The 56,503-nt window shown below is 69.8% G+C and carries 60 protein-coding genes and 1 riboswitch (1 of these 61 only partly in view); of the genes, 53 read left to right on the top strand and 7 right to left on the bottom strand.

All coding sequences use genetic code 11. The features are described 5' to 3' along the window. The 41 genes from AB0J33_RS09230 to truA form a co-directional block, all read left to right on the top strand. A protein-coding gene (locus tag AB0J33_RS09230; RefSeq protein WP_363611587.1) for a DNA-directed RNA polymerase subunit beta crosses the window boundary here: on the top strand, positions 1-1,509 show its final stretch. The gene continues 1,923 nt to the left of window position 1, outside the view; only the last 1,509 of its 3,432 coding nucleotides appear in the window; the start codon falls outside the window, past its left edge; its stop codon occupies positions 1,507-1,509. A gap of 80 nt (positions 1,510-1,589) precedes the next feature. Then, complete coding sequence (locus AB0J33_RS09225; protein WP_363611585.1) at positions 1,590-5,477, top strand: DNA-directed RNA polymerase subunit beta'; 3,888 nt, start codon at positions 1,590-1,592, stop codon at positions 5,475-5,477. A gap of 94 nt (positions 5,478-5,571) precedes the next feature. Further along, positions 5,572-5,940, top strand: a complete 369-nt coding sequence (locus AB0J33_RS09220) for a hypothetical protein (protein WP_363611583.1) — start codon at positions 5,572-5,574, stop codon at positions 5,938-5,940. A gap of 564 nt (positions 5,941-6,504) precedes the next feature. Continuing rightward, positions 6,505-6,885 (top strand): hypothetical protein, encoded by a 381-nt coding sequence (locus AB0J33_RS09215; RefSeq protein WP_363612358.1) that lies wholly within the window; start codon positions 6,505-6,507, stop codon positions 6,883-6,885. A 508-nt stretch (positions 6,886-7,393) separates the two neighbouring features. Beyond that, positions 7,394-7,768, top strand: coding sequence for a 30S ribosomal protein S12 (rpsL, locus tag AB0J33_RS09210; protein WP_007465318.1), 375 nt, complete (start codon positions 7,394-7,396; stop codon positions 7,766-7,768). Position 7,769: 1 nt separating this feature from the next. After that, positions 7,770-8,240 carry a 30S ribosomal protein S7 gene (gene rpsG / locus AB0J33_RS09205; RefSeq protein WP_007465317.1) on the top strand — a complete coding sequence of 157 codons (471 nt, stop codon included), beginning with the start codon at positions 7,770-7,772 and terminating at the stop codon, positions 8,238-8,240. A 74-nt stretch (positions 8,241-8,314) separates the two neighbouring features. Next, the gene (gene fusA / locus AB0J33_RS09200; protein ID WP_363611581.1) at positions 8,315-10,411 is read left to right on the top strand and encodes an elongation factor G; all 2,097 of its coding nucleotides are present in this window, start codon (positions 8,315-8,317) and stop codon (positions 10,409-10,411) included. A gap of 212 nt (positions 10,412-10,623) precedes the next feature. Next, positions 10,624-11,817 carry an elongation factor Tu gene (tuf, locus tag AB0J33_RS09195; protein WP_363611579.1) on the top strand — a complete coding sequence of 398 codons (1,194 nt, stop codon included), beginning with the start codon at positions 10,624-10,626 and terminating at the stop codon, positions 11,815-11,817. A gap of 350 nt (positions 11,818-12,167) precedes the next feature. Continuing rightward, the gene (rpsJ, locus tag AB0J33_RS09190; RefSeq protein WP_007073037.1) at positions 12,168-12,476 is read left to right on the top strand and encodes a 30S ribosomal protein S10; all 309 of its coding nucleotides are present in this window, start codon (positions 12,168-12,170) and stop codon (positions 12,474-12,476) included. 11 nt (positions 12,477-12,487) lie between these two features. Next, a complete protein-coding gene (gene rplC / locus AB0J33_RS09185; protein WP_030329888.1) occupies positions 12,488-13,153 on the top strand; it encodes a 50S ribosomal protein L3 in 666 nt (221 codons plus the stop codon). Next, positions 13,150-13,800: a 50S ribosomal protein L4 gene (gene rplD / locus AB0J33_RS09180; RefSeq protein ID WP_030489587.1), complete on the top strand. Its 651-nt coding sequence runs from the start codon at positions 13,150-13,152 to the stop codon at positions 13,798-13,800. Before rplC ends, rplD begins: the two co-directional genes overlap by 4 nt. After that, entirely contained in the window at positions 13,797-14,099 is a 303-nt protein-coding gene (rplW, locus tag AB0J33_RS09175) for a 50S ribosomal protein L23 (protein WP_007465304.1), read from the top strand. Before rplD ends, rplW begins: the two co-directional genes overlap by 4 nt. A gap of 12 nt (positions 14,100-14,111) precedes the next feature. Beyond that, a complete protein-coding gene (gene rplB / locus AB0J33_RS09170) occupies positions 14,112-14,951 on the top strand; it encodes a 50S ribosomal protein L2 (RefSeq protein ID WP_030329891.1) in 840 nt (279 codons plus the stop codon). Positions 14,952-14,963: 12 nt separating this feature from the next. Further along, positions 14,964-15,245, top strand: a complete 282-nt coding sequence (rpsS, locus tag AB0J33_RS09165) for a 30S ribosomal protein S19 (protein ID WP_007465299.1) — start codon at positions 14,964-14,966, stop codon at positions 15,243-15,245. 41 nt (positions 15,246-15,286) lie between these two features. Continuing rightward, a complete protein-coding gene (gene rplV, locus AB0J33_RS09160) occupies positions 15,287-15,745 on the top strand; it encodes a 50S ribosomal protein L22 (RefSeq protein WP_089018943.1) in 459 nt (152 codons plus the stop codon). Beyond that, positions 15,745-16,614, top strand: a complete 870-nt coding sequence (gene rpsC / locus AB0J33_RS09155) for a 30S ribosomal protein S3 (protein ID WP_091402401.1) — start codon at positions 15,745-15,747, stop codon at positions 16,612-16,614. The genes rplV and rpsC overlap by 1 nt, the downstream gene beginning before the upstream one ends. Positions 16,615-16,617: 3 nt before the next feature. Further along, positions 16,618-17,043, top strand: a complete 426-nt coding sequence (rplP, locus tag AB0J33_RS09150; protein WP_053653940.1) for a 50S ribosomal protein L16 — start codon at positions 16,618-16,620, stop codon at positions 17,041-17,043. Next, positions 17,043-17,279 (top strand): 50S ribosomal protein L29, encoded by a 237-nt coding sequence (gene rpmC, locus AB0J33_RS09145; protein WP_007465283.1) that lies wholly within the window; start codon positions 17,043-17,045, stop codon positions 17,277-17,279. Before rplP ends, rpmC begins: the two co-directional genes overlap by 1 nt. Beyond that, on the top strand, positions 17,276-17,554 hold the full coding sequence (rpsQ, locus tag AB0J33_RS09140) for a 30S ribosomal protein S17 (protein WP_112584814.1): 279 nt from the start codon (positions 17,276-17,278) through the stop codon (positions 17,552-17,554). The genes rpmC and rpsQ overlap by 4 nt, the downstream gene beginning before the upstream one ends. A gap of 97 nt (positions 17,555-17,651) precedes the next feature. Continuing rightward, on the top strand, positions 17,652-18,020 hold the full coding sequence (gene rplN, locus AB0J33_RS09135) for a 50S ribosomal protein L14 (protein WP_007073026.1): 369 nt from the start codon (positions 17,652-17,654) through the stop codon (positions 18,018-18,020). Next, positions 18,017-18,337: a 50S ribosomal protein L24 gene (gene rplX, locus AB0J33_RS09130; RefSeq protein WP_007465276.1), complete on the top strand. Its 321-nt coding sequence runs from the start codon at positions 18,017-18,019 to the stop codon at positions 18,335-18,337. Before rplN ends, rplX begins: the two co-directional genes overlap by 4 nt. Beyond that, entirely contained in the window at positions 18,337-18,903 is a 567-nt protein-coding gene (rplE, locus tag AB0J33_RS09125) for a 50S ribosomal protein L5 (protein WP_030329896.1), read from the top strand. Before rplX ends, rplE begins: the two co-directional genes overlap by 1 nt. A gap of 1 nt (position 18,904) precedes the next feature. Next, complete coding sequence (locus AB0J33_RS09120) at positions 18,905-19,090, top strand: type Z 30S ribosomal protein S14 (protein WP_007465272.1); 186 nt, start codon at positions 18,905-18,907, stop codon at positions 19,088-19,090. 116 nt (positions 19,091-19,206) lie between these two features. Continuing rightward, positions 19,207-19,614: a 30S ribosomal protein S8 gene (rpsH, locus tag AB0J33_RS09115; protein ID WP_007465270.1), complete on the top strand. Its 408-nt coding sequence runs from the start codon at positions 19,207-19,209 to the stop codon at positions 19,612-19,614. Positions 19,615-19,630: 16 nt separating this feature from the next. Beyond that, the gene (gene rplF / locus AB0J33_RS09110; RefSeq protein WP_357279176.1) at positions 19,631-20,173 is read left to right on the top strand and encodes a 50S ribosomal protein L6; all 543 of its coding nucleotides are present in this window, start codon (positions 19,631-19,633) and stop codon (positions 20,171-20,173) included. Further along, positions 20,170-20,559: a 50S ribosomal protein L18 gene (gene rplR, locus AB0J33_RS09105; protein ID WP_030329901.1), complete on the top strand. Its 390-nt coding sequence runs from the start codon at positions 20,170-20,172 to the stop codon at positions 20,557-20,559. Before rplF ends, rplR begins: the two co-directional genes overlap by 4 nt. 33 nt (positions 20,560-20,592) lie before the next feature. Beyond that, a complete protein-coding gene (rpsE, locus tag AB0J33_RS09100) occupies positions 20,593-21,207 on the top strand; it encodes a 30S ribosomal protein S5 (protein WP_074314587.1) in 615 nt (204 codons plus the stop codon). Next, positions 21,207-21,389 carry a 50S ribosomal protein L30 gene (gene rpmD, locus AB0J33_RS09095; RefSeq protein ID WP_074314584.1) on the top strand — a complete coding sequence of 61 codons (183 nt, stop codon included), beginning with the start codon at positions 21,207-21,209 and terminating at the stop codon, positions 21,387-21,389. The genes rpsE and rpmD overlap by 1 nt, the downstream gene beginning before the upstream one ends. Beyond that, entirely contained in the window at positions 21,389-21,832 is a 444-nt protein-coding gene (gene rplO / locus AB0J33_RS09090; RefSeq protein ID WP_030329906.1) for a 50S ribosomal protein L15, read from the top strand. The genes rpmD and rplO overlap by 1 nt, the downstream gene beginning before the upstream one ends. Positions 21,833-22,065: 233 nt before the next feature. Next, positions 22,066-23,394 (top strand): preprotein translocase subunit SecY, encoded by a 1,329-nt coding sequence (gene secY / locus AB0J33_RS09085; RefSeq protein WP_363611571.1) that lies wholly within the window; start codon positions 22,066-22,068, stop codon positions 23,392-23,394. Then, entirely contained in the window at positions 23,395-24,048 is a 654-nt protein-coding gene (locus AB0J33_RS09080; RefSeq protein ID WP_088950228.1) for an adenylate kinase, read from the top strand. Positions 24,049-24,135: 87 nt separating this feature from the next. Beyond that, complete coding sequence (gene map / locus AB0J33_RS09075) at positions 24,136-24,987, top strand: type I methionyl aminopeptidase (protein WP_363611569.1); 852 nt, start codon at positions 24,136-24,138, stop codon at positions 24,985-24,987. Between the two features lie 44 nt (positions 24,988-25,031). Further along, on the top strand, positions 25,032-25,595 hold the full coding sequence (locus AB0J33_RS09070; protein WP_363611567.1) for a DUF1707 domain-containing protein: 564 nt from the start codon (positions 25,032-25,034) through the stop codon (positions 25,593-25,595). Between the two features lie 660 nt (positions 25,596-26,255). Continuing rightward, positions 26,256-26,477 (top strand): translation initiation factor IF-1, encoded by a 222-nt coding sequence (gene infA, locus AB0J33_RS09065; RefSeq protein WP_007073013.1) that lies wholly within the window; start codon positions 26,256-26,258, stop codon positions 26,475-26,477. A gap of 91 nt (positions 26,478-26,568) precedes the next feature. After that, positions 26,569-26,682, top strand: coding sequence for a 50S ribosomal protein L36 (rpmJ, locus tag AB0J33_RS09060; RefSeq protein ID WP_043965539.1), 114 nt, complete (start codon positions 26,569-26,571; stop codon positions 26,680-26,682). Between the two features lie 265 nt (positions 26,683-26,947). After that, positions 26,948-27,328, top strand: a complete 381-nt coding sequence (gene rpsM / locus AB0J33_RS09055; protein ID WP_030329917.1) for a 30S ribosomal protein S13 — start codon at positions 26,948-26,950, stop codon at positions 27,326-27,328. 87 nt (positions 27,329-27,415) lie between these two features. Next, complete coding sequence (gene rpsK / locus AB0J33_RS09050; protein ID WP_030329919.1) at positions 27,416-27,823, top strand: 30S ribosomal protein S11; 408 nt, start codon at positions 27,416-27,418, stop codon at positions 27,821-27,823. Positions 27,824-27,836: 13 nt separating this feature from the next. Further along, entirely contained in the window at positions 27,837-28,463 is a 627-nt protein-coding gene (gene rpsD / locus AB0J33_RS09045) for a 30S ribosomal protein S4 (RefSeq protein ID WP_030489600.1), read from the top strand. Positions 28,464-28,561: 98 nt separating this feature from the next. Continuing rightward, entirely contained in the window at positions 28,562-29,584 is a 1,023-nt protein-coding gene (locus AB0J33_RS09040) for a DNA-directed RNA polymerase subunit alpha (RefSeq protein WP_007465227.1), read from the top strand. 34 nt (positions 29,585-29,618) lie between these two features. Continuing rightward, positions 29,619-30,176, top strand: coding sequence for a 50S ribosomal protein L17 (gene rplQ, locus AB0J33_RS09035; RefSeq protein WP_210820368.1), 558 nt, complete (start codon positions 29,619-29,621; stop codon positions 30,174-30,176). Positions 30,177-30,243: 67 nt separating this feature from the next. Continuing rightward, the gene (truA, locus tag AB0J33_RS09030) at positions 30,244-31,074 is read left to right on the top strand and encodes a tRNA pseudouridine(38-40) synthase TruA (protein ID WP_363611563.1); all 831 of its coding nucleotides are present in this window, start codon (positions 30,244-30,246) and stop codon (positions 31,072-31,074) included. 12 nt (positions 31,075-31,086) lie between these two features. Here the strand turns inward: truA and AB0J33_RS09025 are convergent, their stop codons facing one another. Next, complete coding sequence (locus AB0J33_RS09025) at positions 31,087-32,178, bottom strand: hypothetical protein (RefSeq protein WP_363611561.1); 1,092 nt, start codon at positions 32,176-32,178, stop codon at positions 31,087-31,089. Positions 32,179-32,280: 102 nt separating this feature from the next. On the opposite strand from AB0J33_RS09025, the gene AB0J33_RS09020 reads away from it, so the two are divergent. The 3 genes from AB0J33_RS09020 to AB0J33_RS09010 are packed head-to-tail and all read left to right on the top strand — an operon-like array spanning position 32,281 to position 35,606. Beyond that, positions 32,281-32,886 (top strand): methyltransferase, encoded by a 606-nt coding sequence (locus tag AB0J33_RS09020; RefSeq protein ID WP_363611559.1) that lies wholly within the window; start codon positions 32,281-32,283, stop codon positions 32,884-32,886. A 41-nt stretch (positions 32,887-32,927) separates the two neighbouring features. After that, positions 32,928-34,607, top strand: a complete 1,680-nt coding sequence (locus AB0J33_RS09015) for an ATP-binding cassette domain-containing protein (RefSeq protein WP_363611557.1) — start codon at positions 32,928-32,930, stop codon at positions 34,605-34,607. Between the two features lie 36 nt (positions 34,608-34,643). After that, a complete protein-coding gene (locus AB0J33_RS09010) occupies positions 34,644-35,606 on the top strand; it encodes an aldo/keto reductase (protein ID WP_363611555.1) in 963 nt (320 codons plus the stop codon). 270 nt (positions 35,607-35,876) lie between these two features. Here the strand turns inward: AB0J33_RS09010 and AB0J33_RS09005 are convergent, their stop codons facing one another. Both AB0J33_RS09005 and AB0J33_RS09000 read right to left on the bottom strand, forming a co-directional pair. After that, on the bottom strand, positions 35,877-36,437 hold the full coding sequence (locus tag AB0J33_RS09005) for a hypothetical protein (protein WP_363611553.1): 561 nt from the start codon (positions 36,435-36,437) through the stop codon (positions 35,877-35,879). Between the two features lie 71 nt (positions 36,438-36,508). Beyond that, complete coding sequence (locus AB0J33_RS09000) at positions 36,509-42,340, bottom strand: ThuA domain-containing protein (protein WP_363611551.1); 5,832 nt, start codon at positions 42,338-42,340, stop codon at positions 36,509-36,511. Positions 42,341-42,651: 311 nt separating this feature from the next. After that, a riboswitch (TPP riboswitch) is annotated at positions 42,652-42,761 on the top strand. Here AB0J33_RS09000 and thiE point away from each other — a divergent pair. The 7 genes from thiE (at position 42,756) to thiC (ending at position 48,629) form a co-directional block, all read left to right on the top strand. Continuing rightward, positions 42,756-43,382: a thiamine phosphate synthase gene (gene thiE, locus AB0J33_RS08995; protein ID WP_363611549.1), complete on the top strand. Its 627-nt coding sequence runs from the start codon at positions 42,756-42,758 to the stop codon at positions 43,380-43,382. It overlaps the preceding riboswitch by 6 nt. Next, complete coding sequence (thiO, locus tag AB0J33_RS08990; protein WP_363612356.1) at positions 43,379-44,533, top strand: glycine oxidase ThiO; 1,155 nt, start codon at positions 43,379-43,381, stop codon at positions 44,531-44,533. The genes thiE and thiO overlap by 4 nt, the downstream gene beginning before the upstream one ends. Beyond that, on the top strand, positions 44,524-44,724 hold the full coding sequence (gene thiS / locus AB0J33_RS08985) for a sulfur carrier protein ThiS (protein ID WP_363611547.1): 201 nt from the start codon (positions 44,524-44,526) through the stop codon (positions 44,722-44,724). Before thiO ends, thiS begins: the two co-directional genes overlap by 10 nt. Further along, complete coding sequence (locus AB0J33_RS08980) at positions 44,721-45,500, top strand: thiazole synthase (protein WP_363611545.1); 780 nt, start codon at positions 44,721-44,723, stop codon at positions 45,498-45,500. Before thiS ends, AB0J33_RS08980 begins: the two co-directional genes overlap by 4 nt. Beyond that, the gene (locus tag AB0J33_RS08975) at positions 45,497-46,237 is read left to right on the top strand and encodes a thiamine phosphate synthase (RefSeq protein WP_363611543.1); all 741 of its coding nucleotides are present in this window, start codon (positions 45,497-45,499) and stop codon (positions 46,235-46,237) included. The genes AB0J33_RS08980 and AB0J33_RS08975 overlap by 4 nt, the downstream gene beginning before the upstream one ends. Further along, entirely contained in the window at positions 46,234-47,019 is a 786-nt protein-coding gene (thiD, locus tag AB0J33_RS08970; RefSeq protein ID WP_363611541.1) for a bifunctional hydroxymethylpyrimidine kinase/phosphomethylpyrimidine kinase, read from the top strand. The genes AB0J33_RS08975 and thiD overlap by 4 nt, the downstream gene beginning before the upstream one ends. A 17-nt stretch (positions 47,020-47,036) precedes the next feature. Next, a complete protein-coding gene (gene thiC / locus AB0J33_RS08965) occupies positions 47,037-48,629 on the top strand; it encodes a phosphomethylpyrimidine synthase ThiC (RefSeq protein ID WP_363611539.1) in 1,593 nt (530 codons plus the stop codon). A gap of 201 nt (positions 48,630-48,830) precedes the next feature. On the opposite strand, the gene AB0J33_RS08960 is transcribed toward thiC, so the two are convergent. The 4 genes from AB0J33_RS08960 to AB0J33_RS08945 form a co-directional block, all read right to left on the bottom strand. Continuing rightward, a complete protein-coding gene (locus tag AB0J33_RS08960; RefSeq protein ID WP_363611537.1) occupies positions 48,831-51,977 on the bottom strand; it encodes a hypothetical protein in 3,147 nt (1,048 codons plus the stop codon). Positions 51,978-52,053: 76 nt separating this feature from the next. Next, complete coding sequence (locus AB0J33_RS08955; protein WP_363611535.1) at positions 52,054-52,362, bottom strand: cupin; 309 nt, start codon at positions 52,360-52,362, stop codon at positions 52,054-52,056. After that, entirely contained in the window at positions 52,359-53,309 is a 951-nt protein-coding gene (locus AB0J33_RS08950; protein ID WP_363611533.1) for an LLM class F420-dependent oxidoreductase, read from the bottom strand. The genes AB0J33_RS08955 and AB0J33_RS08950 overlap by 4 nt, the downstream gene beginning before the upstream one ends. Positions 53,310-53,311: 2 nt before the next feature. Then, positions 53,312-54,097, bottom strand: a complete 786-nt coding sequence (locus tag AB0J33_RS08945) for an ABC transporter ATP-binding protein (protein WP_363611531.1) — start codon at positions 54,095-54,097, stop codon at positions 53,312-53,314. A gap of 273 nt (positions 54,098-54,370) precedes the next feature. Here AB0J33_RS08945 and AB0J33_RS08940 point away from each other — a divergent pair, with 273 nt between their 5' ends. Both AB0J33_RS08940 and AB0J33_RS08935 read left to right on the top strand, forming a co-directional pair. Then, positions 54,371-55,402, top strand: a complete 1,032-nt coding sequence (locus tag AB0J33_RS08940) for an ABC transporter substrate-binding protein (RefSeq protein ID WP_363611529.1) — start codon at positions 54,371-54,373, stop codon at positions 55,400-55,402. Between the two features lie 102 nt (positions 55,403-55,504). Further along, positions 55,505-56,362 carry an ABC transporter permease gene (locus tag AB0J33_RS08935; protein WP_363611527.1) on the top strand — a complete coding sequence of 286 codons (858 nt, stop codon included), beginning with the start codon at positions 55,505-55,507 and terminating at the stop codon, positions 56,360-56,362. The last annotated feature ends 141 nt before the right edge of the window (positions 56,363-56,503 follow it).

Here is a 56,503-nt window from a genome sequence, read left to right as displayed (position 1 = left end):
AAGTTCCGCCGCTCCAACGCCGGCTCCTGCGTCAATCAGAAGCCGGTGGTCTTCGAGGGCGACCGCGTCGAGGCCGGTCAGGTCATCGCCGACGGTCCGTGCACCGACGAGGGCGAGATGGCGCTCGGACGCAACCTGCTGGTGGCGTTCATGTGCTGGGAGGGCCACAACTACGAGGACGCGATCATCCTGTCGCAGCGCCTCGTGCAGCAGGACGTGCTCACCTCGATCCACATCGAGGAGCACGAGGTCGACGCCCGGGACACCAAGCTCGGCCCGGAGGAGATCACCCGCGACATCCCGAACGTCAGCGAGGAAATGCTCGCCGACCTCGACGAGCGCGGCATCATCCGGATCGGCGCCGAGGTCGTCCCCGGCGACATCCTGGTCGGCAAGGTCACGCCCAAGGGTGAGACCGAGCTGACCCCGGAGGAGCGGCTGCTCCGCGCGATCTTCGGTGAGAAGGCGCGTGAGGTTCGGGACACCTCGCTGAAGGTGCCGCACGGCGAGACCGGCACGGTCATCGGTGTGCGCACGTTCTCCCGCGAGGACGGCGACGAGTTGCCGCCGGGTGTCAACGAGCTGGTCCGGGTCTACGTCGCCCAGAAGCGCAAGATCCAGGACGGCGACAAGCTCGCCGGCCGGCACGGCAACAAGGGCGTCATCTCGAAGATCCTGCCGGTCGAGGACATGCCGTTCCTCGAGGACGGCACCCCGGTCGACATCGTGCTCAACCCGCTCGGTGTGCCGAGCCGGATGAACATCGGCCAGGTGCTGGAGACCCACCTCGGTTGGGTCGCCAAGACCGGTTGGAAGGTCGAGGGCGACGACGCCGAGTGGAAGCGCCAGCTCCGCTCGATCGACGCGCACGAGTCCGAGGGGGACACCAACGTGGCCACCCCGGTCTTCGACGGTGCCCGCGAGGAGGAGATCTCCGGTCTGCTGGAGTCGACCCTGCCCAACCGGGACGGCAAGCAGCTGATCGGTCGTACCGGTAAGGCGCAGCTGTTCGACGGTCGTTCCGGCGAGCCGCTGCCCGACCCGATCGCGGTCGGCTACGTCTACATCCTGAAGCTCAACCACCTGGTCGACGACAAGATCCACGCTCGGTCGACCGGCCCGTACTCGATGATCACGCAGCAGCCGCTGGGTGGTAAGGCGCAGTTCGGTGGTCAGCGTTTCGGTGAGATGGAGTGCTGGGCGATGCAGGCGTACGGCGCTGCCTACGCCCTGCAGGAGCTGCTCACGATCAAGTCCGACGACGTGCTCGGCCGGGTGAAGGTCTACGAGGCCATCGTCAAGGGCGAGAACATCCCGGAGCCGGGCATCCCGGAGTCGTTCAAGGTGCTGCTCAAGGAGCTGCAGTCGCTGTGCCTCAATGTTGAGGTGCTCTCCAGCGACGGTGTGGCCCTGGAAATGCGCGAGACCGACGACGAGGTGTTCCGGGCCGCTGAGGAGCTGGGCATCGACCTGTCCCGGCGCGAGCCAAGCTCGGTCGAAGAGGTCTGAGGTGAGCGGTCGGGGGTCGGCTCGCCGGCCCCCGACCCCACCCGAGAATTAGCAGTACAGACGACGACATAGGGGACATAGTGCTCGACGTCAACTTCTTCGACGAGCTGCGCATTGGTCTCGCCACCGCCGACGACATCCGTCAGTGGTCGCACGGCGAGGTCAAGAAGCCTGAGACGATCAACTACCGCACCCTGAAGCCGGAAAAGGACGGGCTCTTCTGCGAGAAGATCTTCGGTCCGCAGCGGGACTGGGAGTGCTACTGCGGTAAGTACAAGCGCGTCCGGTTCAAGGGCATCATCTGTGAGCGCTGCGGCGTCGAGGTGACCCGCTCCAAGGTCCGTCGTGAGCGGATGGGGCACATCGAGCTCGCCGCTCCGGTGACCCACATCTGGTACTTCAAGGGCGTTCCGAGCCGGCTGGGTTACCTGCTGGACCTCGCCCCCAAGGACCTCGAAAAGATCATCTACTTCGCCTCGTACGTCGTGACGAGCGTGGACGCGGAGTCGCGTCACCGTGACCTCTCGACGATCGAGAACGAGATCCTGGCCGAAAAGCGGCAGTCCGAGAACAGCCGCGACTCGGAGATCGAGAAGCGGGCCGCCAAGCTCGAGGCCGACCTGGCCGAGCTGGAGGCCGAGGGTGCCAAGGCGGACGTCCGGCGCAAGGTCAAGGAGGGCGGAGAGCGCGAGATGCGCCAGATCCGCGACCGGGCCCAGCGCGAGATCGACCGCCTGGACGAGGTGCTGGACACCTTCCGCAAGCTGGAGCCGAAGCAGCTGGTCACCGACGAGCTGCTCTACCGCGAGCTGCGTGACCGGTTCGGTGAGTACTTCACCGGTTCCATGGGCGCCGAGGCGATCAAGGCGCTGGTCCAGAACATGGACCTCGACGCCGAGGCCGAGAGCCTGCGGGAGACCATCCGGTCCGGCAAGGGCCAGCGGAAGATCCGGGCGCTCAAGCGACTCAAGGTCGTCGCGGCGTTCCTGAACACCCGCAACTCGCCGCTCGGCATGGTGCTGGACTGCGTCCCGGTCATCCCGCCGGACCTGCGCCCGATGGTGCAGCTCGACGGTGGCCGGTTCGCGACCTCGGACCTGAACGACCTGTACCGCCGCGTGATCAACCGGAACAACCGCCTCAAGCGGCTGATCGACCTCGGTGCGCCCGAGATCATCGTCAACAACGAGAAGCGGATGCTCCAGGAGGCCGTCGACGCGCTGTTCGACAACGGCCGTCGTGGCCGGCCGGTCACCGGTCCGGGTAACCGCCCGCTGAAGTCGCTGTCCGACATGCTCAAGGGCAAGCAGGGCCGGTTCCGCCAGAACCTGCTGGGCAAGCGCGTCGACTACTCCGGCCGTTCGGTCATCGTGGTCGGCCCGAAGCTCAAGCTGCACCAGTGCGGTCTGCCCAAGCAGATGGCGCTGGAGCTGTTCAAGCCGTTCGTGATGAAGCGGCTGGTCGACCTCAACCACGCCCAGAACATCAAGTCCGCCAAGCGGATGGTCGAGCGTCAGCGCCCGGTCGTGTGGGACGTGCTGGAAGAGGTCATCGGCGAGCACCCGGTGCTGCTCAACCGGGCGCCGACCCTGCACCGCCTGGGCATCCAGGCCTTCGAGCCGCAGCTGGTCGAGGGCAAGGCGATCCAGATCCACCCGCTGGTCTGCACCGCGTTCAACGCCGACTTCGACGGTGACCAGATGGCGGTGCACGTGCCGCTGTCCGCCGAGGCTCAGGCCGAGGCACGGATCCTGATGCTGTCGTCGAACAACATCCTCAAGCCGGCCGACGGTAAGCCCGTCACCATGCCCACGCAGGACATGGTCATCGGTCTGTACCACCTCACCCACCTCACCGCCGGTGAGAAGGGCGAGGGCCGGGCGTTCAGCTCGGACGCCGAGGCGCGGATGGCCTTCGACAACGGCGAGCTGCACCTGCAGGCGCCCGTGAAGATCCGTCTGCGTGGCGTGGTCGGTGTCGACAACGGCTCCGGCGGGCAGGCGTGGACCGCCCCGGAGGGCTGGGTCGAGGGTGAGCCGCTGACCGTGGAGACCACCCTCGGTCGGGTGCTGTTCAACGAGACGCTGCCGCAGGGCTACCGCTTCGTGAACTACGAGATCCGCAAGGGTCAGCTCTCCGCGATCGTCAACGACCTCGCCGAGCGTTTCCCCAAGGTGGCGCTGGCCGCCACCCTGGACGGGCTCAAGGAGGCCGGTTTCCACTGGGCCACCTGGTCCGGCGTGACGATCGGCATGGAGGACGTCATCGCTCCGCCGCGTAAGGCGGAGATCCTGGCGAAGTACGAGAAGGAAGCCGACCGGATCGACAAGCAGTACCAGCGTGGTCTGATGACCGCCGAGGAGCGTCGCGGCGAACTCATCGAGATCTGGACCAAGGCGACCAACGAGGTCGCCAAGGAGATGGACACCGCGCTGCCGCAGGAGAACCCACTGTGGAAGATGATCAACTCGGGTGCCCGCGGTAACCTGCTCCAGCTCCGGCAGATCGCGGCGATCCGTGGTCTGGTGGCCAACCCGAAGGGCGAGATCATCCCGCGGCCGATCAAGGCCAGCTACCGGGAGGGTCTGTCCGTCCTGGAGTACTTCATCTCCACGCACGGTGCCCGTAAGGGCCTCGCCGACACCGCGCTGCGGACCGCCGACTCGGGTTACCTGACCCGTCGTCTGGTGGACGTCTCGCAGGACGTCATCATCCGCGAGGAGGACTGCGGCACCGACCGGGCGATCCCGATGCAGATCGGCGAGAAGCTGGACGGCAAGCTCGTCGTCCACACCCACGCCGAGACCAGCGTGCACGCCCGTACCCTCGCCGACGACATCAAGGGGCCGGACGGCACCGTGGTCGCCGAGCGCGGTCAGGACATCAACTCCATCGGGGTCGACAAGATCGTCGCCGCCGGGGTGGAGACGGTCCGGGTGCGCAGCGTGCTCACCTGCGAGTCGAAGCTGGGCGTCTGCGCCGCCTGCTACGGCCGCTCGCTGCCGACCGGCAAGTCGGTCGACATCGGCGAGGCGGTCGGCATCATCGCCGCCCAGTCCATCGGTGAGCCTGGTACGCAGCTGACGATGCGTACCTTCCACACCGGTGGTGTCGCGGGTGAGGACATCACCCAGGGTCTGCCGCGTGTGCAGGAAATCTTCGAGGCTCGGGTCCCGAAGGGTAAGGCGCCCATCGCCGACACCCCCGGCCGGATCCGGATCGAGGACGGCGAGCGCTCGCGCAAGATCATCGTGGTGCCGGACGACGGTAGCGACGAGATCGTCTACGACAAGATCTCGAAGCGGGTCAAGCTCCGGACCCACGACGGCGGCCACGTCGCGGTCGGCGAGAAGCTGACCGAGGGCACCATCGACCCGCACGAGCTTCTGCGGATCATGGGTCCGCGGGCGGTCCAGGTCCACCTGACCAGTGAGGTCCAGGAGGTCTACCGCTCGCAGGGTGTGCTCATCCACGACAAGCACATCGAGATCATCATCCGCCAGATGCTCAAGCGGGTGACGGTCATCGACTCCGGCTCGACCGAGTTCCTGCCGGGTGTGCTCGTCGACCGGGCGCTGTTCGAGTCGGAGAACCGCCGACTCGTCTCGGAGGGCGGCGAGCCCGCCGCCGGTCGTCCGGTGCTGATGGGTATCACCAAGGCCTCGCTGGCCACCGACTCCTGGCTCTCGGCGGCCTCCTTCCAGGAGACCACCCGGGTGCTGACCGACGCTGCGATCAACTCGCGCAGCGACTCGCTGGTCGGCCTCAAGGAGAACGTGATCATCGGAAAGCTCATCCCGGCCGGTACGGGCATCAGCAAGTACCGCAACGTCCGGGTGGAGCCGACCGAGGAGGCCAAGGCCAAGGTCTACTCGATGACCGGGTACCCGGAGACCGACTACGGTTTCGGGCCGGCCAGCGGGCAGGCCGTGCCGCTGGACGACTTCGACTTCGGGTCGTACCGCTAAGCACCAGTAACCCGACGAGGCCCCCGGTGCAAGCCGGGGGCCTCGTCGTGTCCGTGCCCACCCACCCCCGGGTCGAGTTCGGCATGATGGGGGGATGACGACCGCACCCGGGCAGGTGTCCGTCGCGCAGCAGGGCCTGCGCCACCCGCTGGACCCGGACCCGGCCCGCGCCACCAAGGCGCGGGCGGTCTTCGCGCTGGGCCTGCTCGGCATGTTGACCGGCTTGTTCATCGGTGGCGTGGTGCCAGCGACGGTGGCACTGCAACTGGCGAGGCAGGCGCGCCGTGAGGCGTACGCCTCGGGAGGTTTTTTGACCGGCTCCGTCTGGCTGCGGCGGGGGGAGCGGATGGCCTGGACCGGCCTGGTGTTGGTCGCGGTCAGCGTGGTGGCCGCGGTGGTGATCGGGGTGGTCCGGTTGGCCGGCGCGCCGTTCGGCCACGACTACCCGGCGAACATGGACTGAGTCGCCGGTGGCCGCGCCCGGCGCGGGCGGCGGCGCTCCCGGCGGTAGCCTGGCCGGTGTCCGCCGGCTTGTCGGTGGCGGCCTTTTCGACTGGAGGACCTCGTGACGGAACCGGCGCGGCCCCCCGCGGACGAACCGGTCGGCCCTCCGGACCCGACGTCTTCGTCCGAGCCGAGTGGCTGGGCGCGACCGGGCCCGAGCGGCGAGCCGCAACCTCCGGCGCCCACCCCGGGCCCGCCACCACCCGCGGCACCGCACCCCGGCTGGGGTCCAGGCTGGGGTACGACCACGGGACCCGGCTCCGCGCGGCCGTACCCGTTCGCCAGCGCGCCCCCCTCGACGCCGCAGGGTTGGGGTCCGCCGGCGTCCGGACCGGGAGGGCCGCAGGGTTGGGGTCCGCCGGTGTCTGGGTCGGGAGGGCCGCAGGGTTGGGGTCCGCCGGCGTCCGGACCGGGAGGGCCGCCCGGGTGGGGTCCGCCGCCGGGTCATGCTCCTGGGTGGGGCGGCATGCCGGGGCATCCGGTGCGGCCGCCCACCGATGACCAACGCCGGCCGCCGAAGCGGGTGGAGTCGGTTTCCGGTACGCCGTTCGGTGTCGTGCACCTGGACGTGGCCCCGGTCACCTCCGGGTTGGCCATCGGGGCGCTGGTGGCGGGGATCGCGTCGGTACTGGTCTCACTGTTGGTGATCTGCTTCGGGGTGGCCTTCAAGAACGACGGCGGGGCCTGGGCCTCGGGGGCGTTCGCCGCGCTCGGTGTGCTGGCCGGCGGGGCGGCGGTCGTCATCGGGCTGCTCGGGCGGCGGCAGATCGGTCGGCCGACCGCGTCCTCCGCGGTTCGGTTCACCGGCCGTGGGCTGGCGATGGCCGGGATCAGCTGTGGCGCGGCGGGAGTGCTGCTCAGTCTCCTGGGCCTGGGTCTGGCGCTGCTCCTCGCCCTGACGTGAGGATGATCACCGAGAGATCCGGCACCTGACGGGGGTGTCCCGTGGAAGGCTTCCGGTCCCGCCGGGGGCGATGGGTGCTTCCGTGGGGAAGCCGGTACACTTGTGTTCGTAGGTGCCCATCGCGGGCGACGGGGCAGGACGAGATCCGGCCGGCGGGTGTGAGACAGTCGCCGGGCCATTCCGTTTTGACCTGGGCGGTTGTGGTAGGTACTCTTTCCCCTTGTGCCCGGGCATGCCCGGGCAACTCGTGCGTGCGCTGTTTCCGGTTTCCGGGCGGCGGCACGACAAGTCAAGGATCCGGGGCGGGGCAACCCGCGTGCCGGTGACAAAACCCGGTACGCACGCGAGAGCGGCGCAACGGGGCCGTGACGAGGGCGACACGCCCGACCGCGGGTGCCGGGGTCTCCGCAAGGTGACCCTGGTCGGAATGTAGGAGAGCCGATCATCAGATCGGCTAACGAGCAGACGGCGCGGCCGCGGATGCGGCCGAAGGGAGCGGAGAAACCCGGTGCCCACGATCCAGCAGCTGGTCCGAAAGGGCCGCCAGGCGAAGACGACCAAGACCAAGACCCCGGCGCTGAAGGGTTCCCCTCAGCGGCGCGGCGTGTGCACCCGCGTGTACACCACCACCCCGAAGAAGCCGAACTCGGCGCTGCGCAAGGTCGCTCGCGTGAAGCTCAGCAGCCAGATCGAGGTGACCGCCTACATCCCCGGCGTCGGTCACAACCTGCAGGAGCACTCGATCGTGCTCGTCCGCGGTGGCCGGGTGAAGGACCTCCCCGGCGTGCGTTACAAGATCGTTCGCGGTTCGCTGGACACCCAGGGTGTCCGCAACCGCAAGCAGGCGCGCAGCCGTTACGGCGCGAAGAAGGAGAAGAGCTGACATGCCGCGTAAGGGACCCGCTCCGCGGCGGCCACTGGTCGCTGACCCGGTGTACAACTCGCCGCTGGTCACCCAGCTGGTGAACAAGATCCTGCTGCGCGGCAAGCGTCAGCTCGCCGAGTCGATCGTGTACGCGGCCCTCGAGGGCTGCCGCGAGAAGTCCGGCACCGACCCGGTCGTCACCCTCAAGCGGGCGATGGACAACGTCAAGCCGACCCTCGAGGTGCGCAGCCGTCGTGTCGGTGGCGCCACCTACCAGGTTCCGGTCGAGGTCCGCCCGACCCGGGCGACCACCCTGGGCCTGCGCTGGCTGGTCACGTACTCCCGCGCCCGGCGCGAGAAGACCATGGTCGAGCGGCTGATGAACGAGCTGCTGGACGCGAGCAACGGCCTCGGTGCCGCCGTCAAGCGGCGCGAGGACACGCACAAGATGGCCGAGTCGAACAAGGCCTTCGCGCACTACCGCTGGTAACACCCTGGTTCCGGCGCCTTCGGGCGCCGGAACCGCCACCAGTTGAGTCGAGACGACGATAAGTAGGGATTGAAGTGGCCGCCGCAGACGCGCTCGCCAACGTACGCAACATCGGCATCATGGCGCACATCGATGCCGGTAAGACCACGACCACCGAGCGAATCCTGTTCTACACCGGCATCACGTACAAGATCGGTGAGGTCCACGAGGGCGCCGCCGTCATGGACTGGATGGAGCAGGAGCAGGAGCGTGGTATCACCATCACCTCCGCTGCTACCAAGTGTGAGTGGAAGGGCCACACGATCCAGATCATCGACACGCCTGGCCACGTCGACTTCACGGTCGAGGTCGAGCGGTCGTTGCGGGTCCTGGATGGTGCGGTCGCGGTCTACGACGGTGTCGCCGGCGTGGAGCCGCAGACGGAGAACGTCTGGCGGCAGGCTGACAAGTACAACGTCCCGCGCATGTGCTTCGTCAACAAGCTCGACCGGACCGGTGCCGACTTCTTCCGCTGCGTGCAGATGATGATCGACCGGCTGAACGCCACCCCCCTGGTGCTCCAGATCCCGATCGGGCTCGAGGGCGACCACATCGGTGTCGTCGACCTGATCGGCATGCGCGCCCTCACCTGGCGTGGGGAGACCCAGAAGGGTGAGGACTACGCGGTTGAGGAGATCCCGGCCGACCTGGCCGACTCCGCGGCCGAGTGGCGCGAGAAGCTGATGGAGACCCTCGCCGACGTCGACGACTCGGTGATGGAGAAGTACCTGGAAGGCGAGGAGGTCTCCGTCGAGGAGATCAAGGCCGCCATCCGGCGTGCCACCATCGCCGGCAAGGCCAACCCGGTGCTGTGCGGCTCGGCGTTCAAGAACAAGGGCGTCCAGCCCATGCTCGACGCCGTGGTCGACTTCCTGCCGTCGCCGCTCGACGTTCCGGCGATCGAGGGTACGGCCACCGACGGCGAGACCCCGCTGCTGCGTAAGCCGTCCAACTCGGAGCCCTTCTCCGGTCTGGCCTTCAAGATCCAGACGGACAAGCACCTGGGCAAGCTCACCTACGTGCGGGTCTACTCCGGCACGCTCGATTCCGGTTCCCAGGTGGTCAACTCCACCAAGGACCGCAAGGAGCGGATCGGCAAGATCTACCAGATGCACGCCAACAAGCGGGAAGAGCGTCCGTCGGCGCAGGCCGGCGACATCATCGCCGTGCAGGGTCTCAAGCAGACCACCACCGGCGACACTCTCTCCGACCCGGCGAACCCGGTCATCCTGGAGTCGATGACCTTCCCGGAGCCGGTCATCTCGGTGGCGATCGAGCCGAAGACCAAGTCCGACCAGGAGAAGCTGGGCACGGCCATCCAGCGCCTGGCCGAGGAGGACCCGACCTTCCGCGTCCAGCTGGACGAGGAGACCGGTCAGACGGTCATCTCCGGCATGGGTGAGCTGCACCTGGACATCCTGGTCGACCGGATGCGCCGCGAGTTCAACGTCGAGGCCAACGTCGGCAAGCCGCAGGTGGCGTACCGCGAGACCATCCGCCGCAAGGTGGAGAAGGTCGAGTACACCCACAAGAAGCAGACCGGTGGCTCCGGCCAGTACGCCCGCGTGATCGTGAGCGTCGAGCCGCTTCCGCTGGACAACGACTCGCCGACCTACGAGTTCGCCAACGCCGTCAGCGGCGGCCGCATCCCCCGGGAGTTCATCCCCTCGGTGGACGCCGGTGCGCAGGACGCGCTGCAGTACGGCATCCTGGCGGGCTTCCCGCTGGTCGGTGTCAAGCTGACCCTGCTTGACGGCCAGTACCACGAGGTCGACTCGTCGGAAATGGCATTCAAGATCGCCGGCTCGATGGTGATGAAGGACGCGGCCCGCAAGGCCGACCCGGCGTTGCTCGAGCCGATGATGGCCGTTGAAGTCACCACTCCTGAGGAGAACATGGGTGACGTCATCGGTGACCTCAACTCCCGCCGCGGCATCATCCAGGCGATGGAGGAGCGCAGCGGCGCCCGCATCGTCCGGGCTCTGGTGCCGTTGTCGGAGATGTTCGGCTACGTCGGCGACCTGCGGTCGAAGACCCAGGGCCGGGCTAGCTACAGCATGCAGTTCGACTCCTACGCCGAGGTTCCGCAGAGCGTCGCGAAGGAGATCATCGCGAAGGCAACGGGCGAGTAACGCCCCGAGCTGGTGATTCGTGGTCGGTCGCGGGAGGGTTCACCCGCCCGCGGCCACCACGATCGGATCGCGTGAGACCGGGCCTGTAGGCTTCATCGCCGCAGAACCCACAAAGGCTCTCCGGCCGTCAGGCCGGAAAGGCTGTCGACAGAGTCCTAAGCGCCGACCGGCGCGCCGGGCGTACGAACCAAGAAGTCCACAGGAGGACACCAGTGGCGAAGGCTAAGTTCGAGCGGACTAAGCCGCACGTCAACATCGGCACCATTGGTCACATCGACCACGGTAAGACGACGCTGACGGCGGCCATCACCAAGGTCCTGCACGACCAGTTCCCGGACCTGAACCCCTACACGCCGTTCGACGAGATCGACAAGGCGCCGGAGGAGAAGGCCCGCGGCATCACGATCTCGATCGCGCACGTCGAGTACCAGACCGAGGCGCGGCACTACGCGCACGTCGACTGCCCCGGCCACGCGGACTACATCAAGAACATGATCACCGGTGCCGCGCAGATGGACGGCGCGATCCTGGTGGTGGCGGCGACCGACGGCCCGATGCCGCAGACCCGCGAGCACGTGCTGCTGGCCCGTCAGGTTGGTGTGCCGTACATCGTCGTGGCGCTCAACAAGAGCGACATGGTTGATGACGAGGAGCTCCTGGAGCTCGTCGAGCTCGAGGTCCGCGAGCTGCTCTCCTCGCAGGAGTACCCGGGTGACGACCTGCCGGTCGTTCGGGTTTCGGCGCTGAAGGCCCTCGAGGGTGACCCCGAGTGGACCGGCAAGCTGATGGACCTGATGACCGCGGTCGACACCTCGATCCCGCAGCCGGAGCGCGAGGTCGACAAGCCGTTCCTGATGCCGGTTGAGGACGTCTTCACGATCACCGGTCGTGGCACCGTCGTCACCGGTCGCGTGGAGCGCGGCGTTCTCCTGCCGAACGAGGATGTCGAGCTCGTCGGTATCAAGGAGAAGAGCTTCAAGACCAAGGTCACCGCGATCGAGATGTTCCGGAAGACCCTGGACGACGCCCGCGCAGGTGAGAACGTCGGCCTGCTGCTGCGTGGTACCAAGCGCGACGAGGTCGAGCGCGGCATGGTCGTCGTGAAGCCGGGCTCGAACACCCCGCACACGGAGTTCGAGGCGACGGTCTACATCCTCTCCAAGGAGGAGGGCGGCCGGCACACCCCGTTCTTCCAGAACTACCGTCCGCAGTTCTACTTCCGGACCACGGACGTCACCGGTGTCGTCACCCTCCCCGAGGGCACCGAGATGGTCATGCCGGGTGACAACACTTCCATGTCGGTGAAGCTGATCCAGCCCATCGCCATGGAGGAGAACCTCAAGTTCGCGATCCGCGAGGGTGGCCGCACCGTCGGCGCCGGGTTCGTCACCAAGATTAACAAGTGAACTAGGTAACCCCGATTAGACCCGCCGCCGGTCGTGCGGCATACTAGTCAGGTTGCGTAACGACAGTTCGTCGCCTGTGTTCGGCTTTCGCTGAACCTCCGGGTGGCGAGGCAGTCGAGCGTAGGGTGGTTGGCGGCCCAGTCGCCAACCACCCTCGCACGGCGTTCAGGTCGCGGTAATGCGATCGGCGCCTTGACCCACCGCGCGGTCAGCACCACTCCGGAACCAAGGGGCGGAGCTCGGCCCGAGGGCGCGACACGCCCGACCGCGGGGGTCGGCGAAGTGGGCCTGTGCCAGCCGGTACAGGCGCCCGCAACACAGCGGCATCGAGAGAAGGAACAGAAGCCACCATGGCGGGACAGAAGATCCGCATCCGGCTCAAGGCCTATGACCACGAGGTCGTCGACTCCTCGGCTCGGAAGATCGTCGAGACGGTGACGCGCACCGGGGCGCAGGTCGCGGGCCCGGTGCCGCTGCCCACGGAGATCAACCGTTTCTGCGTTATCCGCTCGCCGCACAAGTACAAGGACTCGCGCGAGCACTTCGAGATGCGCACGCACAAGCGGCTGATCGACATCATCGACCCGACCCCGAAGACGGTCGACTCGCTCATGCGCCTCGACCTGCCGGCTGGCGTCGACATCGAGATCAAGCTGTAGGGACCGGACAAATGGACAGGCAAGTCAAGGGGATCCTGGGCGCCAAGCTCGGCATGACCCAGGTCTGGGACAACAACCGTGTTGTCCCCGTGACCGTGGTCGAGGCCGGCCCGTGCGTCATCAGCCAGGTTCGTAGCGCCGAGAAGGACGGTTACTCCGCGGTCCAGCTCGCGTACGGCACCATCGACCCGCGCAAGGTCAAGAAGCCGATCAGCGGGCACTACGCCAAGGCGGACGTGGCGCCGCGCCGGCACATCGTCGAGCTGCGCACCACGGACGCCGGGGAATACTCGCTCGGCCAGGAAGTCACGGTCGAGGAGTTCCCGGCCGGCGTCACCATCGACGTCACCGGCAAGACCAAGGGCAAGGGCTACGCCGGTCCGATGAAGCGGCACGGCTTCCACGGTCTGCGCGCCAGCCACGGTGTCGAGCGCAAGCACCGCTCGCCCGGCTCCATCGGCGCCTGCGCCACTCCGGGTCGCGTCTTCAAGGGCACCCGGATGGCCGGTCGGATGGGTGGCGTGCGGTACACCGTGCAGAACCTCACCGTCCAGGCGGTCGACACCGAGAACAACCTGCTGCTCGTCCGGGGTGCCATCCCTGGTCCGAAGGGCGCGCTCGTTCTGGTCCGTACCGCGGCCAAGAGCAAGGTGAAGAAGGGCGGTGCGGCCAAGTGACCACCGTTGACGTGCGCACCGTCGAAGGCACCACCAGCGGCTCGGTCGAGCTGCCGGAGGACATCTTCGACGTGCAGGCCAACGTCGCGCTGATGCACCAGGTCGTGGTGGCCCAGCTCGCGGCGGCCCGACAGGGCACGCACAAGGCCAAGACCCGCGGCGAGGTCGCCGGTGGCGGCAAGAAGCCGTACAAGCAGAAGGGCACCGGTCGCGCCCGGCAGGGCTCGATCCGCGCGCCGCAGTTCGCCGGCGGTGGCGTCGTGCACGGTCCCGTGCCGCGCGACTACAGCCAGCGGACCCCGAAGAAGATGAAGGCCGCCGCTCTGCGCGGTGCCCTCTCCGACCGGGCCCGCGCCGGGCAGGTGCACGTCGTCGAGGCGTTCGTCTCGGGCGAGAAGCCGTCGACCAAGGCGGCCCTGGCCACGCTGACCAAGCTCACCGAGGCCCGCCGGGTCCTGGTCGTGCTGAGCAGCACCGACGAGCTGAACTGGGTGTCGCTGCGCAACGAGCCGCGCGTGCACCTGATCGAGTCCGGCCAGCTGAACACGTACGACGTGCTCGTGGCCGACGACGTGGTCTTCACCAAGGACGCCCTGGACGAGTTCCTGGGCGTGCCCGCCGAGACCACCGAGGAGGGTGGCAAGTGAGCACGATCGCCGACCCGCGCGACATCATCGTGGCGCCGGTCGTCTCGGAGAAGAGCTACAGCGAGCTGAACCGGAACTGGTACACCTTCCTGGTGCACCCGGACGCGAACAAGACCGAGATCAAGATCGCTATCCAGCAGATCTTCAACGTCCGCGTCCTGACGGTCAACACGCTCAACCGCCAGGGTAAGCGCAAGCGCACCAAGACCGGCTTCGGTCAGCGCAAGGCGACCAAGCGGGCGATCGTGAAGCTGGCTGACGGTGACCGCATCGAGGCCTTCGGCGGCCCGGTCAGCTGAGGGGTGTAGACAATGGCTATCCGTAAGTACAAGCCGACGACGCCGGGCCGACGTGGCTCGAGTGTCGCGGACTTCGCCGAGATCACCCGGTCCACGCCGGAGAAGTCGCTGCTGGCTCCGCTGCCGAAGAAGGGCGGGCGTAACGCCCACGGCCGGATCACCACGCGGCACCACGGTGGCGGTCACAAGCGCCAGTACCGTCTGATCGACTTCAAGCGGGTCGACAAGGACGGCGTGCCGGCGAAGGTCGCTCACATCGAGTACGACCCGAACCGCACGGCGCGCATCGCGCTGCTGCACTACGCCGACGGCGAGAAGCGGTACATCATCGCGCCGAAGGACATGAAGCAGGGCGACCGTGTCGAGTCCGGCCCGGGCGCCGACATCAAGCCGGGTAACAACCTGCCGCTGCGCAACATCCCGGTCGGTACCACGATCCACAACGTGGAGCTGCGTCCGGGTGGCGGGGCCAAGCTGGCCCGTTCCGCAGGCGTCGGCATCCAGCTGCTCGGCCGCGAGGGCGCGTACGCGACCCTGCGTATGCCGTCCGGCGAGATCCGGCGGGTGGACGTGCGCTGCCGCGCCAGCATCGGCGAGATCGGCAACGCCGACCAGTCGAACATCAACTGGGGTAAGGCCGGCCGGATGCGGTGGAAGGGCAAGCGCCCGACCGTCCGTGGTGTCGCCATGAACCCGGTCGACCACCCGCACGGTGGTGGTGAGGGTAAGACCTCCGGTGGTCGCCACCCGGTCAACCCGCAGGGTAAGCCCGAGGGCCGCACCCGCCGTAAGGGCCAGCCGAGTGACCGGCTGATCGTCCGCCGCCGCTACGCCACGCGTAAGCGCGGCTGAGGGAGATAAGACATGCCTCGCAGCCTGAAGAAGGGCCCGTTCGTCGACGACCACCTGCTCAAGAAGGTGGAAGTCCAGAACGACAAGGGCTCCAAGAACGTGATCAAGACCTGGTCGCGGCGCTCGACGATCATCCCGGAGATGCTGGGGCACACGATCGCCGTGCACGACGGACGCAAGCACGTCCCGGTGTTCGTGACCGAGGCGATGGTCGGGCACAAGCTCGGCGAGTTCGCGCTGACCCGCACGTTCAAGGGTCACGAGAAGGACGACCGGAAGAGCCGTCGGCGCTGACGCCGCGGGCATACGGATAGAGGGAACAAGGGGTTACAGCGATGCCAGGAAAGGGCGACGCTCCGGTGCTTCCGGGCGCGCGGGCGGTTGCGCGGCACGTGCGCATCTCGCCGATGAAGGCGCGCCGGGTGGTCAACCTCGTCCGCGGCCTGCCCGCGAAGGAGGCGCTCACGGTGCTGCAGTTCGCGCCGCAGGCTGCGAGCGAGCAGGTGTACAAGGTGCTCGCTAGCGCGATCGCCAACGCGGAGAACAACGAGCGGCTGGACCCCGACGCGCTGCTCGTCAGCGAGGCCTTCGTGGACGAGGGCCCGACGATGAAGCGGTTCCAGCCGCGGGCGCAGGGTCGGGCGTACCGAATCCGCAAGCGCACCTGCCACATCACCGTGGCGGTCGAAGCGGTCGCGCCGGCAGCGCCGAGGAAGGCCGCGGCGAAGAAGGCCGCCCCGGCCACGCAGGCCGCACCGGCCGAAGCGCAGAGCAAGACGGAGGACGCCGAGTAATGGGTCAGAAGGTTCACCCCACTGGGTTCCGGCTCGGCATCTCGACCGACTGGAAGTCCCGCTGGTTCGCGGACAAGCTCTACAAGGACTACATCGGCGAGGATGTCAAGATCCGCCGCATGATGTCCAAGGGCCTCGAGCGCGCCGGGATTTCCAAGGTCGACATCGAGCGCACCCGCGACCGGGTCCGGGTCGACATCCACACCGCCCGGCCGGGCATCGTCATCGGCCGTAAGGGTGCGGAGGCCGACCGAATCCGCGGTGAGCTCGAGAAGCTCACCGGCAAGCAGGTTCAGCTGAACATCATCGAGGTGAAGAACCCCGAGTCGGACGCTCAGCTGGTCGCGCAGGGCGTGGCCGAGCAGCTGTCCAGCCGGGTCAGCTTCCGTCGGGCGATGCGCAAGGCCATGCAGTCGGCCATGAAGAACCCGGTCTGCAAGGGCATCCGGGTTCAGGTTTCGGGTCGCCTCGGCGGCGCCGAGATGAGCCGGACCGAGTTCTACCGTGAGGGCCGGGTTCCGCTGCACACGCTGCGGGCCAACATCGAGTACGGCTTCTTCGAGGCCCGTACCACGTTCGGTCGGATCGGTGTGAAGGTCTGGATCTACAAGGGCGACGCCGTCCCGGGCCGGGAGGCTCCGGCCGAGGCCGGTCCGTCCCGCCCGCGTCGTGGTGAGCGCGGCGACCGTCCCGAGCGTCCGCGCCGTGGCCGGTCGGGTTCGTCCGGCACCACGGCTGGTGGCACCGAGGCCGGTCGGGCTGCTGCGACCACCATCGCGCAGCAGGCCGAGACGCCGAGCGGCGAGCCGGTCGACAGCGCAGCTGTCGCCGCCACTGCTGCTCCGGCAGAAACGCAGCAGGAGGGCTGACAGATGCTGATGCCGCGCAAGCCCCCGAAGGGCTTCCGCAAGCCGCACCACCCGGACCGCAGTGGCGCGTCCAAGGGTGGCAACCGGGTGGTGTTCGGCGAGTTCGGGATCCAGGCTCTCGAGCCGGCGTACGTGACGAACCGGCAGATCGAGTCGGCACGTATCGCGATGACTCGCCACATCAAGCGTGGTGGCAAGGTCTGGATCACGATCTTCCCGGACCAGGCCCTCACCAAGAAGCCTGCCGAGACCCGGATGGGTTCCGGTAAGGGTTCGCCCGAGTGGTGGGTCGCCAACGTCAAGCCGGGGCGGGTTCTCTTCGAGATGTCCTTCCCCAACGAGCAGACCGCGCGAGAGGCCATGCGTCGCGCGATCCACAAGCTCCCGATGAAGTGCCGCATTGTTACGCGCGAAGTGGGTGAATCCTGATGGCAGCGGGCGTTAAGGCGACCGAGCTGCGTGAGCTCTCCGAGGAGGAGCTGGTCACGAAGCTGCGGGAGGCCAAGGCGGAGCTGTTCAACCTCCGCGTGCAGGCCGCAACCGGGCAGCTGGACAACAACCGGCGGTTGCAGGTCATCCGTCGGGAGATCGCCCGGATCTACACGATCATGCGCGAGCGCGAGCTGGGGCTCTCGGCCGCGCCGACTGAGGTGACTGCATCATGACCGAAGACACCGCCACCGCCACCGCGCGGTCCCGCCGCAAGGTCCGTGAGGGCCTGGTGGTCAGCGACAAGATGGACAAGACCGTCGTGGTCGAGGTCGAGGACCGGGTTCGGCACGCGCTGTACGGCAAAATCATGCGCCGTACGAGCAAGCTGAAGGTGCACGACGAGCAGAACGCCGCTGGCACCGGTGACCGGGTTCTCATCATGGAGACCCGGCCGCTGAGCGCCACCAAGCGTTGGCGGATCGTGGAGATCCTGGAAAAGGCCAAGTAGCGAAGGCTCGAGCTCGCCCGGCGTTGCGTCGGGCGTAGGTTCCGCCAGGCTCCGGCCGCTACGGCGGCCGGAGAACCGGCAGACATAGGAGATAGACGTGATTCAGCAGGAGTCGCGACTGCGCGTCGCCGACAACACGGGTGCTCGGGAGATCCTGTGCATCCGGGTTCTCGGTGGCTCGGGTCGGCGCTACGCGAGCATCGGCGACGTCATCGTGGCCACGGTCAAGGACGCGATCCCGGGTGCCGGTGTGAAGAAGGGCGACGTCGTCAAGGCGGTCGTCGTTCGCACGGCCAAGGAGAAGCGTCGGCCGGACGGCTCGTACATCCGCTTCGACGAGAACGCCGCCGTCATCATCAAGGACGGTGGGGACCCGCGTGGTACCCGTATCTTCGGCCCGGTGGGTCGGGAGCTGCGGGACAAGCGGTTCATGAAGATTATTTCCCTCGCGCCGGAGGTGTTGTGACCGTGAAGGTCAAGAAGGGCGACACGGTCGTCGTCATCGCCGGCAAGGACAAGGGTGCCAAGGGCAAGGTCATTGCGGCCTACCCGCGGCAGGACAAGGTCCTGGTCGAGGGCGTGAACCGGGTCAAGAAGCACACCCGCATCAGCACCACCCAGCGTGGCGCCAAGACCGGCGGCATCGTCACCCAGGAGGCCCCGATCCACGTCTCGAACGTGCAGGTCCTGGACTCCGACGGCAAGCCGACCCGCGTCGGTTACCGGATCGACGACAACGGCCAGAAGGTCCGCATCGCGCGTAGCACCGGTAAGGACCTGTGATGACCACGGCTACCGAAAAGACCCTGCCGCGCCTCAAGGAGCGGTACCGCAACGAGATCGTGGCCCAGCTGCGTGAGCAGCACAGCTACGGCAACCCCATGCAGGTGCCGCGGCTGGTCAAGATCGTCGTCAACATGGGTGTCGGCGAGGCTGCTCGCGACGCCAAGCTGATCGACGGCGCGGTCCGCGACCTCGCCACGATCACCGGCCAGAAGCCGCAGGTGCGGCGGGCGACCAAGTCCATCGCGCAGTTCAAGCTCCGCGAGGGCATGCCGATCGGCGCGAAGGTCACCCTTCGTGGCGACCGGATGTGGGAGTTCCTGGACCGGCTGCTCTCCATCGCGCTTCCGCGTATCCGCGACTTCCGCGGTCTGGACGGGCGCAAGCTGGACGGGCACGGCAACTACACGTTCGGTCTGACCGAGCAGTCGGTGTTCCACGAGATCGATCAGGACAAGATCGATCGCCAGCGGGGCATGGACATCACGGTGGTCACGACCGCCACGACCGACGACGAGGGCCGGGCGCTGCTCAAGCTCCTGGGCTTCCCGTTCAAGGAGAACTGAGATGGCCAAGAAGGCGCTGATCATCAAGGCGGCCGCGAAGCCGAAGTTCTCGGTTCGCGCGTACACCCGCTGCCAGCGGTGCGGGCGTCCGAAGGCGGTCTACCGCAAGTTCGGGCTCTGCCGGGTCTGCATCCGGGAGATGGCTCACCGCGGTGAGCTGCCGGGCGTGTCCAAGGCTTCCTGGTAAGGGCGACCGCGTCCCGGCCGTCGGTCGGGAACTCCTGCACCGATTAGGTATTGCTCTTCGCCGTAGGCCCGGGGCTGATGCCCCGGGAACCCCGGCGAGAAAGGCTGACGAAATCCATGACGATGACCGACCCGATCGCAGACATGCTCACGCGTCTGCGTAACGCCAACCAGGCGTACCACGATCAGGTGAAGATGCCCTACTCCAAGATCAAGGCGAACATCGCCGAGGTCCTGAAGGCCGAGGGTTACATCGCCACCTGGTCGGTCGAGGAGCCCGAGGAGGGCGCCGTCGGCAAGCGACTGGTCGTCGAGCTGAAGTACGGCCAGAACCGCGAGCGGAGCCTGGCCGGCATCAAGCGCGTGTCCAAGCCCGGTCTCCGGGTGTACGCCAAGTCGGACGGGCTCCCGCGGGTGCTCGGTGGGCTGGGCGTGGCGATCATTTCGACGTCCCAGGGGCTGCTGACCGACCGGCAGGCCCGCAAGCGGAGTGTTGGCGGGGAAGTCCTCGCCTTCGTCTGGTAACGGGAGACAGGTAGAAATGTCGCGAATTGGACGTAAGTCGATCCCGGTACCAGCCGGCGTCGACATCACGATCGACGGGCAGACCGTCAAGGTCAAGGGCCCCAAGGGCCAGCTCCAGCACACCCTCGCCGAGCCGATCACGATCGAGCGGGCCGAGGATGGGCAGCTGAGCGTCAACCGGCCGAACGACGAGCGCAAGGCCAAGGAACTCCACGGCCTGAGCCGTACGCTGGTTGCGAACATGATCGTCGGGGTCACCGAGGGCTACCGCAAGAGCCTGGAGATCGCCGGCACCGGTTACCGGGTCACCGCCAAGGGTTCGGACCTCGAGTTCGCGCTCGGGTTCTCGCACCCGGTGGTCGTCTCCGCCCCGGCGGGCATCACCTTCACGGTGGAGCGGCCGACCCTGTTCCACGTGGCTGGTATCGACAAGCAGCAGGTCGGTGAGGTCGCCGCCAACATCCGGAAGATCCGCCCGCCGGAGCCCTACAAGGGCAAGGGCGTGAAGTACCAGGGCGAGGTCATCCGCCGCAAGGCTGGAAAGGCAGGTAAGAAGTGAGCGCCACGCTGCTCAAGCGCCGCCGCGGGGTCGCCGCCAAGCGCGCCGTTGGGCGTGCGCGTCGACACTTCCGCGTCCGCAAGAACGTCAGCGGTACGGCCGAGCGTCCGCGCCTGGTCGTCACCCGCTCGCTGCGGCACATGGTCGCCCAGATCGTCGACGACACCAAGGGGCACACCCTGGCGTCGGCGTCGACCCTGGACGCCTCGCTGCGCGGTGCGGAGGGCGACAAGAGCGCCCTGGCTGGCAAGGTGGGCGCTCTGCTCGCCGAGCGGGCCAAGGCCGCCGGCGTCTCCAAGGTCGTCTTCGACCGCGGTGGCAACCGGTACGCGGGGCGAGTCGCCGCGCTTGCCGACGCCGCCCGCGAAGCCGGGCTCGAGTTCTAACAACCCCGTCACGAGAGAGAAGGAAGGCTGCTGATGCCAGGTCAACAGCGCCGTGGCGGCGGGTCCGGTGGCAACGAGGGTGGTCGCCGCGACAACCGCCGTGAGGGCGGCCGCGGAAACGCGCCCGTCGAGAAGACCCCGCACCTTGAGCGGGTCGTCGCGATCAACCGCGTCGCCAAGGTCGTGAAGGGTGGTCGTCGCTTCAGCTTCACCGCCCTGGTGATCGTGGGCGACGGCGACGGCACGGTCGGCGTGGGCTACGGAAAGGCCAAGGAGGTGCCCGCGGCCATCGCCAAGGGTGTCGAGGAGGCCAAGAAGCACTTCTTCAAGGTCCCGCGGATCGGTCAGTCGATCCCGCACCCGGTGACGGGTGAGGACGCCGCTGGTGTGGTGCTGCTCAAGCCGGCCTCGGCCGGTACGGGTGTCATCGCCGGTGGTCCGGTGCGTGCCGTGCTGGAGTGCGCCGGGATCCACGACGTGCTCTCCAAGAGCCTCGGTTCGTCGAACCCGATCAACATCGTGCACGCCACCGTGGCGGCCCTGAAGGGGCTCGAGTCCCCCGAGCAGGTCGCGGCGCGTCGTGGTCTGCCGGTGGAGGACGTCGCGCCGGCCGCCATGCTGGCGTCGCGTGCGGGGGTGGCGCACTGATGGCACGCCTGAAGGTCACCCAGGTCCGGTCCGGTATCGGGACCAAGCAGAACCAGCGTGATTCGCTGCGGTCGCTCGGTCTCAAGCGGATCAACGACGTGGTGGTCAAGGAGGACCGGCCCGAGATCCGCGGCATGATCTTCACTGTGAACCACCTCGTGAAGGTCGAGGAGGTCGAGTAATGACGATCAAGGTGCATCACCTGCGCCCGGCGCCCGGTTCCAAGACCGCGAAGACCCGTGTGGGTCGCGGTGAGGGTTCCAAGGGCAAGACCGCTGGTCGCGGTACCAAGGGTTCCAAGGCCCGCAAGAACATCTCGGCGGCGTTCGAGGGTGGGCAGATGCCCATCCACATGCGCCTGCCGAAGATGAAGGGCTTCAAGAACAAGTTCAAGGTGGTCTTCCAGGTGGTCAACCTGGACCGACTCGCTGAGCTGTTCCCGAACGGTGGTCAGGTCGGCCCGCTGGAGCTGGTTGAGTCCGGCGCGGTCCGCAAGGGTCACCCGGTCAAGGTGCTCGGCACCGGGGACCTCGGCGGTGTGGCGCTCCAGGTGTCTGCGCACGCGTTCAGTGCGTCGGCCAAGGAGAAGATCGCCGCCGCCGGTGGCTCCGTCACCGAGCTGTAAGGCGTACGACCCATGGCGCCCGTCCAGTTGAGAGCAACTGGCGGGCGCCATGGTCTGCCTGGGGCCTGAGCGCCCGGTAACATCGGTTTCGATTTATGTAGTCGGGCGCATCTGCCCGGACCGGGTTGGGGCTGTTAGAGTCCCATCCCAGCCATGGATTGCGGGCACTCGCCCGTGATCCACCCCGACCCGCCAGGGATCACCGGCGGCCCGCCTCGCGCAGGAGGAAGAAGTTGCTGTCCGCCTTTCTCAGTGCGTTCCGTACGCCTGACCTGCGCAAGAAGCTGCTGTTCACAGTAGGCATCATTGCGGTCTACCGGCTGGGTGCGACGCTCCCCAGCCCGGGCGTCTCGTACGGCAACGTGCAGAAGTGCCTCGACACCATCCAGGGTGACACCACCGGGGTGGTGAACCTTCTCAACCTCTTCTCCGGCGGAGCGCTGCTACAGCTCTCGGTCTTCGCGCTGGGCATCATGCCCTACATCACCGCGTCGATCATCCTGCAGCTGCTGACCGTCGTGATCCCCCGCCTCGAGCAGCTCCGCAAGGAGGGCCAGGCCGGTCAGGCGAAGATCACCCAGTACACCCGCTACCTGACCCTGGGTCTGGGTGTGCTTCAGGCGTCCGCGTTCGTGGCACTGGCCCGCTCGGGCCAGCTGTTCCAGAACAAGTGCGACCAGTTCCCGATCATCCCCACCGGCACCGGCATCCCGGACTGGCTGACCCTGGCCATCCTGGTGATGACGATGACCGCCGGCACCGGCATGGTCATGTGGCTCGGCGAGCTGATCACCGACCGCGGCGTCGGCAACGGCATGTCCGTCCTGATCTTCACCTCGATCGCGGCGCGGCTGCCCAGCGAGGGTTGGCAGATCAAGACCAGCAAGGGCTGGGACATGTTCGCCCTGGTCATCGTGCTGGTCCTGGTGGTCATCACCGCGGTCACCTTCATCGAGCAGGCGCAGCGCCGGATCCCGGTGCAGTACGCCAAGCGGATGATCGGCCGGCGGATGTACGGCGGCACCTCGACCTACATCCCGCTGAAGGTCAACCAGGCGGGTGTGATCCCGGTCATCTTCGGTTCGTCGCTGCTCTACCTGCCGCAGCTGGCGCTGCAGTTCTTCGACCAGACCGACCCGGGCAAGACGCAGGCGTGGATCCAGAACAACCTGGTCAACCCGAGCAGCCCGATCTACATCTCGGTCTACTTCCTGCTGATCATCTTCTTCACGTACTTCTACGTCTCGATCACGTTCAACCCGACCGAGGTCGCCGACAACATGAAGAAGTACGGCGGGTTCGTGCCGGGCATCCGCCCGGGCAAGCCGACCGCCGACTACCTGGACTTCATCCTCAGCCGGATCACCCTGCCGGGCGCGATCTACCTCGGCGTCATCTCGATCCTGCCGAACTTCTTCTTCATCTGGCTGGACAACCAGCAGTACCAGAACTTCCCGTTCGGCGGCACCGCTGTGCTCATCATGGTCGGCGTCGGTCTGGAGACCGTGAAGCAGATCGAGAGCCAACTCATGCAGCGGAACTACGAAGGGTTCCTGCGGTAGATGAGACTCGTTCTGGTTGGCCCGCCGGGGGCGGGCAAGGGCACGCAGGCCGAGTTCATCGCCGCGCACCTCTCGGTGCCGAAGATTTCGACCGGGGACATCTTCCGGTCGAACGTCACCCAGGGCACGCCGCTCGGTGTCGAGGCGAAGCGGTACATGGACGCGGGCGAGCTGGTTCCGGACGAGGTCACCATCAACATGGTCCGGGACCGGCTGGCCGAGCCCGACGCCAGCGAGGGGTTCCTGCTCGACGGCTTCCCGCGGACGACTCCGCAGGCTGCCGCTCTGGACAAGCTCCTCGCCGATCTGGGCACCGCCCTGGATCTGGTCCTGGAGCTGGTCGTCGACGACGACGAGGTGATCCGGCGGCTCTCCGGTCGGCGTACCTGCCGGGGCTGCGGCAAGATCTGGCACGTCGAGTTCGACGCCACCACCCGGCCCGGCATCTGCGACCGGTGCGGCGCCGAGTTGTTCCAGCGTGACGACGACAAGCCGGAGACGATCGCCACCCGGCTTCGGGAGTACAGCGAGAAGACCGCACCCCTGGTCGACTACTACGGCGCTCAGGGCAAGCTGGTCGGGATCGACGCCACCGGCCCGGTGGAGGACGTCACCACCCGGGCCATCGACGCGCTGCGGTCGTACGGCGGCTGAGGTCCGGCCGGGCCACGGCGGATAGAGTGCGAACAGCGGGGTACGCGTTATGTGCCCCGCTGTTCGGCAACGAAAGGTAACCGCTCCATGCGTCGTCCCCAGCTGGACATCCAGCTGAAGACCCCTGACCAGATCGAGAAGATGCGGGCCGCCGGCCTGGTGGTGGCCGAGGCGCTGCGCCGGATGCGCGAGGCCGTCGCCCCCGGTGTGAGCACCGCCGATCTGGACGCGATCGCCGAGGCGACCATCCGCGAGGCGGGCGGCATCCCGTCGTTCAAGGGCTATCACGGCTTTCCGGCGTCGATCTGCTCCTCGGTCAACGAGCAGATCGTGCACGCCATCCCCTCGCCGCAGCAGGTGCTCCAGGCCGGCGATCTGATCTCCATCGACTGCGGCGCGGTGCTGGACGGCTGGCACGGCGACTCCGCGATCACGGTGGGGGTCGGCGACGTCGACCCGGCGCTGCTGAAGATGGCCGAGGTCGCCGAGGACGCGATGTGGGCGGGCATCGCCGCCGCCGCGCGTGGCGCCGCCAGCGGCAAGGGCCGCCTCACCGACATCTCGCACGCCGTGGAGACCGCGGTCCGCAAGGGCGGCCGGTACGGCATCGTCGACGGCTACGGCGGGCACGGCATCGGCACCGAGATGCACCAGGACCCGCACGTGCTCAACCACGGCCGGCCGGGCAAGGGCCCGCGACTGGTCCCCGGTATGGCGCTGGCCATCGAGCCGATGATCACCATGGGGTCGCCGCGTACCGCCGAGTTGGCCGACGGGTGGACGGTGGTCGCCCGGGACGGCTCGGTGGCCGCGCACGTCGAGCACTCGATGGCGCTGCTGCCGGACGGGGTCTGGGTGCTCACCGCCTTCGACGGAGGTCGCGCCCGCCTGGGCGACCTGGTCACCGCCCGCCAGCCCGCCGCCTCCACGACCCCCTGACACGCCAGACGCGCGACTGGCGCTGCGGTGGCATGCTTGCCGGCATGGACGGGCGCGACGGGATGCGAGCCGCGGACGCGGACCGAGAAGCGGTGGCCGAACGGTTACGGGTCGCCCTCAACGAGGGCCGACTGGACCTGCACGAGTACGACGAGCGGTTGCAGCGGGCCTACGCGGCACGCACGTACGCCGACTTGGAGGCTCTGCTCACCGACTTGCCGCCGGTGACGCCGCCGCAGCGCTCCGGCCTGGCCCCGACGACGGCGACCGCGCCGACGGCCGGCCGACTCGATGCCTCGCCCACCGGGAACGTCAACGCTCGTTGGATGGCCGAGCTGTGGCTGCCGTACCTGAAGGTGATCACCATCGTGGTGACCATCTGGGCGGTTACCTCGGCCCTCAGCCAGGATCTGCTCTACTTCTGGCCGGCCTGGGTGGCCGGACCGTGGGGTGCGGTGCTGGTGATCCAGACGGTGACCGGGCTGACCGGGGGAGAGCCCCGGCGTCGCGCCGTCGAGCGAGAACGCAGGCGCGCGAAGCGAGACCGCAGGTCGGGGTCGCACGGGATCGAACCAGACAAACGGCACGATCCCCCAGCCCCAGCCTGACCCACCCCGCGCACTTGCGGGTGCCGCGCACGCGCTCGTGCTCGCGCTCGTGCTCGCGCTGCGTTCGTGCTCGCGCTGCGTTCGTGCTCGCGCTGCGTTCGTGCTCGCGCTGCCGCCCTGTCCGCGCCTCGTGCTCCGTTGCTTGCCAAGATCGTGCTGGAACCAGGATGTAGTGGCCTCACGGTGCGCCGATGCCACTACATCCGGGATGTTGCGCGATCTTGGGCGCGGGATCGCGCTCGCCGTAGGGTCGTCTGCAGCGTCCTGGGCTAGGCGATCAGCAGTGCCGCCCGGGACATACGCCGTGATCCACTCGGTTTTGCTGAAGTCGCGCTATTCACCTCGCTCGGATACCGCGGTTTCAAGGAAGGCGAGTGGATCACGCGCTTGCGGGGCTCGGGTGGCGGGCGTGCGGGGGCTCGGCGGCGCTTGGGAGGGGGCACGCCGGGTTGGGCGAGGCTCGTTGGGTGGCCGGTTTGGCGGCGGACTGCAGGCGGGCGTACACTTTCAGATCGGCGCACAGCGTCCACTCCGGCATGCCCACCCTGCGCTTCGGTGGGACCTGGAGCCGCGGCTGGCGCGGTCTTCTGATTCTGATCAGATTTCCGTGTAAGACGTTGTGGGCCGCCCGGAGCAATCGACGTCAGGACAGCGGAGGACATGCCGAAAAAAGACGGAGCCATTGAGATCGAGGGTCGGGTCATCGAGCCCCTGCCGAACGCCATGTTCCGGGTGGAGCTCGCGAACGGCCACAAGGTGTTGGCTCACATCAGCGGGAAGATGCGGCAGCACTACATCCGCATCCTTCCGGAGGACCGGGTCGTCGTCGAACTTTCGCCGTACGACCTGACCCGCGGGCGCATCGTCTACCGCTACAAGTAGTCCTGACGACGGCCGGGAAGTCCCGTGTCCGTCTTCGACGTCCGGTGTCGCGCATCGCGCGTCCCCGGGCCAGATGGGAAGTAAGGCAACCGTGAAGGTCAAGCCGAGCGTCAAGAGGATCTGCAACAAGTGCCGGGTTATCCGCCGGCACGGCCGGGTCATGGTCATCTGCAGCGACCCGCGCCACAAGCAGCGCCAGGGCTGACTCAGCCCGTCCGGCCGGACACGGCCGGGTGGCGTTGGTCCAGGCAGATCCTCAGCGACACACACATCACACATGCTCGTCCCAGCCGCGAGCGGTACGCCAGACGTACCTCTGCGTGGCTGACCCCCGGTCGGAGGCCGGGGCCCGCTCGGGCAGCGACCGATCCCGGTCGCCGGCGCTCACCGCGTCGGAAAGACGGGACGGCCGGTAGCGGGGTGGGACGGGTCCACACCTCCGCCACACATCACGAGGAGTACGCCCGCACATGGCACGTCTAGTCGGCGTGGATCTCCCCCGCGAAAAGCGGTTGGAGATCGCGCTCACCTACATCTTCGGGGTCGGTCGCACCCGTGCCCTGGAGACACTCGCCGCCACCGGCATCTCGCCGGACAAGCGCGCTCGGGACCTCACGGACGAGGAGCTCGTGCAGCTCCGCGACCACATCGAGGGCAACTACAAGGTTGAAGGCGACCTGCGCCGCGAGGTCGCCGCTGACATCCGCCGCAAGGTCGAGATCGGCTGCTACGCCGGCATCCGGCACCGCCGGGGCCTGCCCGTGCGTGGCCAGCGGACCAAGACCAATGCCCGGACCCGCAAGGGCCCGAAGCGGACCGTCGCCGGCAAGAAGAAGCCCGGCAAGAAGTAGTTCTTAACCGGATGACGGGGTCGGCCGCCGCTGAGGGCGGGCAGGCCGCAACCCAATCCGGAAAGTCAACTAGGAGCGCACAGACTTATGCCACCGAAGGCTCGTGCCGGAGCCGCTGTAAAGAAGGTCCGGCGCAAGGAACGCAAGAACGTCGCCCACGGGCAGGCGCACATCAAGAGCACCTTCAACAACACCATCGTGTCCATCACGGACCCGACCGGTGCGGTCATCTCCTGGGCCTCCGCCGGCCAGGTCGGCTTCAAGGGCTCCCGCAAGTCGACTCCGTTCGCCGCTCAGCTGGCCGCCGAGGCCGCCGCGCGTCGGGCCATGGAGCACGGCATGCGCAAGGTCGACGTGTTCGTCAAGGGCCCCGGCTCCGGCCGGGAGACCGCGATCCGTTCGCTGCAGGCCGTCGGGCTGGAGGTCGGCCAGATCGCCGACGTCACCCCGCAGCCGCACAACGGATGCCGTCCGCCTAAGCGTCGTCGGGTCTGAGAGGTAGAGAGAGATGGCTCGTTACACCGGTGCAGACTGCCGCCGTTGCCGGCGGGAGAAGATGAAGCTGTTCCTCAAGGGCAGCAAGTGCGATGGTCCGAAGTGCCCGTTCGAGTCCCGGCCGTTCCCGCCCGGGCAGCACGGCCGCGGCCGCACCAAGGAGACGGAGTACCTGCTCCAGCTCCGTGAGAAGCAGAAGGCCCGCCGGGTTTACGGCGTGCTGGAGAAGCAGTTCCGCGGTTACTACGAGGAAGCTGTTGGCAAGCAGGCCAAGACCGGTGAGGTCCTCCTGCAGATCCTCGAGTCGCGGCTGGACAACGTCGTTTACCGGGCCGGCTACGCCCACTCGCGGGACATGGCCCGCCAGCTGGTCAAGCACGGTCACTTCACGGTGAACGGCAAGAAGGTCGACATCCCGTCGTACCGCGTCAAGGAGCACGACATCATCGAGGTTCGGGGCAAGAGCAAGGAGCTCACCCCGTTCATCGTCGCGCAGGCTCAGGCCGGCTCGAAGACGGTTCCGGCGTGGCTCGAGGCCATCCCGAGCCAGATGAAGGTGCTCGTGCACTCCCTCCCGGCCCGGCAGGTCATCGACACGCAGGTCCAGGAGCAGCTGATCGTCGAGCTCTACTCCAAGTAGTCCGAGCTCGTTCGGTGGCCCGCCCCTCGGGGCGGGCCACCGGAACAGTTTGTGTCGTGGGCGTCAAATAGCGGGCGCCCCGGAAGAGAAGAGAAAAGATGCTCATCAGCCAGCGACCCTCCCTCTCCGAGGAGTCGATCAACGAGACCCGGTCGCGGTTCGCCATCGAGCCGCTGGAGCCGGGCTTCGGCTACACCCTGGGTAACTCGCTGCGGCGTACGCTGCTGTCGTCGATCCCGGGCGCGGCCGTCACCTCGATCAAGATCGACGGTGTGCTGCACGAGTTCACCACGATCCCCGGTGTCAAGGAGGACGTGGTCGAGCTCGTCATGAACATCAAGGAGCTGTGCGTCAGCTCCGAGCACGACGAGCCGGTCAGCATGTACCTGCGCAAGCAGGGCCCGGGCGACGTGACCGCGGGCGACATCCAGCCGCCGGCCGGCGTCTCGGTGCACAACCCGGATCTCAAGCTCGCCACCCTGAACGGCAAGGGCCGGCTCGACATGGAGCTGACCGTCGAGCGGGGCCGCGGCTACGTGACGGCGGCGCAGAACAAGCAGTCCGGCGCCGAGATCGGCCGGATCCCGGTCGACTCGATCTACTCGCCGGTGCTGAAGGTGACCTACCGCGTCGAGGCGACCCGTGTCGAGCAGCGTACCGACTTCGACCGCCTGATCATCGACGTCGAGACCAAGCCGTCGATGGGCCCGCGTACCGCGCTGGCCTCCGCCGGTTCGACGCTGGTGGAGCTGTTCGGGCTGGCCCGGGAGCTGGACGAGACCGCCGAGGGCATCGACATCGGGCCGTCCCCGCAGGACGCCCAGCTGGCGGCGGACCTTGCCCTGCCGATCGAGGAGCTGGACCTCACCGTCCGCTCCTACAACTGCCTCAAGCGCGAGGGCATCAACTCCGTTGGTGAGCTCATCGGGCGTACCGAGGCCGACCTCCTCGACATCCGCAACTTCGGTCAGAAGTCGATCGACGAGGTCAAGATGAAGCTCGCCGGGATGGGTCTCGGGCTGAAGGACTCGGCTCCGAACTTCGACCCGGCGCACGTCGTGGACACCTTCGGCGAGGCCGACTACGACACCGACGACTACCGCGAGACCGAGCAGCTCTAGTCCGCGCTGCCGCCACAACTGAGGAGCACCAAAAATGCCCACGCCCACCAAGGGCCCCCGCCTCGGCGGCAGCCCCTCGCACGAGCGGCTGATGCTGGCCAACCTGGCGACCGCGCTGTTCCAGCACGGCAAGATCCAGACCACCGAGACGAAGGCCCGGCGGCTGCGCCCACTGGCCGAGCAGCTCATCACCAAGGCCAAGCGCGGTGACCTCGCCTCGCGGCGGCGGGTGCTGGGTGTCGTCAAGGACAAGGACGTCGTCTACGCCCTGTTCGACCAGATCGCGCCCCGGTACTCCAACCGCCCCGGCGGTTACACCCGGATCGTGAAGACCGGTCCGCGCAAGGGTGACAACGCGCCGATGGCGATCATCGAGCTGGTGGAAGAGCTTCAGGTCGCCGAGCCGAAGGTGAACAAGAAGACCGCCGCCCGCAAGGCCGCGCAGCAGGACAAGGTCGAGGCGCTCGCCCCGGCCGACGAAGCCCCGCAGTCGGCTCCGGCCGACCAGGACTCCGAGGCGCCGGTGTCGGCGTCCGGTGACACCGACGCCGCCCGCGAAGACAGCGACGAGGCCACCGAGAACAAGGCCTGATCAAGGGCAACGTCGGGCCCGGCACCCCATCGGGGTGTCGGGCCCGACCCGTGACAGGAGGTACGAGGTGGACGAGCGAATCCGGCTGCGGCTGGACGTCTCCTACGACGGCACCGACTTTTCCGGCTGGGCCGCCCAGCCGACCAGGCGCACCGTCGCGGGGGTGCTCGTCGAGACCCTGGACCTGGTCCTCGGCGCGGGTACGGCCACCGGGCTGACGGTGGCCGGGCGCACCGACGCCGGGGTGCACGCCACCGGGCAGGTGTGCCACCTGGACCTGCCCGTGGACGTGTGGCAGCAGCACGAGGGGCGGTTGCTGCGTCGCCTGGCCCGGCTGCTCCCCACCGACGTGCGGGTGCGGGCGATGACCGAGGTGCCGGCCGACTTCGACGCCCGGTTCTCGGCCACCTTCCGGCGCTACGAGTACCGGGTCACCGACGCCCCCTTCGGCGCGGAGCCGCTGCGCCGGCACGAGGTGCTGGCCTGGCCGAAGCAGCTGGACCTGGTCGCGCTGAACGCCGCGGCGGCCGGGTTGGTGGGGGAGCACGACTTCGCCGCGTACTGCCGGCGCAAGGAGCACGCGACCACCCTGCGCGAGGTGACCCGGCTGGACTGGCGTCGCGACCCGGACGGCATCCTGGTCGCCACCGTGCAGGCCGACGCGTTCTGCCAGGCGATGGTGCGCAGCCTGGTGGGGGCCATGCTGGTGGCCGGGGACGGCCGCCGCCCGGTGGAGTGGCCGGGCACCCTGCTCACCCAGCGGGAGCGGTCCAGCGAGGTGACCGTGGCCCCCGCGCGCGGGCTGACCCTGGTCGCCGTCGGCTACCCGGCCGATCCGGCCGAGTACGCCCACCGTGCCAGCCTCACCCGCCGGCTGCGGGTTCCGATCGAGGGCTGACCGCCCGCCGGCTCAGTCGCCCGGCAGGCCACCCTCGCCGGTGCCGCCCTGGTTCGCGTTGCTGCCGGTCGGCGCTGCCGTCGGTTGGGCGGCGGTGCCACCGTCGGCCCGGTTCTGGAGCACACCCCGGCTGAGGTGCAGCTCGATCATGTCGAACAGGATCTCGCGGACCTTGGCGTCTCCCGCCTTGACCGCCGCCCCGTCCTTGCGGACCACCAGCGCGTACGCCAGGTAGTGGCCACGGACCTGCCAGCCGACCCGCGCCGGGGCGCTGGCCAGCACATCGGTGCCGTCGCCGTCGTCGCCGGTGAGACCACGGAAGCGGCCCTGCCGCTCGTCGAGCAGTTGTCGGAGCCGGTCCCGGGCTCGTTCCGCGCTGACCTTGTCGGTGAGGTTGAACAGGCCGGCGGTGACCAGGTGGCCGCCGTCGGGTGTGGTGAGTGTGGCCCGGACGACCTGGTTGCAGCCGAGCCGGACCAGCAGGTCGGCGACCTCGTCGGTGGCGGCGACGGCGCAACTGCCGCTGGACTGTGTCTTGAGCACCTGGTAGCCCGGCTGGCCGTCGGTGAGCTTCACTTCCTTGCCGGGGAAGAGCTCCTTGGCGGTGAGCGGCGCCTGGTCGGTGTCCCGGGAGTCGAGCGCCAGGCGTTCCGCCGAGGCGGATGTCGGGGCGGCGTTCGGCTGGTACGTCGGGTTGGTCTGCGGCTGCTCGTTGCGGTCGATGAGCAGCGCGGCGGCACCGAGGCCGCAGAGGGCGAGCAGCACCAGGACGGCTGCGCCGCCGATCAGCACCTGCCACAGCCGGCCGCCACCGCGCTTGGCCGGGCGCTCCACCTGCATCGCCGACGTGTAGATCTGGCTCCGGGGTGAGGCAGGCGGAACGTCGGCGCGAGTCGGCAGCGGCGGCGGCGTGTCCGGGCGAGTCGGCGGGGGCTGCGACGAGGGCAGCGAGAGCTGGTTCGGCCGGGGCAGCGACGGCGTGGGGAAGCGCGACGGAGAGGGCCCGGCCGGCGGGGGCGGACCGGCGCCGAGCACCGACAGGTCGGACCCGGACTCCGGGTACTCCTCGAAAGCGTCCTCATCGGACTGGTACCGATACACCATGTCGCCCAGAGTAGGAGTTATTGTCCCTTTAGGGGGTAATATCGGGGAAATGTGCGTGTGGGCGGTGCCTGGTCCGCCCAGAGTCGGTGCGAGAATTGCCGCGTGACCGGCGACCACTACTTCACCGCTCAGCCCACCAGCGACGCCCCGGCGCGCGAGGTCGAGTTCTCCGTCGCCGACCGCGACTACCGCCTCGCCTCGGCCGGCGGGGTCTTCTCCGCGAGCAGGCTCGACCCGGGCACCGCGGTGCTCCTGCGCAAGGCCGAGCTGCCCGCCGCCGACACCAGCGGCGACCTGCTCGACCTCGGCTGCGGGTTCGGGCCGATCAGCTGCGTGCTGGCCGACCTCGCACCGATGAGCACCATCTGGGCCGTCGACGTCAACGCTCGGGCCCGTGAACTGACCGCCGCCAACGCGGCACGCATCGGTGCCGCCGACCGCGTCCGGGTCAGCGCGCCGGACGACGTCCCGGCAGACCGTCAGTTCGCCCAACTCTGGTCCAACCCACCCATCCGGATCGGCAAGGACGGCCTGCACGACCTGCTGCTGCGCTGGTTGCCCCGCCTCGCCCCGGACGGCGTCGGCTGGCTGGTCGTGGCCCGGCACCTCGGTGGCGACTCGCTGCAACGCTGGCTCACCGAGCAGACCTGGCAGGTCGAGCGGTACGCCAGCCAGAAGGGCTTCCGGGTGCTGCGCGTCACCCGGTAATTGGATGTACCCCCCGACCCCTGCTGAGGCAGGATCCCGGCGTGGGATACGTGGACGTGGCAGCGGTCGGGCACATCCTGCCCGACGGTCGGGAACTCTTCGCCGACGTGTCGTTCCGGGTCGGGGAGGGCAGCAAGGTCGCCCTGGTCGGGCCGAACGGCGCGGGTAAGACGACGCTGCTGAGGATGGTCGCCGGCGACCTGCCGGTGCGCAGCGGCGTCGTCGCGCGGGCCGGCGGGTTGGGCGTGATGCGCCAGTTCATCGGCATGATCGGCGACGAGTCGACGCTCGCCGACCTGGCGTTGTCGCTGGCCCCTCCGTCGCTGCGCGACGCCGGCCGTCGGCTCGGCGAGACCGAGGCGGCGATGCGGGCGGCCGAGGCGCACGGCAAGTTCAGCAACGCCGCGGGCAAGGCGCAACTGGCGTACGCCGACGCGCTCGGCGCGTGGGGCGAGGCCGGCGGGTACGACGCCGAGGTGCTCTTCGACACCGTGGCGACCATCGTGCTCGGCCAGCCGTGGGACGCCGTACGGGACCGGCCGGTGCGCACCCTCTCCGGCGGTCAGCAGAAGCGCTTCGCCCTGGAGCTGCTGCTGCGCGGCCCGGACGAGGTGCTGCTGCTCGACGAGCCGGACAACTTCCTCGACGTGCCCGGTAAACGCTGGCTGGAGGCGCGACTGCGCGAGTCGACGAAGTCGGTGCTCTACGTCTCGCACGACCGCGAGTTGCTGGCCCAGAGCGCCGACCGGGTGGTCGCCGTCGAGGGTGGCAGCGCCTGGGTGCACCCGGGCGGCTTCGCCAGCTGGCACTCCGCCCGGGTGGCCCGGCACGCCCGCCTCGACGAGCTGCGCCGACGCTGGGACGAGGAGCACCAGAAGCTGCGCGAGCTGATGCTGATGTACAAGCAGAAGGCCGCGTACAACGACGGGTTGGCCTCGCGCTACCAGGCCGCGCAGACCCGGTTGCGCAAGTTCGAGGAGGCCGGGCCGCCGCCCGTACCGCCGAAGGACCAGGACATCCGGATGCGCCTGGCCGGCGGGCGGACCGGCAAGCGCGCGGTCGTCTGCGAGCAGCTGGAGCTGGACGGCCTGACCTTCCCCTTCGACCTGGAGATCTGGTACGGCGACCGGGTGGCGGTGCTCGGGGCCAACGGCACCGGCAAGTCGCACTTCCTCCGGCTGCTGGCGCGCGGCGGCACCGACCCGGACCCGGCGAACGGGCCGGTCGACGGGGCCGGCGCGCTGGCTCCGGTGGCGCACGACGGTGTGGCCCGACTCGGTGCCCGGGTCCGCCCCGGGCACTTCTCGCAGACCCACGACCGGCCGGAGCTGATGTCAAAGACCCTCGTCGAGATCCTCTGGCGGGGCGACGAGCACCGCACCGGGATGGACCGGCACGCGGCGATGGGAGTGCTCAGTCGCTACGAGCTGGCCGCGCAGGGCGACCAGCGCTTCGGCACGCTCTCCGGCGGGCAGCAGGCCCGGTTCCTGGTGCTGCTGCTGGAGCTGTCCGGGGCGACCCTGCTGCTGCTCGACGAGCCCACCGACAACCTCGACCTGGCCAGCGCGGAAGCCCTCGAAGCGGGCCTGAACGCGTTCGAGGGGACGGTGATCGCGGTCACCCACGACCGTTGGTTCACCCGCTCCTTCGACCGGTTCGTGCTGTTCCGGGGCGACAGCGAGGTGGTGGAGACCCCGGAACCGGTCTGGGACGTCGGCTGACCGGTCCCCGGCGACGGCACGTCCGACCGGCATAGGGTGGATCTCGTGACTGACATGACCTATCGCCGGTTGGGCGACTCCGGGCTCGTGGTGTCCGTGGTCGGCATCGGCTGCAACAACTTCGGCCGCAAGCTGGACCTCGACGGCACCCGTGCGGTGGTGGACGCGGCCCTGGACGCCGGGATCACCCTCTTCGACACCGCCGACATCTACGGTGAGCCGCAGGGCGGCTCCGAGGAGCTGCTCGGGCAGGCGCTCAAGGGACGCCGGGACGACGTGGTGGTGGCCACCAAGTTCGGCATGGACATGCACGGCCTCAACGGGCCGGACTTCGGGGCCCGGGGTGCGCGACGCTACATCGCCCGTGCGGTGGAGGCGTCGCTGCGCCGGCTCGGCACCGACCACATCGACCTGTACCAGATGCACGAGCCCGACCCGGGCACCCCGATCGACGAGACCCTGGCCGCCCTGGACGACCTGGTCCGCGACGGCAAGGTGCGCTACCTGGGCAACTCCAACTTCGCCGGCTGGCAGATCGCCGACGCGGACTGGGTCGCCTCGTCCAACGGCCGGTCCCGCTTTATCAGCGCGCAGAACCACTACAGCCTGCTGGAGCGCTCGGTGGAGGCCGAGGTGATCCCGGCGTGTGAGCGGTTCGGCCTCGGCATGCTGCCGTTCTTCCCGCTCGCCAACGGTCTGCTCACCGGCAAGTACAAGCGCAGCGAGCAGCCGCCGGCCGGCAGCCGGCTCGCCGGTGGTGGTCGGTACGCGGAGCGGCTCGCCGCAGCCGACTGGGACACCATCGAGGCGATCGAGGCGTACGCGGCCGAGCGGGGGTTGACCATGCTCCAGGTGGCGATCGGCGGGCTGGCCGCCCAGCCGGCGGTGACCTCGGTGATCGCCGGTGCCACCACGCCCGAGCAGGTGCGCGCCAACGCCGCCGCCGGCACCTGGGAGCCCAGCGACGACGATCTGGCGGCGCTGCGCGCCGTCCTCTGAGTCTGCCGGTGCCGGTGCCGGTGTCGGTGCCGGTGTCGGTGCTCGTGCTCGTGCCGGTGGGTGCGCGTCGCGCTTGATCCACTCGCGTTCGTTGAAGTCGGGGTGACCTCTCGCGCGGGACACCCCGACTTCAGGGAAGTCGAGTCGATCACGAGCCAGTCCGACGACGTCGTGCACCCTGGCCGGCGCAGGGCCCGGACAGGACAACGGGCCGGGCCGCTCGTCGCGGCCCGGCCCGGTCGTCTGAACGCGCGTCGGCGCGTTGGTCGGTCAGTCGGTGCGGCGGCGGCCGAACAGCATGGCCACCCCCATCGCCGCGGCGGCGAGCACGAGGCCGGCAGCCGCGAACGGCCACCAGCCGGCGCCCGCCCCACGGTCTCCGTCCGGCCTGGTCACCGCGACCGGCGCGGGCACCGGCGGAGACTGTGCCGCCTTCGCCTGCACCGTGGCGGTGGCCTTACCCGGCAGCGGAGCGGGGGAGTCGACCGTCACCTTCCACGTGCCGGTCGACAGCACCGGGCCGCTGCTGTAGAAGCCCTGCCCCTCAGGCTGCGGTTCCAGCTGCACCGGGCCGACCCGCTGCCCGTCCGGGCCGGTGGCGGTGAGGACCAGTCGCACCACCTGCTCCAACCGCCGGCCGTCGGCGTGGGTGGCCTGGATGGTGACGCCCTGAGCCCCGTCGCCGGCCACCGTGAGTTTGAGCTTGTCGGCCTGCGCCGCCGGGGCGGCCTGCGCCGCCGGGGCGGCCTGAGCTGCCGCCGGGGCAGCGGCGAACAGGGTCAGCGTCAGTCCGACGAACACGGCGGTCAACGCCTTGCGGATACCCGTCACGGACATCTCCTCACTACCGATGAGGGAGGCCCCTCCCCGACGCCGCGGCGTCGGGGAGGGGCCTCGTCGGATCAGAGCTGGCGACCGGGTGCCAACCGGGTGGCGTCGCCACCGAGCCGTCCGGCGCCCTTGACCGAGTCACCGTCGTTCGCCTTGACCCCGGCCTTGCTGGCCGCGCCGCCGAGCCGAACGATCATGGCGTCGGCGTCCCGGATCAGGACGTCCCGGACCTCCGCCTCGGGCACCAGCGTGGTGTCGGAGGCGAGCGTCCGGAATGCGGTCAGCTGCCGGACCGCCGCCTTGTCGTCGCCGGCCGCCTCGGACGCACGGACAGCGTCGAGCTTGTTCGACAGCTGCTTGTGCGCCTTGGTCGAGAGCCGCCCCGTCGCCTTGAACCGGTCCAGCAGACTCTGCATGTCCCGGAACGAGGTGGTGACGAAGAACCGGACCGTCGAGGTGGTCTTGTTGCCCGCCTTGTCGGTCGCGGTCACGGTCAGCTCGTGCAGGCCGAGCGACAGGTCGTACATGGCCTGCAACGTGCCGCTGGCGTACGCCTGACCGTCGAGCTGGCCGACCACGCTCGCGATGCCCGAGGTCGGGTCGACGGCCTGCCAGGACACCCGAATGTCCTGGCTGTCGCCGTAGAGCTGGCCGTCGGCGACACCGGAGACCAGCAGCGTCGGCTTGGTGCCGTCGATCTTCAGGATCGCCGACTTCAGCGTCTCGACGTTGCCCGCCTTGTCCGTCGAGCGGAACAGCAGCTCGTGCTGCCCGTCACCGGTCACCTCGACCGGCGTCGAGTACGGCGTCCACGCGCCACCGTCAAGCGACCACTCCACCGTCTTCACGCCGGAACCGGCGTCGGTCGCGGCCAGCACCACCGGGATGGTCCCGTTGTGCCAGCCGGCGTCGTTCGCCGGAGCGAACGTCGCCGAGGTCACCGGCGCGGTGGCGTCGATCTTGACCGAGACGGTCTTCGTCGACTCCACGTTGCCGGCCTTGTCCGTCGAGCGGAACCGAAGCTCGTGCTCGCCGTCCCCGCTGACCTGAACCGGAGCGGTGTACGCCGTCCAGGTGGTGGCACCGTCCAGCTGGTACTCCGTGCTGGCGAGCCCGCTACCGCCGGCCTCGTCGGCACCGGTGAGCGTGATCGTCGCCGGCCCGGTGTGCCACCCCTCGGTCGGGGTGCCGGAAACCGCCGCCGTGGTCACCGGCGCGGTCTCGTCGGCCACCTCCGTGCTGAGCCGGAAGTAGTCGAACGAGGCGGTCTTCGACGCCGTCTGGTTGGCGCCGAGGGTGAACAGTCCGACCTTCGGGGTGGCCCCGACCGCGCTGTTGGTCAGCGCCGTCAACGCGGTCCAGGTCGTCCCGTCGGCCGAGTACGACGCGGTGAAGGTGTCACCGGTGCGGGCCAGCCGCAGATACCACACGGCTGCGGTCAGGCTGGTCACCTCGGGCTGCGGGTTCTGCACCGCCCCGGCGATCTCGCTGCGGAACTCGATCCGCCGCGTCACCGCCGAGCCGGCCTGGTTGTCCGCGATGAAGTCGAACTTCAGGTAGTTGTCGTCGTCGGCCTGCACGAGCAGACCGGCCTGCTGGTACTGCTCGTTCAGCAGACTGCCGTCGACCTTCGTCTCCAGGGTCCAGTCGCCCGACGGCGCGGTCTGGAGGATGAAGTTCTTCGGCCCGGTGTTGTCGGTGCCGTAGATGTCACCGTTGGGCACGTCGATGCGCAACGCGCCACCGGTGACCCGGTAACCGGTCGGGTCCTCCCGCAGGATCGCGTCCCAGCGGCACTTGTCCAGCGAGCCGCCGTTGAACTCGTCCGACGGGTCGACCGGCCCGGCCGGAGCGTCCGGCGTCACCTGGAACGAGTCGAAGGCCGCGTCGACGACCGGCGCCTCGGTGCCGCCGTTGAGCGCGAAGACACCGATCCGCGGGTTGGTGATGCCGGCGAGCGCGGCCGAACGGCCGACCGGGGTGAAGGTCTGCCCGTCGCCCGAGGCGGACGCGGTCAGGTTCGTCCCGTCGCTGGTGATCCGCAGGTACACGGTGTCACCGGCAGGTGCGGCGGTGGCGTCGGCGGCCTCGTTACGAGGCGTTGCCGCCGTCTCCCTGATGAACTCCACCCGACGGCTGCCGTTGTACAGCAGGTCCACCTTGGCGTAGTTGTCGTCGTCGCCGTACACCAGCAGGCCAGCCTGCTGGTAGTTGGCCGTGACCGGCAGGGTGACCTTGGTGGTCATCTCCCACGCGCCGGTCGGAGCGGCCTGCAACACCAGGTTGGTGGCGTCGTTGCGAGCGCCGTAGAGGTCGCCCACGCCAGTGGGCAGCCGCAACGCGCCGCCACTGACCGAGTAGAGCTGGTTCTCCCGGATGACGCTGGTCCAGCGGTCCTTGTCGAGGCTGGTGCCGTTGAAGTCGTCCGAACGCGCCCCGAAGCAGGACGTGTCCGGAGCGTCGACCCGCACCGGCACGGTGGCGTACGACTTGGCGCCCTTGCTGTCGGTCACCGTGAGGGTGGCCGTGAAGGTGCCCGGGCTGGTGTACGTGTGGCTGGCGTCCAGGGTGGTCGCCGTGCCGCCGTCACCGAAGTCCCAGGCGTACGTCAGCGGGGTGTCGCCCTCGGCGTCGGTGGCCGTGCCGTCGAAGGCGACGGTGACCGGTGCGGTGCCGGTGGCCGGGGTGGCCGTGGCGCTGACCACCGGCGGCCCGTTCTCGGTGACACCGCGGCCGACGAAGTCCATCCAGTTGACGTTGAACAGCGAACCCGTTCCACCGTTCGGGTCGCGGGCCACGAAGTACAGCGAACCGCTCGCGGCGCCGGTGACCGGTGCGCTCACGTCCGTGTACGTCTGCCACGCGCCGGTCGCCGGCACGGTGGCCGTGGCGACCACCGGTCCGTCGACCGCGCCCGCGCGGACCTCGATCCGACCGCCGGCGGCGGCCGAGGCGGCCCGGAACCGGATCTCGGTGATGTTGGTCAGGTTAGCCGGGGCCACCGACCACCAGTCGCCGTCCTCGATGAACCCGATGTTCTGGCCGCCACCGGCGGTGTCGGCGCCGGTCTCCCGCTGCACGCCGGCGTCGCCGCCGCCGGTGCTCACCGGTGCGCGCCCGGTGGCGGTGAAGAACTCGGCCTGCTTCTGCTTCGGCTGGAGAACCTCGATCTGCCGGCCGGTCAGGGCACCGGAGCCGCCGGCACCACCCTTGTCGGTGTAGGTGGCCTCGAAGACCGCGAAGACGTTCGCCTCGGCGCCGTGCCCGGAGGCGAGCGACGTCTGGACGGTGCCGGTGCAACCGGTGTGCTGCTCCAGCGGGTGGGCGTGCTCGTCGTGACCGAGCAGCACCTGGAGCTGCACCTTGTCACAGTCGATCTGCCCGTCCTCGGGGTCGGTCACCTTGATCGAGTAGCGGACCTGGTCGCCCCAGTTGAAGAAGCCGCCGTCCGGTGGGAACTCGATGGAGACCGTCGGTGCGGTGTTGCCCACGGTGACCGGCACGTTGGCCACCGCGGTACGACCCTTGGGGTTGGTGACGGTGAGCTGGGCGGTGTAGTTGCCCGCCGTCGCGTACGTGTGGGTCGGGTTGGCCTCGGTCGAGGTCTGCCCGTCGCCGAACGTCCAGGCGTAGGTGAGCGTGCCACCATCCGGGTCCCGGGAGCCGGCACTCGAGAAGGTGACCGTCAACGGCGCCGGACCCGAGGTCGGGTTGGCGGACGCCGCCGCGATCGGCGCGCGGTCACCGGCGGTGTAGTCGATCCGGTAGACGCCGGAGTTGTCGTTGTTGCCGCCGAAGCCGCTGCCCCACTCGATCAGATACAGCGCGCCGTCCGGACCGAACTCGAAGTCCATCGGCCGGATCATGCTCATGCCGGTGAGCAGCTGGTTGATGTCCACCAACGACTTGCCGTCGGGGGTCACCTGCATGGTGTACATCTTGTTCTGGTTCCACTCGCCGAGCAGAGCCTTGCCGTCGTAGTACGCCGGCCACTTGCGGTTCGAGTTCAGGTCGGCGTCGTAGCGGTAGACCGGGCCGCCCATCGGGGCGCCGCCGCCGCCGATCTCCGGGTAACGCGCGTCACCGGCGTACCCGTAGTCGACGGTCGCCGGGACCACCGGCGGGAGGTTGGTCAGACCGGTGTTGTTGGGCGAGTTGTTCACCGGCGCCGCGCAGTCGAACTTCGCACCGCTCGGGCCGGACGGGAAGGTGTAGTCGTTGTACGCCTCGTTCGTGCCCGTGCAGTACGGCCAGCCGTAGTTGCCCGGGGTGACGATGTTCCACTCGACCAGACCGCGGGGGCCGCGGTTCGGGTTGTCCGCGTTGGCGTCCGGCCCGTAGTCGCCGACGTACAGCGTGTTGGTCTTCGGGTCGGTGCCGATCCGGAACGGGTTGCGGAAGCCCATCGCGTAGATCTCGGGACGGGTCTTCTCGGTGCCCGGCGCGAAGAGGTTACCGGCCGGGACGGTGTACGTCCCGTCGTCCTCCGGGTGGATCCGGATCACCTTGCCGCGCAGGTCGTTGGTGTTGGCGGAGGTGCGCTGCGCGTCGTAGTCCTGGCGGCCCGCCCGCTCGTCGAGCGGCGAGTACGAGTTCGACTCGAACGGGTTGGTGTTGTCACCGGTGGCCAGGTAGAGGTTGCCGTCGCCGTCGAAGGTCATGCTTCCGCCGGCGTGGCAGCAGGTGTTGCGTTGGGTGTCGACCCGCAGCACCTGCTTCTCGCTGGCCGGGTTGATGGTGTCACCGGTCACCGTGAAGCGGGACAACAGGTTGCGGGTGACCCCGTCGTTCGGGGCGTAGTACAGGTACACCCAGTTGTTGGTGGCGAAGTCCGGGTCGAGCCGGATGCCGATGAGGCCGTCCTCGTTACCGGTGAAGACGTCCAGGTCGACGGCGGTGACGGTGTTGCCGGTGTCCGGCTTCACGATCTGCACGCGACCGTCGCGCTCGATGTAGAAGACCCGCCCGTCGGGGGCGATGTCCAGTTCCATCGGGTTGCTGGTGTTGCTGTCCAGCGTGACCTTCTCGAAGTTCGAGGTCTTCGAGGCGCCACAGTCGGCGTTCACCACACCTGCCGCGGTCTGGATGCCGCCGAGCAGGTGGGAGAGGAACCCGGGCTCGGCGTACGACTCCCGGGTGTGCCCGCCGCCGGTGTACCAGGAGCGACCGCCGTCGAAGTCCTGACACCAGGCGGTCGGGTGGTCGGCACCCATCGCGCCCGCGCCCGGGGTGTAGCTCTTCTCGTCCAGGCTGGCCAGCACGTGCACGTCCGGCCGGGGGTTGGTCTGGAAGTTGTACCACTCGTCGAACCGGGACCAGCGGTCCGGCAGTTCGGCCGTGGACGGGTGGGCGTGATCCTCCACCTTGACCGTGGCCTGCTGGTTCTGCGGGTGGTTGGCGAAGTACGCGCCGACCAGGTCGCCGTACCAGGCCCAGCTGTACTCGGTGTCCGACGCGGCGTGGATGCCGACGTAGCCGCCGCCGGCCTTCACGTAGCGCTCGAACGCGGCCTGCTGGTCGGCGTTGAGCACGTCACCGGTGGTGGAGAGCCAGATCACCGCCTTGTACTTCGCCAGGTTGGCGTCGTTGAACACGGCGCCGTCCTCGGAGTTGTCCACGGTGAACCCATTGGCGGCGCCGAGCTGTTGGATGGCGGCGATGCCGGTGGGGATGGAGTCGTGCCGGAAGCCGGCGGTCTTGGAGAAAACGAGGACTGAGTAGGGATCGGCCGCAACCTTCGGCGCCTTCGGCGCCACCTGGCTGACCGGCTTCCCCGCCGGCGCTTCGCGCGGGGGGACCTGGGCGGCCGCCTGGGCGGGCGCGCCGAACAGGGTGGTCGAGGCCATGGCCAGGGAGATCAGGGTTGCGGTGATGGGTACGCGGGCACGACGAGAACGGGACACGCCGCCTCCTGTGTCGTAGTGACAGAGCTTGCGGGAGTCGGCTCGCCGAAGGCCGTCCCTGATGGAGCCGGCGGTCGCACCGTGCCAGGGTGCCCCCACCGACATTTTGTCGAATCGCTGAACAAATTAATTCGGCTGGTTCGATGTCGGGCAAGATGCGGACGGGTAACGGTTCTGCAACGGGGGGCGACATTCCGAACAGGACCGCATGAAGTGCCCCATGGATCTTGATCGTTCTGGTGTCGTCCGGCCTGTCGGCGGTCGCCGGACCTCGCCTTGGCAGGCCGTCGGATCTGTCGTACGGTGACACGCAAGTAACCCACGGGAGCCCGGTGTACCGGGCTGAGAGGGGGGCTGACAGCCCCCGACCGTCGAACCTGATCCGGGTAATGCCGGCGCAGGGAGGAGCGTTGCCGTGCCGTCCCTGGGGCGATTGCATCTCATCACCGACACCCGACCCGGGCGTGACCCACTCGCCGTGGTCCGGGCCGCCCTCACCGTGGCCCGCGCCGAGCTGGTGGTGCAGGTCCGGGTCGAGGATTCCGCCACCGACCGGGAGGCGTACGACCTGGCCCGGCGGGTCCTGACGCTCTGCACGTCGTACGGGGCGACCTGCCTGGTCAACGACCGGCTGCACGTGGCGCTGGCGGTAGCCGCCGCCGGTGGGCACGTCGGCGCCGACGACCTGCCGGTCGCCGCCGCCCGCCGGGTGCTCGGCCCCACCGCCGTGCTGGGCGCCACCGCCCGCGCGCCGGGCCAGGCGCGCGAGGCCGTCGCGGCGGGGGCCAGCTACCTCGGCGTCGGGCCGTGCCACACCACCGGCACCAAGACCGGTTTACCGGACCCCATCGGGCCCGCCGGGGTACGCGCCGTCGTCGACGCCGTTGACGTCCCGGTCATCGCGATCGGCGGAGTGACCGCCGCCCGGGTGCCGGCGCTGCGGGCCGCCGGGGCGTACGGGGTGGCGGTGGTCGGTGCCGTCTCCGCAGCCGCCGACCCGGCCCGGGCCACCACCGAGCTGATCGAGGCCCTGACGTGCTGACCGGCCGGTCCCCGTCACCGCGATCGAGCGACCGGGCCCGGCCGGACGTGGCGGTGGTGGGGGCGGGCCCGATCGGGCTGGCGGTCGCCTGGCGCTGCGCCGCGCGCGGGCTGCGGGTGGTGGTGCACGACGCGGCGCCCGGCTCGGGGGCGTCGGCGGTGGCCGCCGGCATGCTCTCCCCGGTCGCCGAGGCGTACTTCGGTGAGCGGCAGCTGACCGAGTTGCTGCTGGCGTCCGCCGCCCGCTGGCCGGCGTTCGCCGCCGAGCTGGCCGAGACGACCGGTGTCGAGATCGGCTACCGCACCGAGGGCACCCTGATGGTCGGGCTCACCGGCGACGACCTCGCCGAGGCGCGCCGACTCTGGGCGTACCAACAGGGTTTGGGCCTCCCGGTGACACCGCTGCGCCCCAGCGAGCTGCGCGACCGCGAACCGGCGCTCGCCCCCCGGGTGCGCGGCGGCGCGCTCGCGCCCACCGACCACCAGGTCGACCCCCGGCTGCTGGTGCCGGCGCTGCGCACGGCCGCGCGGCGGGCCGGCGCGGTGCTCGTGCCGCGGGCGGTCCGCCAGCTGTCCGACGTGGACGCGACGGTCACCGTGGTCGCCGCCGGCTGCGGGGCCGCCGCGCTCACCGGCCTGCCCGTGCGGCCGGTGAAGGGCCAGATCCTCCGGCTCCGCGCGCCCGACGGCGTCGCGCCGGGCTTCCGGCACGTGATCCGGGGGTACGCCGACGGCGAGCACGTCTACCTGGTGCCCCGCGCCGACGGAGAGGTCGTGCTCGGCGCGACGGTCGAGGAGCGTTCGGACACGACGGTCACCGCCGGTGCCGTGCAGCGCCTGCTCCGCGCCGGAGTCGACCTGCTGCCGGAGTTGACCGAGTACGACCTGGTCGAGGCGGTCGCCGGGCTGCGCCCGGGCACCCCGGACAACGCGCCGATCCTCGGGCCGCTGCCCGGTCGCCCGGACGTCCTGGCCGCCACCGGGCATCACCGGCACGGCATCGTGCTCACCCCGATCACCGCCGACCTGATCGCCGAACTGGTGCTCGGCGGCGGACCCGACCCGCTGCTCGCGCCCCTGCGAGCCGACCGCTTCGGCGTTGCCGCGTCGGGCGTACCTGAACCGACGATGAAGGGGGACCGGTGGAATTGACGGTGAACGGGTCCGGTCGCAGCGTGCCCGCGGGCGCGTCGGTGGCGGACCTGGTCCGTGACATCGTGGCGCACCCACGGGGGGTGGCAGTCGCGGTCAACGGTGAGGTGGTGCCCCGGGCCGGCTGGCCGGACCGGACGCTGCGCGACGGCGACCAGGTCGAGGTGCTCACCGCGGCGCAGGGCGGGTGAGCGCCGTGCCGTTCGAACTGGGTGGGCAGACCTTCAGCTCACGGCTGATCCTCGGCACCGGCGGCGCCGCGAACCTGCACGTGCTGGAGCAGGCGATCCGCGCGTCCGGCACCGAGCTGGTCACCCTGGCGCTGCGCCGGGTGGGCACCGCGCCGGGCTCCACCGGCGGGCTGCTGGAGCTGCTGGACCGGTGCGGCGTACGACTGCTGCCGAACACCGCCGGCTGTCACACCGCGACCGAGGCCGTGAAGGTGGCCCGGCTGGCCCGGGACGCGTTCGACACCGACTGGATCAAGTTGGAGGTGATCGGCGACGAGCGGACGCTCCTGCCCGACGGGGTGGAGCTGCTCCGCGCCGCCGAGGAGTTGGTCGCGGACGGCTTCACCGTGCTGCCGTACACAAGCGACGACCCGGTGTTGGCCCGTCGTCTCGCCGACGTGGGCTGCGCCGCCGTGATGCCGGCCGGTTCCCCGATCGGATCGGGGCTCGGCATCGGCAACCCGCACCACATCCGGCTGATCCGGCAGGGCGTGGACGTACCGGTGATCCTCGACGCCGGCATCGGCACCGCGTCCGACGCGGCGCTGGCCATGGAATTGGGCTGCGACGGGGTGTTGCTGGCCAGCGCGGTCACCCGGGCCGCCGACCCGGTGGCGATGGCCAACGCGATGCGGTACGCGGTCGAGGCGGGACGCCTGGCGGCCGGCGCCGGGCGGATCGCGCGCCGCTTCCACGCGCTCGCCTCCACCCCCGACGAGGGAAGACCCGACCTGTGACCGCGCCGTCCGGTGTCGTCGTGTTGACCGACCGGCTCGTCGCGGGCGGCGCACTCGACCGGGTGGTGGCGGGAGCCGTCGCCGGGGGAGTGCGCTGGGTGGTGCTGCGGGAGAAGGACCTGCCCCGCGCCGAACGCGCAGCGCTCGCCGCCGACCTGCGGGCGATCCTCGCCGAGGTCGACGGGACCCTCATCGTTGCCGGCCCCGACCCGCTCGGCGGCGACGCCGTGCACCTGCCCGCCGCCGGCCCGTACCCGCCGCCCGCCCACGGCCTGGTCGGCCGCTCCTGCCACCACCAAACCGAGCTGAACCGCCTCACCACCGAGCACTACGCGACGGTCTCCCCGATCTGGCCGACGAAGACCAAGCCAGGCTACGGCCCACCGCTAGGACCGGACGGCCTGAGAAAGCTGGTCGAGGCCACCCCCATGCCGCTGCTGGCCCTGGGCGGCATCGAAACCCCAGACCAGGTAACCGCCTGCGTCGAGGCGGGAGCCGTCGGAGTAGCAGTCCTGGGCGCGGTGATGCGAGCCAAAGACCCCGCCGAAACAGCCGCCACCCTGACCAGCGCCTATGCCAAGGCGGTCACCCCGGAGCTGACCCAAACCCGGCGGGGGGTCACCCAGGTCCCCAGGTCAGGGCTGCGGCCGACCGTGCCCACGCAGGGATCAAGCCTGACCGCCCGGAGTGGGCACGGTCGGCCGCAGCCCCCAACCGCAACCAGGGAAGAACAATGACCCCGCGCACACTGCTCACCATCGCCGGCTCAGACTCCGGCGCGGGCGCAGGCATCCAGGCCGACCTCAAGGTCTTCGCCGCGCTGGGCGGGTACGGCACCACCGTCCTCACGGCGGTCACCGCGCAGAACACCAGGGGTGTCGACGCGGTGTTGCCGCTGCCCCCGCGCACGGTCACCGAGCAGTTGGACAGCGTGCTCACCGACTTCACGGTCAGTGCGGTGAAGACGGGGATGCTCGGCACCCCGGCGATCGCGGACGTGGTGGCCGAGGCGGCCCGGGACGGGCGGCTGCCCCAGCTCGTCGTCGACCCGGTGCTGGTCGCCACGAGCGGTCACCGGCTCGGTGTGGTGGGCGCGGTGGAGCGGCTGTTGCCGTACGCCAGGGTGGCGACCCCGAACTGCGCGGAGGCCGCGGCGATCACCGGACGCCCGGTGGACGACGTGGCCGCGATGGTCGTGGCCGCCGAGGCGCTGGTGGCCGGCGGCCCGGAGTTCGTGGTGGTCACCGGCGGTGACCTGGACGGGGGCGAGGCGGTCGACGTGCTGCACGGCGGCGGGGTGACCACCCTGTTGCGCGCGCCCCGGGTCACGACCCGGCACACCCACGGCACCGGGTGCTCGTTCTCGGCGGCGATCGCGGTGCGGCTCGCGCTGGGCGATCCGGTGCCGGCGGCTGTGGGGGCCGCCAAGGAGTACGTGCTCCGTGCGCTGACCGGCGCGCGGAGCTGGGAGCTGGGCGCGGGCCGCGGGCCGCTGAACCACTTCGGCTGGTCCGCTTGATCACCAGGGAGGCTGTCATGCAGGCACGAGGCAAGGTGTACGTCGAGGGTTCGCGGCCGGATGTCCGGGTGCCGTTCGCGGAGGTGGGGCTGACCGGGGATCTGCCGCCGGTGCGGCTCTACGACACGTCCGGTCCCGGTTCGGACCCGGAGGTGGGGTTGCCGCCGCTGCGCGGGCCGTGGATCGCCGAGCGGGGCGACGTGGCGCCGGTGCGGGGTGCCGGCACGCCGCTGGCCGGGGTGGGCAATCGCCGGCCCACCCAGTTGGCGTACGCGCGGGCCGGGGTGGTGACGCCGGAGATGGAGTTCGTGGCGATCCGGGAGAACGTCGATCCGGAACTCGTCCGGGCCGAGATCGCTGCCGGTCGGGCGGTGCTCCCGCTCAACGTCAACCACCCGGAGTGCGAGCCCGCGATCATCGGCAAGGCGTTCCTGGTCAAGGTGAACGCCAACATTGGCACCTCGGCGGTCAGCTCGTCCGTCGCCGAGGAGGTGGAGAAGTTGACCTGGGCCACCCGCTGGGGTGCGGACACGGTGATGGACCTGTCCACGGGCAAGCGGATCCATGAGACCCGTGAGGCGATCGTGCGGAACTCGCCGGTGCCGATCGGGACGGTGCCGATCTACCAGGCGCTGGAGAAGGTCGGCGGCGACCCGGTGAAGTTGAACTGGGAGGTGTTCCGGGAGACCGTGATCGAGCAGGCCGAGCAGGGCGTGGACTACATGACGGTGCACGCCGGGGTGCTCCTGCCGTACGTGCCGCTGGCCGTGGACCGGGTGACCGGGATCGTGTCCCGGGGCGGTTCGATCATGGCGGCGTGGTGCCTGGCGCATCACGAGGAGAATTTCCTCTACACCAACTTCGAGGAGCTGTGCGCCCTGCTCGCGCGCTACGACGTGACGTTCTCCCTCGGCGACGGGCTGCGTCCCGGCTCGATCGCGGACGCCAACGACGAGGCGCAGTTCGCCGAGCTACGCACCCTCGGCGAGCTGACGAAGATCGCTTGGGCGTACGACGTCCAGGTGATGATCGAGGGTCCCGGCCACGTGCCGATGCACAAGATCAAGGAGAACGTGGACCTTCAGCAGGAGTGGTGCCACGAGGCGCCCTTCTACACGCTCGGTCCGCTGACCACCGACATCGCGCCCGCGTACGACCACATCACCTCGGCCATCGGCGCCGCGATGATCGGCATGTTCGGCACCGCGATGCTCTGCTACGTCACCCCGAAGGAGCACCTCGGCCTGCCGGACCGGGACGACGTGAAGGCGGGGGTGATCGCGTACAAGATCGCGGCCCACGCGGCGGACCTGGCCAAGGGGCACCCCGGCGCGCAGGCCTGGGACGACGCGCTGTCGAAGGCGCGGTTCGAGTTCCGCTGGGAGGACCAGTTCAACCTCTCGCTGGACCCGGAGACGGCGCGCTCGTACCACGACGCGACGCTGCCCGCCGAGCCCGCGAAGACCGCGCACTTCTGCTCGATGTGTGGCCCGAAGTTCTGCTCGATGAAGATCACCCAGGAGCTGAAGGAGTACGCGGCGCGCGGCATGAAGGACAAGTCCGAGGAGTTCGTCTCCGGCGGCGGTCGGGTCTACCTGCCGCTCGCCTGATCCACTCGCAGGCCGAGCCGCCCCGGGGGCGTCTCCCCGGGGCGGCCCGTGTCGCAAGCTGGGCGAGCCGTCGGCGCGTGATCGACTCGGGTTCATTGATGTCGGGGTGTCCGGGTGGATCGGTTAGCCCGGTTTCAATGAACCCGAGTGGATCAAGCGACGGGTCGGTGCGCCTGGGTGGTGCGCTCAGTCGTGGTGCGGTCAGTCGCGGTGGTGTCGGCCGCTGGCGCGCAACGAACGGCGGTTGTTGCCCTGCTCGGGCTCGTTGTCCGACACCGGCTTGCTCAGACCGGCCACCCAGTCGACGAATTCCTCGTCCTGGGTCGCCAGGGGCTCGGCCGCGTCCGACGCCTTCGAGCTCTCCTCGTCGGAGCGGGACCGGTTACGGCGGAACAGCCCGCCGAGCCGCCCTCGCCGGGAGGGCTGCTCCGCCACCTTCGGAGCTGCCGACGTGGCGTCGGTAGGTGCCCCGTCGCCGCTGTCGGTGGCGGCGCTGGTGCCGGCGGCACCGGAGGGCGCGCCCACCGTGCCGGGGAACTCCGTCGAGCCCGGGGTTTCGGCCGGAGCGCTCGTCTCGCTGGCCTCGGTCGGCGCTGGCCGTGCCGTCGCGCTGTCCTGCGATCCCGCCGACCTGCCGCGCAGCGAGGTGTCGAATGCGTTCCAGGTGCCCGCCCGGCTGAGGTCCGGCAACGGCGCCCGATGCCGGGGCCTGGACGTCGGCCCGGTCGGCTCATCGGGCTTGCTCGACCCCTCGGAGGCGGTTGCCTCCGGCTCCGAGGTCTGCGGTGGCACCGTCCACGTCGAGGTGACCGGCCAGGCCGACGGCGCGGGCGTCCACAGATTCGCGTCCGGGTCACCGGCGGCGGTGGCCTCGAACAACCCGGCGGTGGGCAGGCTCTCGGCGGCGGGCCGTGTGCTGTCCGTGCCACCCGCCCCGGCGACTGCGGAACCGCTCGTCGCGTCGGCCGCTGCTGCCTTGCTGCCCGTGCCGGTCTTCGGGACGCGCGGGGACGGAGTGGCCTCCGCACCAGAGCCGCCGGTCGCGGTGGTCGGTGTCTGCGTGGCGTCGGTTGCCGTGGTCGGGGACCCCGGGCTGGCCGGCACGCGCGTCGCACCGGCCCCGGCGGTCGTTGCGCCGTTTCCGGCGGTCGTCGACGCGGCCGTTGCTCGCTTCGCGCCGGTGGCGGGGGCGGCCGGTGCTCGCTTCGCGCCGGTGGGGGTGGTTTGGGTTGTCGCCGCGTCGGAGGCAGCGGCCGGGGCGACCTCGGGGGTCGAGCTCGACCGCCCGCCCAGGGCCCCCTGGCCGGGTACCGGCGTCTCGGTGGCCGCGTCGGTGCTGTCGACGGAACTGCCCGGCCGGGTGCCCTTCGTGGCGCGGCCGGTGGTCGCCCCGGGGGCGACCGTCCCGTCGGTCGTCGTCGCGTGGGTGGTCGTCGCGTGGGTCGTCGTCGTGTGGGTGGTCGTCTCGTCGGTGGTTGACGAATCGGCAGCGAGCGTGTCGTCAGCCACGTCGGAGGCGGGGGCGTCCGGGCTGGCTTTCGACTTGCGGATCCGTCGCGGCTTGATCGTCGGCGGCGCCTCGGGCGTGCCACCGTCAGCCGTGCCCGCGCTGGCCGCCTCCGTGCTCGTGCGGCTCGTCCCCGTGCTCGTGCCAGCGCCGGTCGCGCCCGTGCCCGTCGGGGATGCGGCGGCGGTGCCGGAGCTGGGAGCGCCCGGACCGGTCGGGGCTGCGCCGGCCTCCGCCGTGCCGCTGCCCGTGCCGGTCCGCGCTGCGCTGGTCCGGGCTGCGCTGGTCCGCGCTGCGCTGGTCCGGGCTGCGCTGCCGGTGGCGGGGCTGGGGGCGGCAGTGCCGGTCGGCGCGCTGGGCGCAGCCGAGCTGGTCGTGCCGGTGCCCGAGCCGGTCGGGGCGGCGGCCTTGCGGGTGGTGCGCCCACCTGTCGGCCTGCCGCTCGTACCCGTCACCGTGCTGCCGGTCGGCTCGTCGACCGCGCGGTCATCCGTCGGCGTCGCGGTGTCGGCGCGTCCGGCGGTGGAGCTGGTCGGGGTGGCGTCGGTGCTGGCCGAGGGGTCGGCCGTAGCGGGGGCGTCATCCCGGCGCGCCGGGGGCACCTGTCCGGCGGCGGTGAACTCACCGGTCGGCGCGGTCAGCCAGGCTGCGGGCTGAAAGGGACCGGCAGGAGTCGCGCCGGCGGGGGACGAAGGAGCAGCGGGGGACGAAGGAGCAGCGGGAGTCGGACCGTGCTGACCGCTCGGCGTGGTCGCCGGCCAGTCCCAGTGGGCCGGGACGGTGCGTACGCCATCGGTGTCGCCCGCCGCCCACGGACCCGCCACGACGTCGCCAGGCCGCGCGGTGGCCAGCTCGGCGTTTGTCGTCACCGTGTCGGTGCGCTCGGCGGTATCCCGGTCGTTCGCCGAGGCGGCGCCGGGCAGGGCCGGGCCGGCGGGCAGCGGGGCCAGGATGGCGGAGGGCTCGATCGCCTCCGGATCGGCGGTGCGGGTGCCCGTCGGCCAGCGCAGCAGCGCGGCGGCGGCCGCGCCGAGTGCTCCGGCCAGGATCGCGATCAACGAGCCGTAGTAGGGGGCGGCCTGGTAGCGATCCACCGCGTCACCGGGGCCGGCGGTCAGGTAGGCGAACGCCACCAGCACCGGACCGGCCACGCCGGTGGCCCCGCTGATCAGCGGAGTCTGGCCCCGCCAGCGCGCCAACCCGGCCGTCGCCGCGCCGGCGAGCAGTGCCACGGTGGGCAGCAGGAGCAGCGCCAGCCGCTGCGCGGCGGCGTCGTCGAGCCAACTCGGCTCCAGTACGCCGAGTCGGACCGTCGGCAGCGGGCCGGTCGTGCCGAGCGACGGCAGGACGGAGATCAGCGCCAGCAGCCAGATCGCGCCGGCCACGGCTGCCACGTTCCAGCCCAGCTCGGGTCGGAGCAGGACGGCGATCGCCGCGCCGGCCCCGATCACCGCGCCGACGACGGCGCAGATGCCCACCGCCCAGACCGGGTCGACGGAGATCAGCTCCGCGGCGCGGGCGGGCTGCATGCAGAGCGGGGCGATGACGGTGGCACCGAGTGCCGCCGCGCCTCCGATCGCCAACTGCCGGCCGGTGCTCGGGGCCGGGGCGTCGCGGCGGGAGAGTCGTCCGGTCAGGACGGCGCCGGCGACGGCGGCGTTCGCGGCGAACCAGCCCACCCAGACGAGCTGGGCCGGCCACTGGTTGACGGTCGTACCGGTGAAGGCGCCGGTCAGGCGGACGATGCCGAAACCGTACGCGACGCCGAGCTGGCCGGCTCCGGCCAGCACGCTCACCCCGAGCGCCGTGAGCAGCAGTCTGCCCCAGGTCCGAAAGGCCATGTCCGGCACGTTACGCACCCGGTACACCCGATCGCCACCGGCGCGCCGCGCGGCACGCCGGTGGCGACCGGCGGGTCTACTTGAGTTCGACCAGCCGGGCGAGGTAAGTCGTATCCCCGACATTGGTCAACATGTGCACCGCGCCCGGGTCCCGGTAGACCACCCCGCCGGTGGGCTCGTCGGCGTCGATCCGGGTGCCGTCCACGGTCTGTACGACGTTCTTCGCGCCCTCGATCGCCACCACCAGGTAGGGGTGGTCGTGCCGGTGCAGCGGTTGCCGCTCGCCCGGCTCGAGGCGGATGTGCCAGACCCGGACCCGGTCGTTCTCGTACACGATCTCCTGACCCACCGGCCCGAGTTCGGTTCCGTCGATCATGTCGGTCATCGTGCTCCGTCCAGTTGGGGCAGCACCTCGGCGGCGATCAGCTCAAGGTGGTCGAGATCAGCGAAGTCGATCAGGCGGAGGTGCACCCGTGTGGTGCCGATCGCGGCGAACTCCCCGATCCGCTGCGCGAGCTGCGCGGGGGAGCCGACCACCGGGTCCTCCGGCGGCAGCGCGCTCTTCTCGTGCAGAGGAGCGGCCCGCCGCTGGGCCTCCGCGTCGGTCCGGCCGATGGCCACGACGATCCCGGCGGAGAGCACCAGCGGGTCGCGCCCGGACTCCGTCCGTCCGGTGCGCTCACACGCCTCGCGCACCCGGTCGTACGCCTCGGCGGTGGCCGCCACGGACTTGAACGGCATGTTGAACTCGTCGGCGTACCGGGCGGCCAGCTCGGGGGTGCGCTTGGGGCCGCGCCCGCCCACGATGATCGGTGGCCCGGGCACCTGCACCGGTTTGGGCAGGGCGGGAGCGTCCACCAGCCGGTAGTGGTCGCCGGTGAAGCTGTAGGTCTGCCCGGCCGGCGTTCCCCACAACCCGGTGATGACTTCGAGCTGCTCGGCCAGCCGGTCGAAGCGCTCGCCGACCGGCGGGAACGGGATGCCGTACGAGGTGTGCTCGCGTTCGTACCAGCCGGCGCCGATGCCGAGGTCGACCCGGCCGCCGCTCATCTGGTCGACCTGCGCGACCATCACCGCGAGCGGACCGGGCAGCCGGAACGTGGCCGACGTCACCAGGGTGCCCAGTCGGATCCGTTCGGTTTCCCGGGCTAGCGCGGCGAGGGTCAGCCAGGCGTCGGTCGGGCCGGGCAGGCCCGGGTCGGCCCCCATCGACTGGTAGTGGTCGGCGCGGAGAAAACCCTCGTAGCCGCACGCCTCGACCAGCCGGGCGAACCGGAGCTGGGTGTCGTAGCTGGCGCCACGGTTCGGCTCGGTGAAGACCGACACCCGCATGGTCAGTGTCCTTCCGCGCCGGCGGTGGCCGGCTGCTCGCGTTCCATCAACAGCTCGTGCAGGTCGGCGCTGACCCGGGCGACGTCGGCCAGGTGGGCGTTGCGGCCCAGGGTGCGGGGCCGGGGGATGTCGACGTCGACCACCTTGCGGATCCGCCCGGGGCGAGGGCTCAGCACGACCACCCGGTCGGCGAGCAGCACCGCCTCGTCGATCGAGTGGGTGACGAAGACGATGGTCGGCTTGTTCTCCATGTGCACCCGCTGGAGTTCGCCGGAGAGTTCCTCGCGGGTGAGCGCGTCCAGCGCGGAGAACGGTTCGTCCATCAGCATCACGCGGGGCTCGCCGATCAACGACCGGCACAGCGACACCCGCTGCTGCATGCCGCCGGAGAGTTCGTGCGGCAGCCGCTTCTCGAAGCCGGCCAACCCGGCCACGTCGAGCAGCTGACGGGCCCGCTCCCGATGCTTCGCGCGGCCCCAGCCGAAGACCTCCACCGGCAGCAGGACGTTGTCCAGCACGGTGCGCCAGGGCAGCAGCGCCGGCTTCTGGAACAGCATGGCGATGTCCTGGCGGGGCCGGGTGATCGGCGTACCGCCCACGGTGATCTCGCCGGCGGTCAGCGGAAGCAGCCCGGCGATCAGCCGCAGCAGGGTGGACTTGCCGCAGCCGGAGCGGCCGAGCACGGCGACGAACTCGCCCTCGGCGACGTCGAGGTCGATGCCACGCAGCGCTTCCACCCGGCCGGATCGGCCCTCGAAGGTGCGCGACACCCCGGACAGTCGGATCATCTCCGGCGCACCTCCGCTGAGTGGACGGTCAGGAATCCGACAAAGGCTAGCTGCCCTGTTGTCGCTTTGTGGCACCGGCTGGGGTCGTCGTCAGGTTGTTTCCGTTCCGCAACCCAATACGCCTGGCGTCGCAACTGTGGGTTTCTCGTACGCTGTGCCCGCGAAGAGTCCCCCCACTACGGCGGAGCCCGGCTTCGACCCCTCCCGCCGGCCCCGTCACGACAACCCCCTCCGGTGGCCTCCGGCCCCGGTCGGAAAGGACATGGTGCACTGATGAGAAGGCTGACCCGTACGGTCGCTACGGCCGCGCTGGCCACCGCCCTCGCCCTTGTCTCCGCCTGCAGCAGCGGGTCGGATTCGGCCGACGATGCCAAGGGCGGCGACGGCAAGACGCTGGAGAAGGTGACCTACCTCACCTCGTTCGGCAACTTCGGCCGTGACTCCTACGCCTGGGTGGCGAAGGACAAGGGCTTTTTCAAGGAAGCCGGCTTCGACGTCGAGATCAAGGCTGGTCAGGGCACCGGTGGCGTGATCCAGACCGTCGTCGGCGGCCAGGCCGACTTCGGCCCGATCGACCTCACCGGCGGTCTGCTCCAGCTCGGCAACGGCCAGGCGAAGGACTTCACCGCGGTGGCCGCGATCCAGCAGCGCACCATGGCGGGCATCGCCACCGTCGAGGGCAAGAACATCAGCTCGCCGAAGGACCTGGAGGGCAAGAAGCTCGCCGACACCCCCGGGTCCGTGGTCCGCAACCTCTTCCCGACGTACGCCCGGCTCGCCGGCGTGGACGCGACCAAGGTGACCTGGGTCAACGGTGAGGCGCAGAACCTGATCGGCACGCTGGCCTCCGGCTCGGTGGACGGCATCGGTCAGTTCGTCGTCGGTCAGCCGACCATCGAGGCGGCGGCCAAGAAGAAGGCCGTCATGCTGCCGTACAGCAACGTGATGCAGGACCTCTACGGCAACGTGCTGATCACCTCCTCGAAGATCGCCAAGGAGAAGCCCGAGATGGTGAAGCGGTTCACCGCGGCGCTGCTCAAGGGCCTCGAGTACAGCCTGGCGAACTCCAAGGAGGCCGCCGACATCCTGAAGAAGAACGTCGATGCCACCAACCCGGTCTCCGCCGCCGCGGAGCTGGAGCTGATGGCCGCGTACGTCCGTTCCGGCAACACCGGCACCGCGATTGGCACCCTGGACAGCGGTCGGGTCGCCAAGAGCATCGCCATCCTGCAGGGCGCCGGCGCGCTGAAGCAGAACATCACCCCCGAGCAGATCATCGACTTCAGCCTCGCGCCGAAGGCCTGATCGTCCGGTCGTCATCAGGGGGTACGTCCCGCCGATCCTGGTGGGCGTACCCCCGTCGCTCGTCGGCCCCCGGCGGGCCGTGGGATTTCGAGGAGGACAGAGATGACCGACGTCCGGTCAGCGGACCCGGCGGTGGCGGAACCCCCGCCCCCGGGTGCCGTTTCCGAGGCGGGGCGCGCGGGTCGAGGTGCCGGTCTGCGGGCCGGGGCCGGGACGGCGCTACCCGCGGTCGGCATCGTGATCGCGCTGGCGGCGTGGTGGCTGACCGCACGACTGGAACTGGTCCACCCTGTCGCCCTACCGCCGCCCGCGGACGTGTTCACCGCGTTCGTCGACAAGCCCGCCCAGATGCTGGAACACACCTGGGACACCACGCTGGAGATCCTGACCGGCTTCGCCCTCTCGGTGGCCGCCGGTGTGCTGATCGGGCTCTCCCTGGCCAGCTCCCGCACGGTGGAGCGGATGTTCACGCCGCTGCTGGTCGCGGTGAACGCGGTGCCGAAGATCACGCTGGGCCCGCTGCTGGTGGTGGCGCTCGGCTGGGGCCAGAAGCCGATCCTGACCATGGTGTTCCTGCTCTGCTTCTTCCCGATCGTGCTCTCCACCGCCACCGGCCTGACCACCACGCCGGCCGACCTGGCCGAACTGGTGCGTTCCTGGAACGCCTCCCGCTGGCAGGCGTTCCGCAAGGTGCGCTTCCCGGCCGCGTTGCCGCAGATCTTCGTCGGGCTCAAGGTGGCCATGCCGCTGGCCGCGATCGGCGCGGTGATCGGTGAGTTCCAGGCCGGCGAGAGCGGCCTCGGCTACGTCATCACGCAGTACGCCGGTATCGGCGACGCGGCCACCGCCTGGGCGGCGATCATGCTGGTCGCGCTGGTGAGCATCCTGCTCTACTCGGCACTGCTGCTGATCGAGCGGATCGCCCTGCCCTGGGTCCGAGAAACCACAAGCAGCCGCTGACCCACCAGAAGAGATCAACCCCAGAACGCGAAGGGCCGGCCCCCATTTGGAGGCCGGCCCTTCGTCGAAGCCGCAGGCGAGCTAGGTGTGGCCGACCGTGCCCGGCGCAGGGATCAAGCCTGACCGCCCGGAGCCGGGCAC

This window comes from Micromonospora sp. NPDC049645, assembly GCF_040675155.1.
GTDB lineage: Bacteria > Actinomycetota > Actinomycetes > Mycobacteriales > Micromonosporaceae > Micromonospora.
This window is presented reverse-complemented; position numbering and strand designations above follow the sequence as displayed.

What these genes read in the sequence shown, in the direction of transcription:
- AB0J33_RS09220 (WP_363611583.1), top strand. Translation starts at nt 5,572, where the DNA reads ATGACGACCGCACCCGGGCAGGTGTCCGTCGCGCAGCAGGGCCTGCGC.
- rpsG (WP_007465317.1), top strand. Translation starts at nt 7,770, where the DNA reads ATGCCGCGTAAGGGACCCGCTCCGCGGCGGCCACTGGTCGCTGACCCG.
- rpsJ (WP_007073037.1), top strand. Translation starts at nt 12,168, where the DNA reads ATGGCGGGACAGAAGATCCGCATCCGGCTCAAGGCCTATGACCACGAG.
- rplC (WP_030329888.1), top strand. Translation starts at nt 12,488, where the DNA reads ATGGACAGGCAAGTCAAGGGGATCCTGGGCGCCAAGCTCGGCATGACC.
- rplB (WP_030329891.1), top strand. Translation starts at nt 14,112, where the DNA reads ATGGCTATCCGTAAGTACAAGCCGACGACGCCGGGCCGACGTGGCTCG.
- rpsS (WP_007465299.1), top strand. Translation starts at nt 14,964, where the DNA reads ATGCCTCGCAGCCTGAAGAAGGGCCCGTTCGTCGACGACCACCTGCTC.
- rplV (WP_089018943.1), top strand. Translation starts at nt 15,287, where the DNA reads ATGCCAGGAAAGGGCGACGCTCCGGTGCTTCCGGGCGCGCGGGCGGTT.
- rpsC (WP_091402401.1), top strand. Translation starts at nt 15,745, where the DNA reads ATGGGTCAGAAGGTTCACCCCACTGGGTTCCGGCTCGGCATCTCGACC.
- rplP (WP_053653940.1), top strand. Translation starts at nt 16,618, where the DNA reads ATGCTGATGCCGCGCAAGCCCCCGAAGGGCTTCCGCAAGCCGCACCAC.
- rpmC (WP_007465283.1), top strand. Translation starts at nt 17,043, where the DNA reads ATGGCAGCGGGCGTTAAGGCGACCGAGCTGCGTGAGCTCTCCGAGGAG.
- rpsQ (WP_112584814.1), top strand. Translation starts at nt 17,276, where the DNA reads ATGACCGAAGACACCGCCACCGCCACCGCGCGGTCCCGCCGCAAGGTC.
- rplE (WP_030329896.1), top strand. Translation starts at nt 18,337, where the DNA reads ATGACCACGGCTACCGAAAAGACCCTGCCGCGCCTCAAGGAGCGGTAC.
- AB0J33_RS09120 (WP_007465272.1), top strand. Translation starts at nt 18,905, where the DNA reads ATGGCCAAGAAGGCGCTGATCATCAAGGCGGCCGCGAAGCCGAAGTTC.
- rpsH (WP_007465270.1), top strand. Translation starts at nt 19,207, where the DNA reads ATGACGATGACCGACCCGATCGCAGACATGCTCACGCGTCTGCGTAAC.
- rplF (WP_357279176.1), top strand. Translation starts at nt 19,631, where the DNA reads ATGTCGCGAATTGGACGTAAGTCGATCCCGGTACCAGCCGGCGTCGAC.
- rpsE (WP_074314587.1), top strand. Translation starts at nt 20,593, where the DNA reads ATGCCAGGTCAACAGCGCCGTGGCGGCGGGTCCGGTGGCAACGAGGGT.
- rpmD (WP_074314584.1), top strand. Translation starts at nt 21,207, where the DNA reads ATGGCACGCCTGAAGGTCACCCAGGTCCGGTCCGGTATCGGGACCAAG.
- rplO (WP_030329906.1), top strand. Translation starts at nt 21,389, where the DNA reads ATGACGATCAAGGTGCATCACCTGCGCCCGGCGCCCGGTTCCAAGACC.
- AB0J33_RS09080 (WP_088950228.1), top strand. Translation starts at nt 23,395, where the DNA reads ATGAGACTCGTTCTGGTTGGCCCGCCGGGGGCGGGCAAGGGCACGCAG.
- map (WP_363611569.1), top strand. Translation starts at nt 24,136, where the DNA reads ATGCGTCGTCCCCAGCTGGACATCCAGCTGAAGACCCCTGACCAGATC.
- AB0J33_RS09070 (WP_363611567.1), top strand. Translation starts at nt 25,032, where the DNA reads ATGGACGGGCGCGACGGGATGCGAGCCGCGGACGCGGACCGAGAAGCG.
- infA (WP_007073013.1), top strand. Translation starts at nt 26,256, where the DNA reads ATGCCGAAAAAAGACGGAGCCATTGAGATCGAGGGTCGGGTCATCGAG.
- rpsM (WP_030329917.1), top strand. Translation starts at nt 26,948, where the DNA reads ATGGCACGTCTAGTCGGCGTGGATCTCCCCCGCGAAAAGCGGTTGGAG.
- rpsK (WP_030329919.1), top strand. Translation starts at nt 27,416, where the DNA reads ATGCCACCGAAGGCTCGTGCCGGAGCCGCTGTAAAGAAGGTCCGGCGC.
- rpsD (WP_030489600.1), top strand. Translation starts at nt 27,837, where the DNA reads ATGGCTCGTTACACCGGTGCAGACTGCCGCCGTTGCCGGCGGGAGAAG.
- AB0J33_RS09040 (WP_007465227.1), top strand. Translation starts at nt 28,562, where the DNA reads ATGCTCATCAGCCAGCGACCCTCCCTCTCCGAGGAGTCGATCAACGAG.
- rplQ (WP_210820368.1), top strand. Translation starts at nt 29,619, where the DNA reads ATGCCCACGCCCACCAAGGGCCCCCGCCTCGGCGGCAGCCCCTCGCAC.
- AB0J33_RS09025 (WP_363611561.1), bottom strand. Translation starts at nt 32,178, where the DNA reads ATGGTGTATCGGTACCAGTCCGATGAGGACGCTTTCGAGGAGTACCCG.
- thiD (WP_363611541.1), top strand. Translation starts at nt 46,234, where the DNA reads ATGACCCCGCGCACACTGCTCACCATCGCCGGCTCAGACTCCGGCGCG.
- thiC (WP_363611539.1), top strand. Translation starts at nt 47,037, where the DNA reads ATGCAGGCACGAGGCAAGGTGTACGTCGAGGGTTCGCGGCCGGATGTC.
- AB0J33_RS08960 (WP_363611537.1), bottom strand. Translation starts at nt 51,977, where the DNA reads ATGGCCTTTCGGACCTGGGGCAGACTGCTGCTCACGGCGCTCGGGGTG.
- AB0J33_RS08955 (WP_363611535.1), bottom strand. Translation starts at nt 52,362, where the DNA reads ATGACCGACATGATCGACGGAACCGAACTCGGGCCGGTGGGTCAGGAG.
- AB0J33_RS08950 (WP_363611533.1), bottom strand. Translation starts at nt 53,309, where the DNA reads ATGCGGGTGTCGGTCTTCACCGAGCCGAACCGTGGCGCCAGCTACGAC.
- AB0J33_RS08945 (WP_363611531.1), bottom strand. Translation starts at nt 54,097, where the DNA reads ATGATCCGACTGTCCGGGGTGTCGCGCACCTTCGAGGGCCGATCCGGC.
- AB0J33_RS08940 (WP_363611529.1), top strand. Translation starts at nt 54,371, where the DNA reads ATGAGAAGGCTGACCCGTACGGTCGCTACGGCCGCGCTGGCCACCGCC.
- AB0J33_RS08935 (WP_363611527.1), top strand. Translation starts at nt 55,505, where the DNA reads ATGACCGACGTCCGGTCAGCGGACCCGGCGGTGGCGGAACCCCCGCCC.